Below are 57,671 nucleotides of genomic sequence, written 5' to 3'. Positions count from 1 at the left end.
ACGGTAATGTGCCAGAAATTTTGCGTAATAAACGCATTATCTCCCTTAGCATTAGCTCTATGTTAGCTGGTGCAAAATACCGTGGCGAATTTGAAGAGCGTTTAAAAAAAGCGATTGATGAAGTTCAACAACATAAGGATATGATTATCTTCATTGATGAAATTCACACATTAGTTGGAGCAGGTGCCACTGAAGGCGCTATGGATGCGGCAAATATCTTGAAACCAGCTTTGGCACGCGGTGAATTCCAAGTTATTGGCGCTACGACACTTGATGAATATAAAAAGCATATTGAAAAAGATGCTGCCTTAGAGCGTCGTTTCCAACCTGTTCAAGTAGGGGAACCTAATGAAGAGGATGCTCTTGAAATCTTGAGAGGCTTACGAGATCGTTATGAGGCCTTCCATAAGGCTAAAATTACAGATGAAGCATTAAAAGCTGCTGTTACTTTATCTAGTAGATATATTACAGATCGATTTTTGCCGGATAAAGCTATCGATGTGGTTGATGAGGCTGCATCTAAGGTTCGTATGAAGGTATTTTCGGCAGCACCAGATGTTAAAGCTTTAGAAGACAGACTCAATACGGTTAAGAAGGAAAAAGAAGCGGCTGTCACATCACAAGATTTTGAAAAGGCCGCTAAACTTCGTGATGAAGAGCAAGCTCTAGTTAAAGAAATTGATGATAAAAAATCTGTTGCTAAAGAAGAAAGTGATCAAAAACTAATTGTTACAGAGGAAGATATCGCTGCCGTTGTAGCTCAGTGGACTGGTATTCCTGTAACTAAAATCGCAGAAGAAGAATCAGAAACCTTGCTTCATTTAGAAGATGAATTACATAAACGTGTCATCGGTCAAGATGATGCTGTTACAGCTGTAGCAAAAGCTGTGCGCCGTGCAAGGGCTGGATTAAAGGATCCAAAACGTCCAATTGGTTCCTTCTTGTTCCTTGGACCAACAGGAGTTGGTAAAACTGAGCTAGCAAGAGCACTTGCATCCTCCTTGTTCGGCGATGAATCTGCTATGATTCGACTTGATATGTCTGAATATATGGAAAAACATACTGTTTCTCGTTTAGTTGGAGCACCTCCAGGATATGTAGGCTATGAAGAGGGAGGCCAATTGACTGATGCAGTTCGACGTAAACCATATAGCGTTATTTTACTTGACGAAGTAGAAAAGGCTCATGCAGATTTCTTTAATATCCTATTACAAGTTCTTGATGATGGCCGCCTTACAGATAGTCAGGGGAGAACCGTAGACTTTAGAAATACGGTTATCATCATGACTAGTAACTTAGGTGCTAAAGCATTACATAAGAACTCTACAGAATTAGGTTTCTTAGCACCAAAAAAAGCAGAATCTCATTCTAATGATTCTAAAACCAAAGATTTTAAAGAGGCTAAGAAATCTGTTCTGGATGCTGTAAAACGTCATTTCAGACCAGAGTTCTTAAATCGTATTGATGAGATGATTGTGTTCCATCCATTAACTGAAGAGGACTTAACAAAAATTGTAACAATTATAATGAGTGATGTAACAAAGCGTCTTGAAGAACGTGATTTACATTTAGAAATTACACCTGAGGCTATGAAATTGCTCGTTAAAGAAGGTTCCGATTTTACTATGGGTGCTCGGCCTTTGAAACGCGCTATTCAACGATTAATTGAGGACCCTGTATCCGATCTTATTTTGAAAGGAGAGGCGATAGCAGGAAAAACTATTAAAGCTAATGCAAAGGATAATGATATTGTTGTAACGATTTAATATAAATACAAAATTAATAGTTAATGACTACCTTTCATATAAATTATATGGCTTAAATGGTATACTATAGAATAATGATAGTAACCATGTAGTAAAATTATGCATAAAAGGTCATGAATGGTTATCATTCATGGCCTTTTTTATCTTTTATAAAAGTTTTGAGGTATTATGGCAAAAGCAAAATCAGTATTCTTCTGTCAAAATTGTGGAGCGGAGTCTTCTAAGTGGATGGGGCGTTGTCCACAATGTGGTGAATGGAATACATTAGTTGAAGAGATTATTAAAGAAACTAAACATAGCCGCACACCTTCACGAGGTGTGGGAAGTCAAACAACAAAACCAACAGCTTTACCAGATATTGAAATTTCATCTATCGCTCGTGTCTCTACAACCTTTGGTGAAATCGACCGTGTATTAGGTGGTGGGATTGTTCCTGGGGCCCTTATGCTCTTAGGTGGTGATCCTGGTATAGGCAAGTCTACACTACTTCTTCAAGTATCTCAAAAGGTGGCTGATACGGTAGGTACTGTACTATATGCATCTGGAGAAGAGTCTCAGTTACAGCTTAAGCTTCGGGCAGAACGACTTCATATCAATAGTGGGCGACTACAAGTTGTTGCTGATACAGATTTAGATCATATCTTAGAGCAAGCTGATGCAATGACGCCTTCTTTGTTAGTTATCGACTCTATTCAAACCATGTATACCGGAGATATCGATGCTGCTCCAGGTAGTGTTAGCCAAGTGCGAGAATGTACATCGCGTCTCCTTCGCTTCTGTAAAGAACGAAATATTCCAACGGTCATCATTGGACATGTTACTAAGGAAGGTAATATTGCTGGTCCACGTATGTTAGAACATATGGTGGATGTGGTACTTTATTTTGAAGGTGAAAGGTCTTACCAATTTCGTATTTTGCGCTCCATTAAGAATCGTTTTGGATCCACATCTGAAACAGGTATCTTTGCCATGGTTGAGGAAGGTCTACAAGAGCTTTCTAATCCTTCCGCTTCGTTGTTGGCAGAACGATCGGATGAGGAAAGTGGCAGTGCTGTTATGATTTACCTTGAAGGGGTTCGTCCTATTCTTGTAGAGGTGCAAAGCCTTGTTGTTACAACTGCTTTTGGCATGCCACGACGGACTGCCATAGGGTATGATTTAAATCGTCTAATTGTGCTATTGGCAGTACTAGAAAAACGCTGTGGTTTTACATTAGGTAATAAGGACGTGTACGTTAACGTTATTGGTGGTCTCAAGGTGAACGAACCAGCTTGTGACTTGTCCATGGCTGTTGCTATCGTATCTAATTTAAAAAATCGCATCGTTCCTACTGATATGGTCATCTTAGGTGAGGTTGGGTTAACTGGTAATGTTCGTAGCATTCCACGTATTGAACAGCGTATTAATGAAGCTAAAAAATTAGGCTTTACAAAGTTTATTATTCCTGAAGGCAATTATAAGCAGATCAAGGATAATGATAGCTCTATCAAGATTAGAGGCGTTAAATCTATTCAAGAGGTAATGCAACTGGTATTTTCTTAATTAGGAGGTGATTTGATGATTTATCGGATATTGCGCTATGTAATAGCCATTCTTGTGGGCACAGCGGCCTATGTTGGAATGGATAGCTTAGCACCTATTATCGACCCATATTTGGTCTCTCAATTCGAGTCCTTTGGGGATATGTCATTGACCATTGCACGTATTTCAGTATTAATTCTTGGTACTTTAATTGGCGTTATTATTGGTTATTTAATTTCTTCATTCATTTTAAAACAAGGTTTAGTGATTGCTAAACGATTAGAACGTATTCTCACTCATATTCCAAATCAAGAATTGATTGCAGGCACCATCGGTTTATTATTCGGTCTTATTATTGCAAATTTAATTGGTGTTGCATTCAATCAAGTACCTATTATAGGACCTTACATTCCTATTATTTTAAGTGCTATCTTTGGATATAGTGGCCTTAAAATCATGGCTCGTAAGGGCCCTGAAATGTACAATAATTATGTACAACAATGGGGCGGAGATGGAAGTAAAAAAACTAGTCGTTTTAAAATGTTCTCCACTCATAAATCTGATAAAGCCTCTAGTACGCCAAAATTATTAGATACATCTGTTATTATTGATGGACGTATTAAAGAGCTATGTAACACAGGCTTTATTGAAGGACCTCTCATGGTTCCACTCTTTGTGTTGAATGAGTTACAAATTATTTCTGATTCTGCAGATTCTACAAAGCGCAATCGTGGTCGTCGTGGTCTCGATATTTTGAAAGAGATGCAAGATGCCAACAAGGTAGCTATTGAAGTGGTGGAAGATGATTACGATGATCTTACAGAAGTTGATTCTAAATTGATGCGCCTCGCTTTAGATAAGCAATGGAAGTTGATGACTAATGATTTCAACTTAAATAAGGTAGCTCGTGTACAAGGTATTGAAGTACTCAATCTTAATGAGCTCGCTAATGTACTTAAACCAGCGCTTATTGCAGGTGAATGGATTCGCGTGCAAATTATGAAAGAAGGTAAGGAGGTACATCAAGGTGTTGCGTATCTAGACGATGGTACAATGATTGTTGTGGAAGATGGTAAACCTTATGTAGGTCAAACCGTAGAGGTTATGGTTACATCTATCTTACAAACCAGTGCTGGTCGCATGATCTTTGCTCGTGTAGATGGAGGACAAAATGGACAAGGTAATTAGTTGTATTGTTCTCGCTGCTGGTGCTGGGCGCCGCATGGGATATAAAGAAAACAAGATATTTATACCTTTAGGACGATTTTCTATTATTCAGCGTACACTACAAAATGTAGCAAAGGTTGAAGGTTTGAATGAGATTATTCTTGTTGTAGCCGATGGTGAACAAGAGTATATGATAAAACATATTCAAGAGTTGGATTTAACTGTTCCCGTACACATCGTACTGGGTGGAAAAGAACGGCAAGATTCTGTAGCCTGTGGTCTCAAGGCTGTATCAGAAGATACCAATATAGTTCTTGTTCATGATGGGGCGCGACCTTTGGCTTCTACTAAGATGTTTAGTGATGTAGCTGAGGCGGCTAATCTCTATGGTGCAGCTACTGTAGGTGTTCCGGCTACAGATACCATTAAACGGGTTGATACAGATCATAATGTTTTGGAAACATTACAGCGTAGTGAGTTATATCAAATTCAAACGCCACAAGGCTTTCAAAAAGACTTGTTTGTAGAGGCTCATCAAGCGGCTTATGAAACAAAGTATCTTGGCACAGATGATGTATCTTTAGTAGAGTACGTAGGAAAACCTGTACATATAGTTGAAGGAGACTATTGTAATATAAAGGTAACAACACCGAATGATATTGCAGTAGCTAAACGATATTTAGGAATTGAGGATACACGTATGCGCGTTGGATTTGGTTATGATATTCATCAATTAAAAGCAGGTCGACCTTGTATTCTTGGTGGTGTTCGTATTGAATCTGAACTCGGTCCTGATGGTCATTCCGATGCGGATGTTCTCATTCATGCATTGATGGATGCCATGCTAGGTGCTGCAGGTTTACGAGATATTGGATATTATTTCCCGCCTGAAGATGACCAGTATAAAGGGATTTCTAGTATGCTTTTACTAGAAAAGGTTAATTCCTTATTGAAAGAACGTGGGTTACAAGCCTATAATATAGATGTTATGGTTATTTCAGAGACACCTAAGTTAAAGCCACACATCGATACGATGAAGGCAAATTTACAATCTGTTTTAGAAATACCGTTAGAACGTATTAGTATTAAAGCGACAACAAATGAAATGCTTGGTGCCATTGGGCGCCGCGAAGGCATTGCTGCACAAGCTGTCGTTTCTGTATATGAAGGAGAGGTATAATCATGAGTTCCATGAAAGTTCGTTTTGCTCCAAGCCCTACGGGTCCATTCCACATTGGTGGCGCTCGTTCTGCTTTGTTTAACTGGCTATTAGCACGTAAAGAAAAAGGCACATTTGTATTGCGTATTGAAGATACAGATTTGGCTCGTTCTACCCGCGAAAGTGAAGAAAATATCAAAGCTTCCTTGCAATGGCTTGGCATGAACTGGGATGAAGGCATTGATGTAGGTGGCGATAATGGTCCTTACCGTCAAACAGAACGTCTTGACTTATATAAAGAAGTAACACAACGTTTGTTGGACGAAGGCAAAGCGTATGAATGCTATTGCACACCTGAAGAATTAGATGCTGTTCGCCAAGAACAAATGGATCGTGGTGAAACACCTAAATATAATGGCCATTGCCAACACTTAGATGAAGAAACAAAGGCTAAATATATTGCAGAAGGTCGTAAACCAACTATTCGCTTGCGCGTTCCTTTGAATAAAACATATGCTTTCGATGATATGGTACGTGGTCATGTATCCTTTGAATCCAATGGTGTAGGTGACTTTGTAATCGTAAAATCTGATGGTATTCCTGTATACAACTTTGCCGTAGTAATGGATGACCATATGATGGGTATTACTCACGTTATTCGTGCAGAAGAACATTTATCTAATACTCCACGTCAAATGGCTATTTATGAAGCACTAGGCTGGGAAATACCTAAGTTTGGTCACATTTCCTTGATTCTTGGCAAAGATTACAAAAAAATGTCCAAACGCCATGGTGCTACATCTGTTGAACAATACAAACAATTGGGCTATTTGCCAGAAGCACTTGTAAACTTCTTGGCGCTTCTTGGTTGGGCTCCAGAAGGGGAAGAAGAGTTCTTTACACAAGATGAATTGATTCAAGCCTTCTCCATGGATCGCGTTGCTAAGAACCCAGCTGTATTTGATATCGATAAATTAAACCACATCAATTTCCATTATATGAAAAACTTGAGCGATGAAGAGTTATTCCATCTATGCTTACCACATTTGAAAGAGGTTGGCTTAGCTCCAGATAGCTTGAATCAAGCAGATTTTGATCGGTTAACATTATTTTGTACTACATTCCGTGATCATATTAGTTATGGGGCTCAAATTAAAGAGTATGTAGATATATTTGATTATAATAAAATCCGTTTTGATTATAATCTATTGAATTCTACATTGGATTATGAATTGGATGAAATATTAAAAATGGATTCTACATCAATAGTTTTAGACTCTTTTTCTGACGAATTATATAAATTGAGTACAATAACTCCAGAATCTGTTAAAGGCGCTATAAAGTCTGTAGTTAAATCAACAGGTTTTAAAGGAAAACTAGTGTTTATGCCTATTCGAATTGTACTTACTGGTACTATGCATGGCCCAGATTTGAATAATATTATTACGTTATTAGGAAAAGAGGAATGTCTATATAGGATATCTTGTTATAAACAGTGGCAAGAATCAACTCAATTATCTCAAAATACTAAGGACGTATTATATTTATCAATAAATAAAAATAATTAGTTATATATTTAAATATATATTTTGTTGCTATGTAATTATCTAATCTAATATATTTAACTTTATAAGATTAGATAATTAAATTCATATCATTTTTTTAGTTTAAAATATGATGTGTATAGTAATATAATATCTTTGATATATTTGGTTATGTGTTGCATGGGGGATGCATAAATGTATCATTTGGGGGATAAAATTGCTTTAATTATATTTTTGATTTTTCTAATTATAATTATTGTGAATATAAAAGGGCGAGATATTAATTTAAAATTAGATTCTAAAAATGAACCTAATAATAAAGAAAAAGATAAAAATAGATATACATCACAAAAGTTAGAAAACAATCTACAGTATTACAGGGAAAATACTAAGATAGACAAAAAGAATTTAGAAAATAAATCACAGAATTATAAGGAAAGCACTAGGATACACAAAGAGTACAAAGAATCCATAAAAAAGAATAAAGAACTCATAAAGAAAAATAAAATGCTTTATAATACTATTCGAACTTTATGTTTAAATGATAATGATTTTATGGAATTAGATGCAATAGCAAGAATCGTTCAAAATAAGGAGGATCTTCAAACCATAAAGTGTGTTAATGACAGAAAAAGCGTTATTATCACTGATGTTGATGAGTGTTATAAACAACTGAAAATTGAAAATAAAGAACTAAAAAAGCTAGAACAGAAGTTAAGAACAGTTCGTAAATATGATGAATTACTTAAATACTTTGAATGTAATAGTAATTTTAATTCAAAAGAAAAACGATTAAGTTTTTATAATCAGAATGTAGATATTACTCTTAAAGATGGTAAAAAATTAGATTCTTATGATAAAATTAAAATTTGTGTTAGACAAGCCATTCTTCATAATTTAAGTAATGCAAAGAAGATTAGGATTCTTACTGATAAAAATAATTTTAAAGATAGTATAGGTGATAATTATATAGATGATCAATTTCCATTTCAAAACATAAAATCATCTTCTTATACTATAGACAAATATGATGATAGAGATGACTATGTACCTAATTGGTCTGATGATGAAGATTTAGATGATAATATGATACATTTTGATGCAGAATCTGAAGTTGGTGTTATGTATGATGATCGTTATGAGAATTATAATTCAGATTGCTCAAATAGAAACTATGAATACTATAAATCAGATGTCATAAATTTAAATTTACCAGACTTTATGAATTTTAGATATCCTAGATTAAATATTTTAGTTTATAATAATTCTCGCACCTATCAAGTTCCAAAGATTTTGGCATTTTTATCATTTCAATGGGTATTAAATAACTTAGACTTTATTAATGTTACTGAAGATAAGAGTTTTATCAATTATTTAAAAGGTCTTTCTGATTCCTGTGTAATTAATAAGGGATATGATTCAGGTTACTATCAAGGTATAGGAGAAAAAAAAGCCACATATTTTTGTCCGATAGGAATATCTTTTTGCAATAATATCGAATATTATGATTTTGAGAAAACTATTACTAAGAGTTTGGAAGAGGTATGTAATTTACTTGTAGAGCTAAATGATTTTCAATTAAGTGAAGAGGCTAGATGGGATGCTTTAAACAAAAAAAAGGCGCTTCTTTTTAATCGTATGTATGAAAATTTAAATTTAACAACAGAGACTCATAAAAAAACATCATCTGTAGGTTATAAATGCTCTAATATACTATATCAGAATGCTAAAGATTTCTTTTATCAACTTTATAGGAATAGTAGCATATTTACTGATATTAAATCATTAAATATAAAGGAATTTTATGAGTACAATGATATGTGTATGATTATATTTAATAATACATATATTAGTGATATGTTGGCGGCTGTTATTCTTTATAAAAAGGATTTGTCTATTAATTTTTGTTATTTAAGAAAATTAGATTTAGATGCTGCAGATGAATTTATGTATATTAATATTTGTAATCAGATTAATAGATCTGAAGGTTGGATTACATATGAAGTTTTTGATAAAGATGATTTACTTTATTTGATGGTTTTTGGGAATCCTATATATTATAATTTTAATGAGAAACTAGAAAAAAATTTGCCAGTTGAGATAGCAAATGAATTTAAAAAGTTCTATACTGAAAGAACTTCATATATAAGCGATTATATTTATTAAAGAGTACTTTTGTTGAATTTTCTTTTTTACCACGTTTAATAGTTTTCTATTGTAGCTGGTATTCTTGATAAGGGGATTAGTGGTTATGATAAAATAATTATTGATGACAGCTTACATTATGTATAAGTATTTAGTTTCGCTTTACTAGGTGGTATATTGATGGCTTAACTAATCTTTGTCGAGTTAAAAATAATTAACGCTATTTTTGTATGTATAATTTGATTTTTATAGTTGTCACTAGTAGATTTTTTGTAGTTATTATTTTTAATTTTATTATGTAAATTGGTTTCGGTTTATTTGATTTAATATATTTCTAGTTGGTACTAAGTTATATATAGTTCTAAGTACTTTCTTTAATACATTGGCTTAATTTACTTCTACACGAAAAATTTAAAAATAATTATCAAGGCTGTCATGAAAGAATCGGCTTTGAAAGGCTCTCACACCGATGGTGTGAGGGCTTTTATTGTATATAATGTACAGATTTGCTATAATTATCGGCGTCTTTTATTTTTATTTATTATGAAAGTGAGTGCTTTTATGAGTATTATTCGTTCTCTTAACCACTTATTCAATAGCTATCTTTCATGGATCGTGCTATTGATGGCAGTGTTAGCGTATTTATTACCGACTGTATTTTCTTGGATGACGCCGTACATTGCGTACATGCTTCAATTTGTTATGTTTGCCATGGGGTTAACATTAACAGCGCAAGTTTTCCTTGATGTATTTAAGCAACCAATGAAGGTTATTCTTGTATCTGTTATCCAATTCTTATGGATGCCATTGGCAGGTTTCTTAGTTGCTCTTATCTTTAATTTCCCTCCGGAAATTGGTATCGGCTTTATTTTGTTAGGTGCATGTCCTGGCGGTACAGCGTCTAATGTTATGACATTCCTTGCGAATGGTAATGTTCCTTTATCTGTATCTGCAACAACTGTTTCTACATTGTTGGCTCCGATTTTGACACCTTTATTCGTTGTACTCTATGCAGGTGCTACATCTTCCATTGAAATTCAATTTATGCCGATGTTTATTTCTATCGTAAAAATTGTATTGGTACCAATCATCTTGGGTATCGTATTGAATTACTTCATCGGTTCCAAAATCGAACCAGTTAAAGATGTATGCCCAACAATTGCGGCTATTGCAGTATTACTTATTTTGGCAGCTGTAACTGCAGTAAACCAAAAACAAATTGCTGAAACTGGTTTCATCATCTTCGTAGCTTGCTTGGTACAAAATGTGAGTGGTTACGTAGTAACTTACTTCATTTGTAAGGCTCTTAGCATCGATATTTCATCTCGTCGTGCCATGCAAATTGAAGTGGCAATGCAAAACTCTGCATTATCCGTATCTTTAGCACTTAAACACTTTACACCTCAAGCAGCAGTAGCGGGTGCAGTGTTCTCTATCATCCATAACTTTACAGGATCTATCTTTGCAGGTATTTGCCGTAAACATGATGATCAAGAAAAATTAGAAAATGCTTAATAGGTAATACTTCGTCCTCATCTTTCAAATTATATAGTCGAAATACGCATGTATCATAGGCTAGCAGGATATGTTGAAAGGTGAGGATTTTCTTGTTCTCATTGACATTCTATAGGATAATTGATACAATATTTATATATCTAAATATAGATTTAATAGTAAAAGCTGAGACTGAAAGAAGTACTCTACAACTAACTTTTTAGCGAGAACCGATGGTGGGAGGGTTCAAGGATAGGTAGACGAAATGCATTCACGAGCTGACACTCCGATTATAGGTAGGTTTGTCCGGTGACGCGCCGTTATGCGATGAGTGGGTACTACATTGGTACCTAACAGAGTGGAACCGCGGACCATCGTCTCTGTATGAGATGAGGGGTCTTTTTTATTTTATGAACATGGAGGCATCGGTAACGATGAGAGAAATTACAGTTTATAATACTATGACGCGCCAAAAAGAGGTGTTTAATCCTGTAACACCAGGTGAGGCAAAGATGTACGTATGTGGTGTTACACCATATAACCATCCTCATATTGGCAATGCACGTCCATTCGTAACATGGGACGTAATTCGTCGCTACATGAAACATGTAGGCTATAAAGTAACATATGTACAAAACTTTACTGATGTAGACGATAAGATCATCAATACATCTAATGGTGAAGGTGTATCTTGGGATACTATTGCAAACCGTTATATTGATAGCTATTTTGAAGTAATGGATGCACTTGGTGTACAACGTGCTGATATTTATCCTCGTGTTTCTACACATATCGAAGACATTATCGCTATGATTTCTACATTGATCGAAAAAGGCTATGCTTATGAACTCGATGGCGATGTATATTATAGCGTTGATAAATTTGAACATTATGGTGAGTTATCTGGCCGTACATTAGATGATATGGAAGCAGGTGCTCGTATCGAAGTTGATGGCCGTAAGAAAAACCCTATGGATTTTGCATTATGGAAAGCAGCAAAACCAGGCGAACCATATTGGGAAAGCCCTTGGGGTAATGGCCGTCCAGGTTGGCATATTGAATGTTCTGCCATGAGCCAAAAGTACTTAGGTACAGAATTTGACTTCCATGGTGGTGGTAGTGATTTGATCTTCCCACATCATGAAAATGAAATTGCTCAATCTGAAGGCTGCTCTGGTCAACATCCATCTGTACGCTATTGGTTACATAATGGTTTCATCACTATTAATTCTGAAAAAATGTCTAAATCATTGAATAACTTCTTCTTGGTAAAAGATATTTTAGAACAATATAGTCCAGATGCATTGCGCTACTTCTTGTTGAGCACACATTATCGCAGTCCTTTAGATTTCTCTGATGAACGTTTAGAAGAAGCAAATAAATCCTTAGAACGTTTAAGCACTGCTATTGAAAATCTATTGTACCTTGAAAAATGTGAACCAGGTCCTTGTGATGAGGCTCAACATTTATTAGAAAAAGCTAAAGAGTACGAAGAAGAATTCGAAGCAGCAATGAGTGATGATTTCAATACTGCTTTAGCTACATCTAGCATGTTTGGTCTTGCTAAAGAAATCAATATCTATTACCAAGCTGTGACAGGCCGTGAAGGCGTTGTTTGCCAAGAAGCAATTGCTGAAGTTAAACGTATTTTCAAGTTCATGACAGAGGTTATTGGTATTCTTGAAAAAGCATGGGAAGGCAACACAGGTGCCAATGCTGCTGAATATGAAGAATTAATGCAGGTTATCTTGTCTGTACGTCAAGCGTGTCGTGATCAAAAACAATGGGCACTAGCTGATTGTATCCGCGATCGTTTGGCTGAAATCGGTATTACTATTGAGGATTCTCCTCAAGGTGCACGGTGGAAAAAACGTGAAGTTTAAACAATTTCAATTCTTAAAGAATGAAGCGATAAAAAAGTTGACGGCTCTTGAACAAGAGCCGCTTCGTTTGCGTAAACGAACTATAGAGGAATGCCTTAGTACAGATGCAGTTATGCTTGCCTATATTGGTGATGCAGTATACTCCATGTATGTGCGTGAACGAGTGGTACAAATGAATATAACGAAGGTGCAAGTGTTGCATACAATTGTTACTGAGTTTATTTGCGCTAAGTCACAAGCGAAGGTATTGCTAGAAATAGAGAATACTTTTACAGAACAAGAACAAGCTATTGCACGACGTGCTAGAAATAGTAATGTAAATGTACCGAAAAGCAGTTCAGTTCAAGAATATCGTAGTAGTACCGCCTTTGAAGCAGTACTGGGATTTCTTTATGAAACGCGTCAAGATGAGCGATTACAAGATGTTATGAAGCAAGCCTTTTCAATAACTCTACGAGGTATGTAGTATGGATAATTATATTGTAGGTCGCAATGCAGTTAAAGAGGCCCTTAAAAGCGGCCGCTCTATTCAACGCATTTTGGTCAGTGAAGATAAGGTTAAAACTGGTCTAGCTGATATTGTTGGTCTTGCTAAATCTCAAGGTATTGAAGTGCGTCCAACGCCTATCAAACAAATGAATAAATATGATTTAGAGGTACCACATCAAGGTGTTATAGCTCTTGTTTCTGCCGTTCAATTTAAAGAACTAGGTGAAGTGCTACAAGAGACGAATCATGAAGTACCTTTGCTTATTTTAACAGATGGCGTTGAGGATCCTCATAACATGGGGGCTATCATCCGTACTGCTGAATGTGTAGGTGCTACAGCGGTACTTATTCCGAAGCGACATAATGCCCCTATTAATGCGACAGTGGCTAAAACATCAGCCGGTGCTATTGAACAAATTCCACTAGTGCAGGTTGGAAATGTAGCTCAAACCATTAAACAACTTCAAAAACAAGGATTTTGGGTTATGGGTGCTCATATGGAAGGGGATCGCACTTTATATGAGGCGGATATGACAATCCCTACTGTTATCGTCATTGGTAACGAAGGAAAGGGCATTAGCCGCGTTGTGAAAGACGCATGTGATTTCCTTGTTACCATTCCTATGTATGGAAATTTAAATTCTTTGAATGCATCTGTGGCGGCTGCAGTTCTTATGTATGAAGCTGTGCGTCAGCGCCAAGCGAAATAATTATGCTAAAAGATATCTTAATTGTAGACGGATATAATGTGATATTCGCCTGGACGCATCTAAAGAAACTCGCTCATGAATCATTAGAACATGCCCGTATGGAGCTTCGAGATAGATTGTTGAATTACGGAAAATTCAAGGGTTATGAAGTTATCCTTGTATTTGATGGTAAATATACAAAATCTGGCGGTTCTGTAGAGGCTATTACGAGTGGATTCCTCGAAGTGTATACTGAGGACGGGGAAACGGCGGATTCCTTTATTGAGCGAGAGGTGTTTTTGCGAAAAGGTAAATACACCAATGTATATGTTGTGACCTCTGATGGAGCTGAACAAAATCAAATTCTTGGATCTGGAGGCTTGCGCATTCCAGCTCGAGAATTACAAAATATGATTCGCATAGCTAAGGAAGAGGAACGACTACAATACGCTCATGAACATAGACGAGATCAATTTAGCTTGCGACGTAATGAAGTAGGAGGGTTATTATCTCCTGAAGTAGCTGAAAAGCTAGAGAAATTACGGCGTGGCCATTGATAGTTGAAAATCACATATAGTTCCAGTATAATGAATATATTGGTTTTTCTGCTCAATTGTAAGGAGGAGCATATGAACACAATTCATACACGCAAGCCCGATTACAATTTCAAAGAAATGACCGATGAGCAAGTTGTGGTCATAGCTCAAGAAGAGCAAAATGAGTTTGCAATCGATTATATTGTTAATAAATATAAAAACTTTGTTCGTGCAAAGGCGCGTTCTTACTTTTTGGTAGGCGCTGATCGTGAGGATATCATTCAAGAAGGGATGATTGGCCTATATAAGGCTACGCGAGATTTTAAACATGATAAATTGGCGTCCTTTAGAGCTTTTGCAGAGCTTTGTATAACTAGACAGATTATTACGGCTATTAAGTCGGCTACTAGACAAAAACATGCGCCTTTGAACTCTTATGTATCGTTAAATAAACCAGTATATACAGAGGAATCAGAGCGTACGTTGATCGAGATGCTATCCTCAGCAAAGGTTACTAATCCTGAGGATCTTATTATCAGCCAAGAGGAATTGGATGATATTGAGCGCAATATTGGTCATATTTTAAGTGAACTCGAGTGGGAGGTCTTGGAAGGATACCTAGATGGACGTTCTTACCAAGAAATGGCTGAGGTCACAGATCGCAGTGTCAAATCTATAGACAATGCGTTACAAAGGGTTAAACGTAAATTAGAGAAGTATTTAGAACATCGGGTTTTGGACTCTCCAAGAGCCACACAGGAAGGATGACAGTCGTGACAAATTTTTTAATGATTGTAGAAGTAATCGTATCTATTTTATTAATCGTAGTAGTTGTTGCACAGAATAGCAAAAACGCAGGCATGGGCGGTGCTGTATCTGGTGCGGCGGACTCTTCTTTTGGTGGTAAGCAACGCGGTTTAGACGCTTTCTTATCTAAATGTACGATTATATTGGGGATTATCTTTGCTGTGTTGAGCTTAGTGTTAGGGGCAATGATTAATCAATTCTAATGATGAAAGCCTGCTTTGCAGGCTTTTTCTTTTTATCAAATGAGGAGGTGAAAATTTGAAGAAGAAAGTATTAGACTTTTATAAATCTATACAACCACATGCATATCATATTGAAGATGCGGCCATGGATAACCACATCCGTGGTGGTAAAGATCTTGAGATGTTTATTCGTTCTGCAAAAATGCTTGCTCGAGAAGGGGTATTAATATCTTCACGACCTGATGTATATCAATATGCAGAGCAACAACATGAAGAATATGAAGGTATTTATAAGGGCTATCGTAAGTCTTTTGGCTTTGTCATTATGCCTGAAGATGAAGATATATATGTAGCAGAACAAAATAAAGGTACTGCCATGCATAATGACAAGGTTCGCGTTCGCGTCATACCTTCTAATTATACAAAGCATAAACGAGAAGGCATTATCGTTGATGTTATTGAACGAGCTAATGAAACTGTAGTGGGTACTTATGACCGACAACAACACTTTGGCTTTGTTATCCCTGATGATGAACGGATAGGGACTGATATCTTCGTAGATTTAAAAAATACATTAGATGCTCGTAGTGGTGCAAAGGTACTAGTCAAAATTATAAAATGGCCGGAAGGCGAGAAGAAGCCAGAAGGTATTATTACGGAAATTCTTGGCTATAAAGGCGATGTAGGCCTCGATATTAATTGCATCATGGCGAATCATAAGATTCCATTTAGTTTTCCAGACGATGTCATTAAAGCTAGCAAAAAATTTGATACCGTCATTCATGACGATCCTGCTCGTTGGGATCTTCGTGATATACAAATGGTTACCATTGATGGGGAAGATGCAAAGGATTTAGACGATGCTGTGAGTGGTCGTAAATTGCCAAATGGTAATTATGAATTAGGTGTACATATTGCAGATGTTAGTCATTATGTAACATCTGGGCAGCCTATTGATAATGAGGCTTATAAACGGGGAACATCTGTATATTTAGTTGACAGAGTAGTACCGATGCTACCTGAGGTTTTGTCTAATGGCATTTGTAGTTTAAATGCTCATGAAGATCGTTACGCTATGACGTGTATGATGGAAATTGATCATACTGGTAAGGTTGTAAATTATCGTATACGACCTTCTATTATTCACGTAGGTCGTCGTTGCAGCTATAAAGAGATCTATAAGGCCTTAGAGGAAAATATTATTCCTCATGACTTACATGACTTTATGCCGATGCTTCGTGAGTTAGCTGAAATCTCTAAAATTCTTAATACAATGCGTCGCCGTAGAGGTGCTTTAGACTTTGATTTCCCTGAGTATAAGGTATTACTTGATCATGATGGTACACCGTTGCGCATCGTAAAACGAGATCGTACCATGGCGGAACGACTTATTGAAGAATGTATGCTCATTGCCAATGAAACAGTGGCTACACATTTGGAGCATACACACCGTACATCGGTATATCGTATACATGAGAATCCTAGTGAGGAAAAACTAGATTTATTCCAAAAAGTTCTTAATTATTTAGGTCAAAACCTAGTTCTCAGTACTGATGGTGTAACACCACGAGATTTCCAAAAAATCTTAGATGTAGTAAAGGGTCAAGATATTGAGCAAGTGGCTCAAATTATGACCTTGCGTTCTATGCAACAGGCGAAATATAGCATCAACAATGTAGGGCATTTTGGCTTGGCATCTACATGCTATACGCATTTTACATCTCCAATTAGACGATATCCAGACTTAATGGTTCATCGCCTTTTAAAAGCTGATATGCATTGGAAAAATGGCTATTCTAAACGCGATGTGGACGAATCATTCTTAGCGGGAGCTGTTGAACATTCTTCTATGCAAGAACAAGTTGCTACAGAGGCTGAACGAGATACAGTAGATCTTAAAAAGACACAATATATGGTTCCATTTGTAGGGGAAGTCTTTGAAGGAACTATTTCTAGCATTACATCCTTTGGGATGTTTGTAGAATTAGAAAATGGTATCGATGGTCTCGTTCATATGAGCATGATGAATGATGATTACTATTTCTTTGATGAAGAACATTTTGTGCTTGTAGGTAAGAGAACAGGTAAAACCTATCACTTAGGTGAAAAGGTAACTGTTACATTAGCAAAAGCCGATGTAGAAAAGAAACAGATCGACTTTGTACTAGGTGAAGTTAATAATCTAATGGCTATACAAGAACAATTGCGAAGTGGTTCTGACTATGCAAGTAGTCGCGATGGTTTTGATGGTGGCAAAGGTCGTAAATCTTCGGGCAAAGGTCGTAAATCTTCGGGCAAATCTAGTAAAAAATCTTCCCGACGTGATAGCAGTAAATCTGGCCATTCTAGATATGATACTTTCAGTAAAAAATCTAACAAAGGTAAATCAAGTCGTAAGAAGTCTAATAAAACGACTAAGCGCAATCAATCTAAGAAATCTAAAAGTAAACGTAAACGATAGAGGTATATATGGCAAAACAATCTAGTCCATCTCTTATTGCTGATAATCGTAAGGCCCGTCATGATTTTAATATTCATGAAACCTATGAAGCTGGTATTGCGTTGACAGGTACTGAAATTAAATCCATACGTCAAGGCAAATTGAACCTAAAGGATAGCTTTTGTCGCATTGATAAAGGTGAACTCTTGTTGTATGGTGTTCATATCAGCCCATACGAACAAGGTAATCGTTTTAATCATGAACCTGAACGGACCCGTAAATTATTGATGCATAAATCTGAAATCAATAAATTGCATGCTCAAGTTAAAGAAAAGGGGTTCTCTTTAGTGCCGCTCAATTTCCATTTTAGCCATGGTTATGTAAAGGTAACTGTAGGCCTTGTAACTGGTAAAAAGTTATATGATAAGCGTCAAGATATGGCAGAGCGCGATGCTAAGCGAGATATTGCTAAGAGACTTAAAGAACAACAAAAATATTAAAATAAAAAGATCGAGTCATAATGGCTCGATTTTTTTGTGATATTTGTTAATTTATCTTGTGTTTTTAGTTGATAAATATGTATATTGAAATTATAATGTAAACAAAGAGTGGTGTTTGTGGTTGACATTTTCTAAGTAGAGGAGAAACATCATGAATCAGAATATTCGGTACATTACAGAGGTTGCTATTTTAACGGCCATGATTACTGTATTAGGTGCTATTAAAATACCTAATGTCATTCCAGGTATAGAGTTTCAACTGTCAGCTCCATTGGCGGTAGCCATATGTGCCGTATTCGGATTTAAGAAATATATTATTAGCGGATGTCTATCTAGTTTAATCGGTTTAGCACTAGGTACACAAACTATTTTGAATGTTATGATTGCTATGCAATTTAGACTTATCGTAGGGTTAATCCTTTGGATGTGCCACAATCATATGATAGGTATTATGATTTCTGGCCCGATTGCATCTGCATTAGCGCGATTGACCTTGTCTGTATATATCGGTAAGGCTGCATTACCTATGGTTGCATTAGCAGTGCCTGGCATGATTTTCACGGTTATTATGGCACCAGTATTTGTGAAAGTATTCCGTAAAATTCATAGCCAAGTACCTCAAAATGATCTTGTTAAAGGGAAGGTGTCATAATGGCTGAATTATATAGTGTACGCATGCGTGCAGCACAAGGTGGTCCCCATGAAAAAGGGGGCCACCATATTTCTGGGGCAGAACGTATTGTAAAATTAGACGAAGTTGGTAGTATAGCACAATCTTTAGCTGAACGCGCACTGCATCACAGTAAAGGAACAGCTGATTTTATCAATATTACTGTAGATTTAATCCCACCAGAGAAGATTAGATATATTGACTGTCTAAAGGTAGAGGAACATAAAACTAGTAGTATTTCTGAATCCCATCAATTAGCGACTGAACTATTAGATGGTCCTGTTATTAATAAGACGGCTGTTCACAAAGCTATTTCTATGTTAAAAAGTTTAGATAGATCCATGCGCGGCGCTATGTTAGTAGATGCTATTACTGGTGTGCGTTTAGATACAGGCAATCGTGGGGTGCGTGTGAGTCACATGGACTCCTTTGACTCTCATGCATTAGGCGATAATGAACATATGAGAGAGGCTTTAGTATTGGCCTCTAAGGTTCAATCCGCAGATGGTATTGTTGGTGAATTATGCTGGTCTGATGATCCAGATTATACAGTAGGCTATGTTGCTTGTAATGGCGTATACCATCGACTTCCTAATATGAAAGAATTAGGGTCTAATATAGGGGGACGCGTTTTCTTTATTCAATCTGATATAGATAGTGAAAGTGTAATTACGTATCTGGAGAGTGCTCCAGTACTTGTTCAACGGAGATAGAATGTACGAATATTTTAAAGGACAATTAGATGCTAAGGTACAGAATCATAATCTACGAACCTTAAAAGAATACTGCCCTATTGATGCAGTGCGAGTAAAACGAGATGATAAAGAATATTTGATGATGGCTTCAAATAATTATTTGGGCTTAACTTTTGATACTCGTGTCATAGAAGGGGCTCTGAAAGGGACTCAACAATATGGAACAGGATCTGGTGGATCGCGCCTTGTATCTGGTACGTTTCCATTATTTACAGAGCTCGAAAGGTCATTGGCTAAATTTAAGAATACTGAAAAAGCCCTTGTATTTAATACTGGTTATATGGCCAATGTAGGAACTATTTCTGCTATAGCTGATAAGAATACTATCATTTTTAGCGATGCTTTAAATCACGCTAGTATTATTGATGGTTGTAGATTGAGTAGAGGTTCTGTAAAGGCTTATAGTCATTGTGATGTAGATGAACTAAAGTATTTATTAAAGCAAGTAGATCGTAATGCACGAAAGCTAATTGTCACAGATGGTGTATTTAGTATGGATGGGGATATTGCACCACTTGATAAATTATATGAATTAACCCGTGACTACAATGCATTGCTCATGGTTGACGATGCCCATGCAACTGGAACTATTGGTAATGGTCATGGTACAGCGGCCTATTTTGGACTTGAAAAAGAAGTAGACATACAACTTGGTACATTGAGTAAATCTTTAGGCTCTGTTGGTGGCTATGTAGCTGCAAATAGCACTATCATAGATTATCTCGTTAATACGAGTCGTAGTTTTATATTCTCTACCGCATTATCTCCTGCTGATATAGGGGCCGCCTTAGCTGCACTACATGTTCTTGAATCAGATGTATCTGTTTTACGGCGATTACATGAAAATGTAAACTATATGGCAGACCAATTGATTTCCATAGGAATTGATGCTACCAATGAAACACCAATTTTTCCAATCCTTATTGGACGTAACGAGGATACATTAGCCGTTTCGAACTATTTGTATGAGGCTGGAATCATTGGAACTGCTATTCGTCCACCTACAGTACCTATTGGTGAAAGTAGAATACGATTGACCGTTACAGCTGCACATAATAAAGAACAAATAGATTATGTATGTCATATATTGCATAAAGCGATGCAGACAGTAAAGTAAATAAGAGTGTTGGACTAGTAAAGTTTTGGTTGAATTGACAGCACTAGTAAATAGGCTTATAATTATGAGACCGACGCACGGGGATGTAAAGGTTTCGACAGGGGTGCGTGTGGTATAGATAGCGAGTCGGCGTTCCATGAGGCCGTTAAACGGTGGGAAAACATTTAAACGCAGAAGAAAATTTTGCATTAGCTGCATAAGCTACGTCCCTCATACTTGTGCCTACCAAGTGTGAATGGACGTCAAATCGTAGGCTGGCTTAATTCAGTTGTTCATATGAATTAGGCGAGACAACATGAACTGGGGTTGTGTAGCTTGTCTGTGAGCGGTAGCAACCTGAGATCTCAATCATAGACTGTGCTCGGAGAAGTCTATATGGCAACACTTTTGGACAGGGGTTCGACTCCCCTCATCTCCACCAATATTTAAGCTAAAGCTAGAAGATACGTAAATACTGTACAAATGCAGTAGTTACCTAATCTTCTAGCTTTTTTTAGTGTTCCTATATGACTGCTTAAATACGTATTTGTTCGCTTGAAATTTCACCATGATTTCACCACGGAGCACAGATATTTAATTAGAAAATGTGTACACAAAGAATCTAAAATGTCAATAATTTTTATCGTTTTGATTGTGCACAATGAATATGAATTTAATCAGATTTTATCTATGTTTTATAAAGGTGGAAGGGTATCGAAAAAATTGACTTTGTCTATAGAATCCTGTAAAATATATAAAGAAATATATGTAATTATGACACATAGATGATTAGTTTCGTGTAAAGGAGTACAGATAATGAAGTTCCGTTATTCCCGTATGTTAGCGGCTCTCGTTGTATCCGCTGTAATGGTTGCTGGTTGTGGCAGTAATCAACAGCAAGCAGGCGATGTGAGTGTCAATGCATACAAAATTACTGCAAGTGATGCACAGGTAAACCAAACCTATGCTGGTACAGTAGTTGCAGAAAACTCTGTAGCTGTACATGCTCGTGTAAGTGGTTACGTAGTTGAAAAATATGTTAAAGGCGGGGAGCAAGTTGTAGCTGGTCAGCCATTATATCGTATCGATTCTCGTCAATACGAAGCTACTCTTGCCAATGCAGAAGCACAAGCTGCTCAAGCTAATGCAAACTATAAAAATGCTGAAGTAGACCTTAATCGTTATGAAACATTAGCTCAACAAGATGCTATTGCGCAACAACGTGTAGATACACAACGTAGCACTGCAGAACAAGCTAAGGCAGCTTATGAAGCATACGAAGCATCCGTAAAAATTGCTCAAGATAACTTAGGCGATACAATGGTATATGCACCGTATTCTGGTACATTACGTATGGATGATATCGATATGGGTACATTTGTACAAGCAGGTTCTACAACATTAGTAACCATTGATTCTATCGATCCTATCTTTGTTGAATTTAGTATGACAGAGCAAGAATATCTTGACTTCATGAAAAATCCAACTGGCGATGATTCCAATGGTCCAAATATTCAATTAAAACTTGCTGATGGCGAAACGTATAATCAACCTGGTTCTATTGTTCAAGCAGCAAAAAGTCTTGATCAATCAACAGGTAAGCTCGTGTTAAAAGCGTCCTTCCCAAATCCTGATCATTTGTTATTGCCAAATATGTTTGCCACAGTAATCTCACCTGGTCAAAAACTTAAAAATGCTATCCTTGTTCCTAGTCGCGCTATTCTTCAAATTATGGATAAAAACTTTATCTTTGTTGTAAATGCTGATGGTGTAGTAGAACAAAAAAGTGTTGAAGTTGGCGGTACAAGTGGTAGCGATACAATTATCAAAGCTGGTTTAGCACCTGGAGACACAATCATCGTTGATGGTTTGACTAAGGTTAAAAACGGTGCGAAAGTTAATGCTAAATTGCTTTCAAAAGAACAATTAAAAGCTACAAAATAGAAGGGGGCTAGATCGTGTCGAAATTCTTTATTAATCGACCTATCTTTGCCATCGTAATAGCCATCGTTATTACTTTGGTAGGTCTCATTTCTATGATGAGCCTTCCGATAGCTCGATATCCTCAAATTTCTCCACCTACAGTTCGTGTAAATACTGCCTATACTGGTGCAACGGCTCAAGTTGTAAATGATACCGTGGCTAGTGTTATTGAAACACAAATTGTAGGCGTACAAGATATGGACTATATGACATCTAGTAGCTCTAGTAACGGTAGCTACTCTTTGACTGTTCAGTTCAATCAAGGTACAGATGCCGATATGGATACGGTTAATACTCAAAACCGTGTTCAAGCAGCACTTGCACAGTTGCCTGCAGAGGTACAAGCAGTTGGTGTTACAACTACTAAATCCTCTGGTGATATGGCCTTGATTTTCTCTTTGAACTCCCCAAACGGTACATATGACTCCACATTCTTAAAAAACTATGGTACTAACTATATGATGGATGCCATCAAAGCTATTAAGGGTGTCGGTTCTGTACAAGAGTTCGGTTCTGATTATGCTATGCGCATTTGGTTAGATCCAGCGAAGATGCAAAATCTTGGTGTTACTATTTCTGAAGTAACCGCAGCTATTAAGGGACAAAACTTACAGGCTGCAGCAGGTACAGTTGGTCAAAATCCTACTAATGGGGAACAAGCATTTCAATACCCTATCAAAATTGAAGGTCGTCTTGTGACACCTGAACAATTTGGTAACATCGCTATTAAAAGCTCTAATGGTAAGGTATTGCATCTAAAAGATGTTGCTCGCATTCAAATTGGTGCTAAAGGATATGACTTTATTGCTAAGTCCGCGCATAAAGAGGTAGCAGGTTTTGCTATTTCCTTACAAAATGATGCGAATGCATTAGAAACTATTGCGAATGTTAAGAAGGTATTAGATGAACAATCTAAATCTTTCCCACCAGATATGCAATATAACGTAGTTGTAGATAATACTAAATTCGTAAGTGCTTCCATTAATGAGGTAGAGCATACATTTGTAGAAGCATTATTACTCGTTCTCATCGTAGTATATGTGTTCCTACAATCTTGGCGCTCTACAATTATCCCGATGATTGCTGTGCCAGTATCTTTACTTGGTACATTTGGGGCTTTCGTATTATTAGACTTCTCCATCAATACATTAACTCTATTTGCCATGGTATTGGCTATCGGCCTCGTTGTTGACGATGCTATCGTAGTAGTAGAAGCGGTAGAGTACGAATTACAATATAATGGCTTGTCTCCTAAAGACGCTGCTATTAAAGCGATGGAAAATGTACAAGGCCCTGTAATTGGTATCGCCTTTGTATTGGTAGCGGTATTCGTACCAGTTGCCTTCATGGGTGGTATGACAGGTATCCTTTATAAACAGTTTGCCTTAACAATCGCTGTATCTGTTGTTATTTCTGCGATTGTCGCCCTTGTTTTGACACCGGCATTATGTGCTACGATGTTGAAGCCTCACAAACCAAAAGAACGTGAAGACTGGGTACATCGTCAGTTAAATAAATTTAATGCAGCTTTAGAGCGTTTTAGTAATTGGTATGGTATCCAATTGGCTCGTTTAAGCCATCGTTTGAGCTTAACTGTTATTGCATTGTTAATCTTTGCTGGTGGTACAGGTTTAGTATTCCACTTCTTACCAACATCCTTTGTACCTGCAGAGGATAGCGGTTACTACATGATTGCTGTTAATGAGCCACCTGGTGCTACATCTGAACGTACCATGGCAACCCTTGAAAAAATTGCCTCTTTCTTAGAAGGAAAAAATGATCCTGAAAAGCCTAAAGATGAGCAATTATTCCAAGAGGTATTTACTGTAGCAGGCTTTGACCTCTTAGGTGGTGGTCAAAAATCTAGTGCAGGTGTAATCTTTGCTACTATGTCTGACTGGAAGTATCGTACAACACAAGCTACATCTATCAACGCCATGATTGGTCAAACATTTGGCTTTGCCGCACAAGGTGTACCAGAAGCAACAGTTGTTGCATTGAATCCACCATCTATTCCAGGTCTTGGTACTACTGGTGGCTTTAGCATGTACCTTATTAACAAAGCTGGTGACAGCCCTCAAGTTATGGCGGAACGTGCTAATGAATTTATTGCAGAAGCTCGTAAGAGTCCAGCAATTCAATCTATTTATACTACCTTTGATACATCTACACCATCCTTACAGTTTGATGTAAACCGTGAAAAGGCGGCTCAAGATGGGGTAGCATTAGCTGATATCTTTACTACATTACAAGGTTTCTATGGTAGTATTCAAGTTAATGACTTCACTACATATGGTAAAAACTATAAAGTAGTGGTTCAAGCTGAGGATGCATACCGTCAAAATGCTGATCAGCTTAATATGTTGGCTGTTCGTAATAGCAAGGGCCTCATGGTTCCAGTTTCCAACTATATTACGAAGGAACAAACTGGTACACCATCTAGTATTACTCGTTTTGATAATGCCATGGCTGTACAAATCGGTGGTTCCCAAGCCAATGGTTACTCCTCTGGTGATGCTATAAACGCATTGAAAGAGGCAGCAGCTAAAACATTACCAGCAGGTTATACATATGACTGGGCAGGCCAATCTCGTGAAGAATTGAAAGCTGGTTCTCAAACTATGTTAATCCTTGGTTTAGGTCTAGTATTCGTATTCTTGATCTTGGCTGCTTTATATGAATCCTGGAAGGTTCCATTTGCCGTATTGTTCTCTGTACCATCTGGTATGATTGGTGCTTCTCTAGTACCATTCTTGTTGAACTTCACAGGCAGATATTCTTTAGCAAATGATATTTACATGCAGATCGGTCTCTTAACCTTGGTTGGGTTGGCCGCAAAAAATGCGATCTTGATCATCGAGTATGCAAAGATTCGTGTTGACGAGCGTGGTATGAACGTTGTTGATGCCGCTATCGAAGCTGCAAAAATTCGTTTGCGTCCAATCTTGATGACATCCTTTGCGTTTATCCTTGGGGTATTACCACTAGCAGTATCTACTGGTGCTGGTTCTGGTGCTCGTACATCCATGGGTATTACAGTAGTAGCAGGGATGACCACAGCTACATTGTTTGGTATCTTTATCATTCCAATGTTGTTCATCATCATTGAAACACTTGGACCTGGTTTATTGACAAACCGCAAAAAAAATCACGACTAATCATCTACATTAAATAAATTTGTAGAATGACAAAAACACGTCACTACTTAGTAGTGGCGTGTTTTTTTGTATAATTTATGATATAATAATATAGTTAAAAATCGGATTGACGTAAGTCGATATTAAGTGTGAAATTAATATAAAAGAGGTATATTATGAGTGACGTAAAAACATATGTAGCAGGTCATAAAAGCCCTGATACAGATTCCATTTGTTCTGCTATTTCCTTTGCTAATTTGTTAACTCAAATGGGCACACCAGCAACTCCAGTATGTGCAGGTGAAGCAAATAAAGAAACAACATATATTTTGAATCATTTTGGTTTTGAACACCCACAAATCGTTAAAAACTGGGAAGAGTTTGCTCCAGAAGGTGGCAACTTATATTTAACAGACCACAACGAATCTAAACAAATCATCGATGGTTACAAATCTATGAATATGTGTGGTGTTGTGGATCATCACCGCATTGGTGATTTCGAAACTGATGGTCCTGTATTCATGCGTTTAGAACCAGTAGGTTGCTCCAATACAATTATTACTAAATTGTACATGGAAAATAATCAAGAAATTCCTAAAGGTATTGCTGGCTTGATGTTGTCTGCTATCATTTCTGATACTGTATTATTCCGTTCTCCAACATGTACAGAAACAGATAAAGAAATGGCACATAAATTGGCTGAAATCGCTGGCGTTGACATCGAGTCTTATGGTCTTGATATGTTAAAAGCTGGTGCTGATATTTCTGATTTGACTAACGATGATATCGTTCGTACAGATATGAAAGAATTCTCCGAAGCAGGTAAAACGATTTCTATCGGTCAAATTTCCGTTATGGATACAACAGATGTATTGGCTAAACAAGCTGAACTTGTTGCTGCACTAGAGGCTCTTCGTACTGCGAATAACTACGATGCATCTTACATCATGATTACAAATATTCTTGATGAAAGTACTACATTGTTATTCAGCGGTGATGTAGAAGCTGTAGTAACAAAAGCATTTGAAAAAGAAGTTAAAGACAATGGCGTATTCTTGCCAAATACTATGTCTCGTAAAAAACAAATCGTACCACCAATTCTTGGTGCTATGAAATAGTATAGTAGTATACAAAGGGAAAAGAACGTTGCTTGCAACGTTCTTCTTCTCTATTTATATGATTATCAAACTATAGTATATGTAAGGGCGATAGGGGTGTTCCGATGAATTCATTATTAACAGGTTTAAATAAAGAGCAACAACAAGCCGTTCAACATACGGAAGGCCCTTTATTGATTTTAGCCGGTGCAGGATCTGGTAAAACAAAGGTTTTAACTGTTCGTATTGCACATTTATTGGCTCAAGGTGTTAATCCTTATGAAATCTTAGCTATTACTTTCACCAATAAAGCGGCAAAAGAAATGAAAAGTCGTGTAGAAGGTTTAGTAGGTGATGTAGCTAATCGAATTTGGCTCAGCACATTCCATAGCTTCTGTGCGAAATTTTTGCGTTTTGAATTAGATAACTTCTTAGGTTATAACAGTAACTTTACAATCTACGATACATCTGACTCGCAAGCTGTTATTAAGGCTGCTTTAAAAGCATTAAACCTCGACGATAAATACTATCCTGTAGGTGCTATGATTGGTGCCATATCTGATGCAAAAAATAAATTGTTATTTGCCTCAGATTTTAGAAAGCAAGCGAGAGACTTTTACCAACAAAAGGTTGCTGATGTATATGAGTATTATGAACGGGAATTGCGTAAGAATAATGCTCTAGATTTTGATGATCTTTTATTGGTAGCCGTTAAATTATTGCAGTCCAATGAGGCTGTGTTAGATAAATATAGCAAGCGTTTTCGTTATGTTATGATCGACGAATATCAAGATACGAACCATGCTCAATATTTATTGGCTAAATTATTAGCCTCTCATTGGAAAAATATTGCCGTTGTAGGTGATGCTGATCAAAGTATCTACGCATGGCGTGGCGCAGATATTCAAAATATTTTGGACTTTGAAAAGGATTATCCAAACTGCACATCTATCAAGTTGGAACAAAACTACCGTTCTACAAAGATTATTCTTGATGCAGCCAATGCAGTAATTGAAAATAACGAAGGTCGTCCTAAGAAAAATTTATGGACAGATAAGACAGAAGGGGCTAAAATTCAACATTTTACGGCTCAGTCTGAACATGAAGAAGCTGCTTTCATCGGCGATACCATCGCTAAAAAGCACGATATTCATGGTGTACCTTATGGTGATATGGCTATTTTGTACCGTACAAATGCTCAATCTCGTGTACTTGAAGAAGCACTGATTAAGAGAGCATTGCCCTATACTATGGTAGGGGGCACAAAGTTCTACGATCGCAAAGAAATTAAGGACGTTTTGGCATATCTACGTGTGTTATATAATCCATTCGATGATTTAAGTTTATTGCGCATCATCAATGTACCTAAGCGTAGTATTGGTGCTACTACAGTGGCAAAACTACAAGATTATGCTCGCTCGAATGGCACGTCCTTGTTTATGACATTAACACAGTTGCATCTAGTAGATACGATTAAAGGGAAGACAAAGGAAAAGTTAGAGGAATTTGGTATTCTTATCTTTACTCTTGTAGCTGAAATGGAAGATAAAACTGTGCTTGATATCTTAGAATCTATTCTCGATAGAACCGGTTACTTGGCACAATTAGAAGAGAGTACAGATCCACAAGATCAGGCTCGCGCTGAAAATATCGGTGAACTTTTATCTGTAGCTAAAGACTTCCAAGATACAAATCCAACTGGTACAGTGGAAGACTTCTTGGAACAAGTAGCACTGGTAAATGATGTTGATTCTTTCGAGCAAGAAGAGTCTAAAGTTACATTGATGACATTACATGCTGCGAAAGGTTTGGAATTCCCTATTGTATTCTTAGGTGGCTTGGAGGAAGGTTTATTCCCTCATAGTCGTACCTTGATGAACCCTGAGGAAATTGAAGAGGAACGCCGCCTTGCTTATGTAGGTATTACTCGCGCTGAAAAGGAATTATATATTTCTAATGCCACTACGCGCACCGTATTTGGACGCACTAGCAGCTATTTACCATCTCGTTTTATCGATGAAATTCCAGAAGAGTTAGTAGATGGTTTGCGTGCTAAGCGTAAAGTACCTGATGATATTAAGCGTCATGTGCCGCAACATATGAGTGTCACAAGCCGACCAGTTACAAAGCCAATCGTTCGCAATGAAGTAATTGCCGATTGGAAGGTTGGTGATACGGCTATTCATAGTAAGTGGGGCAATGGTAAAGTCATCAATGTTGCCGGCGAAGGGGCTGGTATGAAGCTGACAATTGAATTCCCCACACAAGGTGTACGTGTAGTAATGGCAAAATTTGCACCTGTTAAGAAGGGATAAAACTTGTGTATGGCAGTTAACCTCTCTACATTACTTGTTAGGAACGTATAGAGTGTTACTGCACAGTAAAAGGGATGTAATATGAATCCGAAAGATAGAATTAAAGAGTTACAACAAGAGTTAACTCATGCGCAGTATTTATACTACGTAAAAGATGCTCCTACAATGAGTGACTTTGAATATGATAAAAAATATCGTGAGCTTGTTGATTTGGAAACAGCTCATCCAGAATATATTGTGCCATCATCTCCAACACAACGGGTAGGCATGAAGGTGGAAGGTTCCTTTGAAAAGGTCGTTCATGGCCGTCCTATGTTGAGCTTATCTAATGTATTTAGTGCTGATGAAGTACGTGCATTTGCTAGTCGTGTAGAGAAGGAATTAGGTCATAAGCCTTCTGCTTATGTGGTAGAACTTAAAATCGATGGTTTAGCTGTTAATTTGCACTATGAGAACGGCATGTTTGTACGTGCCGTAACACGTGGTGATGGTCGCATTGGTGAAGACGTAACTGCTAATGTGCGTACTATTAAATCCATTCCTTTATATTTAGAGAATGCGCCAGAATTTATCGAGGTTCGCGGTGAAGCGTATATGCCTCATAGTGAATTTAAACGTATAAATGAAGAACGTGACGAAGAGGGCTTACCTACCTTCGTAAATCCTCGTAATGCAGCAGCCGGTTCTTTGCGTCAGCAAGATCCTGCCATTACGGCTAGTCGTAATTTAGCATTCTTTGCCTATGCAATCGGTTCTGAAGTGGGGGCTAATATTCATAGCCAAGAGGAATTATTACAAAGCTTAGAAACGTTTAAGTTTTCTGTAAACCCTCATTACCGCGTATGCAAAACAATTGACGAGGTCATAGAGGCTATTAATTATTGGGGTGAAAAGCGCCATGAGTTGCCATACGATACAGATGGTATGGTAATTAAGGTCAATAGTTTTGATGACCAAGAGGTACTTGGTAGTACTGCGAAGGATCCTAAGTGGGCAACAGCGTACAAATATCCTCCAGAAGAGGTAGAAACCGTTCTTAAGGATATTACTATCAATGTAGGACGTACAGGTGTTCTTACGCCAACAGGCGAGCTTGAATCCGTATTCGTATCTGGTACGAATGTAAGTCGTGTAACATTACACAATCAAGACTTTATCAATGAAAAGGATATTCGCATTGGTGACCACGTTATCATTCACAAGGCGGCTGAAATTATTCCAGAAGTCATCCGCGTAGTTCCAGAAAAACGTAATGGTTCTGAGGTGCCTTTCACTATTCCAAATCGCTGTCCAGTATGTGACTCTCCGGCAGTTCGTCGTGAAGGTGAAGCCGCTGTTCGTTGTACTAATAAACACTGTCCTGCCATTGAAAAAGAACAAATTATCCATTTTGCATCTCGCGATGCTATGAATATTGATGGTTTGGGTCCTAGCATTGTAGAAAACTTGATTAATAATAAGTTAATCACTAATGTGGTGGATTTATATCATTTAACGGTAGATCAACTAGTTACCATGGATAGGATGGGTAAGAAATCTGCAGAAAATTTGGTGAAAGCCATCGTAGACTCTAAAACTCGTGGATTAGACCGCGTATTGTATGGCCTCGGTATTCGCCTAATTGGATCTAAAGCAGCCGGCACAATTGCTAACGTTGTGAAATCTATGGAACGATTCATGACAATTACTAAAGAAGAATTGGTGGCGGTAGAAGAAATCGGTCCTACTATGGCTGATAGTATTGTTGAATACCGTCAAGATCCTGCTCATGTAGCAATCATTGAAGGTTTAACAGCGGTAGGACTTAAAATGACTGTAGATGTTGTTGAAGCAGCAGGCAACCAAATGGAAGGAGAAATTGTCGTTCTCACAGGTAAGCTTGAGGTTATGGGCCGCAGTGAAGCTGGTAAGATTCTTGAAGCTCATGGCGCAAAGGTAACAGGTTCCGTCTCTAAGAAAACAACCCTTGTTATTGCTGGCGAAGACAGTGGTAGTAAACTTACTAAAGCAAATGAATTGGGTATTCGTGTTATGAATGAAGAAGAGTTTGTAGAACTCCTACGGGAACTCGGAGAAATCCAATAGACATACATTCTACAATATTTTGAAAATATATATTATTTGCTTTATAATAAATAATTATGAAAGGATGTGTCTCGATGAAAATCAGCCAAGAGGAAATTAAAAAAATCGCCTTACTTTCACGCTTGGAAGTTAAGGAAGAACATATGGCACATGTAGAAAAAGAGTTGTCCGACATCTTGACTTATGTTGCTGAACTAGATGCATTAGAACTTGATGGTGTGGAGCCTATGGCTCATGCAGTACCATTGCACAATGTATTTAGAGAGGATGAAACAAAACCATCCCTTGATCATGATTTAGCTTTATCCAATGCGCCAGAAGCAGAGGATGGGTACTTTAAGGTACCTCGCGTTGTACAAGAATAGGAGGTTACGCTGTGGCAACAATTCATGAATTACACAAGAAACTAGCGAATAAAGAAATCAGCGCTGTTGAATTGACGAATGCTGTTATTGCACATAAAGCGAAAGTGGAACCGACTGTACATGCGTACTTATCCGATTCTCATGATCGTGCTTTGGCTACAGCTAAGCTTGTAGATGAAGCAATTGCTAAAGGTGATGCTATTTCCCCATTGGCAGGTATTCCTGGTGCAATTAAAGATAATATTTGTATTAAAGATGAACCTGCAACATGTGCATCTAAAATGTTGGAAAACTTTGTGCCTCCATACAATGCATCAGTTATTGAACGTTTACAAGACAATCATTACATTAGTCTTGGTAAACTTAATATGGATGAATTTGCTATGGGTGGCTCTACAGAGAACTCTGCATTAGCTAAAACATCTAATCCTTGGAATGCTGATTGCGTACCAGGCGGTTCTTCTGGCGGTAGTGCAGCAGCTGTATCCAGCGGGTCTGCTATTTGGGCTCTTGGCTCTGATACAGGTGGGTCTATTCGCCAACCGGCATCCTTCTGTGGCGTTGTAGGCTTAAAACCAACATACGGTAATGTATCTCGCTATGGCTTAATTGCCTTCGCATCCTCTTTGGATCAAATTGGACCTGTTACTCGAGATGTAACTGATGCCGCTTTAGTATTAAATGCAATCTCTGGTCACGATGCTAAAGATTCAACGTCCATTCCAGGCACTCGTGTAGACTACACTACAGCGCTTGTAAATGATGTAAAAAATCTAAAAATTGGTGTACCAAAAGAATTCTTTGGTGAAGGTCTCAATAGCGAAGTTCGTAAAGCTATTGAAGAAGCTATCGAAACATACAAAAAATTAGGTGCTGAAATCGTTGAGGTTTCCTTGCCTAATTCTAAATATGCATTGTCTGCTTACTATATCATTGCATTGGCAGAAGCTAGCTCCAACTTGGCTCGTTATGACGGTGTAAGTTATGGTATGCGGGTACCTGCAGATAACTTAGTAGATATGTCTACTAAAACTCGCACAGAAGGTTTTGGTCCTGAAGTGCAACGCCGTATCTTGTTAGGTACCTATGTATTGAGTGCTGGTTACTATGATGCTTATTATTTGAAAGCATTGAAAGTTCGTCGCCTTATTAAAAACGAATTTGATGAAGCATTCTCCAAGGTGGATTTGATTTTGACACCAACTGCACCTAATACATCCTACAAATTTGGTGAAAAAGCTAATGATCCATTGGCAATGTACTTAGAAGATATCTGTACAGTACCAGCAAACCTTGCAGGTATTCCAGGTATTAGCATCCCAGCAGGTATGAGTAGCAATAATTTGCCAATTGGATTACAATTACTTGGCCCTGCTATGGGTGAAGAAACATTATTACGTGCTGCTTTCACATTTGAACAAGCACGTCCGGACTGTCAATTAGTAGCACCAACTGGGGAGGTTTCTCTATGAGTAGTAAATACGAAACAGTCGTTGGTTTAGAGGTTCATACAGAGCTTAAGACTAAGTCTAAAATCTTCTGTGGTTGTACCACTGAATTCGGCGGCGATCAAAATACACATGTATGCCCAGTATGTCTTGGCTTGCCTGGTGCTATGCCTGTGTTAAATAAACAAGTAGTAGAATTTGCTATCAAAGTTGGTTTAGCATTGAATTGTGAAATTCTAAACTTTAATAAATTTGACCGCAAAAACTACTACTATCCTGATTTGCCTAAAAACTATCAAACATCTCAATATGATTTGCCAATTTGCTTAAATGGTCATTTGGACATTGAAGTAAATGGTGAAACTAAACGCATTGGTATTACGCGTATTCACATGGAAGAAGATGCAGGTAAACTCGTTCATAGTGGTAACACTATTTCCGATTCTAAATCTTCTAACGTTGACTACAACCGTACAGGTGTTCCTCTTCTTGAAATCGTATCTGAACCAGATATTCGTTCCGGTGCAGAAGCAAGAGCATATGTTGAAAAATTACGTTCCATCTTGCAATACTTAGATGTATCTGACGGTCGTATGGAAGAAGGCTCCTTGCGTGGTGACTGTAACGTATCCGTACGTTTACGCGGTACTAAAGAGTTTGGTACACGTACAGAAACTAAGAACGTTAACTCCTTAACAGCTATTCAAAAGGTTGTTGAATATGAAGCCTTGCGTCAAGCTAAGTTGATCGAAGCTGGCGGCAAAGTAGATCAAGAAACTCGTACTTGGGATGATGCACAAGGCATTACGATTGGTATGCGTAAGAAAGATGAAGAAAATGATTACCGTTACTTCCCTGAACCAGACTTGGTACCAATTGTAATTACGGACGAAAAAATCGAAGAAGTACGCCGTGCGTTACCTGAATTGCAAGATGCTAAGATTGAACGCTTTGTATCTGAATATGGTTTGTCTCGTGAAGATGCAACAATCCTTACTGTATCTCGTAAAACTGCAGATTTCTTAGATGCTACTGTAAAAGCAGGCGCAGATGCTAAGACTGTTGCTAACTGGATGCTTGGTGACTTGTCCAAGATGATTAATGAAAGTGGTTTAACATTCGCTGAATCTAAAGTAAGCCCAGAAAACTTGGCTGGTATGATTGCTCTTATCGATAAAGGTACAATTTCCGGTAAAATTGCGAAAAAAGTTATCGTATCTATGTGGGAATCCGGCAAGGATGCTGATACTATCGTAAAAGAAGAAGGTCTTGTTCAAATCACAGATACTGGTGCTATCGAAGAAATCGTTAAACAAGTTATTGCTAATAATCCACAACCAGTGGCAGATTTCAAAGGTGGCAATGGTAAGGCTATTGGCTTCTTAGTAGGTCAAGTTATGAAAGAATCTAAAGGCCGTGCTAATCCTGGTATGGTAAATGAATTGCTTCAAAAATACTTGAAAGACTAATTTGTGCGTTAGCCTAAAGTCGTATAAGCAATACAAATAAAAATATCCCCTATAGATATATGAACTTATATCTGTAGGGGATATTTATTTGCATTTTTTATATTAAAGTATGGTATAATAAGTTGTATAAAATTAATTATTATTTTGGTCATATAAAGGACTTAACAATGAATGATCAACACAATATAAATAACAATCAAAATACATATAGAAGTAGTGAGCGTAGTGATAGCTACAGTAGTAATACACGTGCTGCAGAACCTAATACACGGGTATTATCTGATGACGAACGCCGTGAGTTTGACGGTGTAACCATTGAAGAGGTAGGCGATTCTGTTCACGTAGACTCTACACCTAGTAATGTGAACGAAGACTATCAACGTAGTGAAGGATATAACCAATATGGGCCACATGTGAAGGTGTATAGCTTTAATAGTACAAGCTGGCTTAGTCGTATCATTTTGATTATCATATTAGCTGTTGTTTTAGCAGCTGTTGTATTCTTCGGTGGCATTATCCTCTCTGTAGTAGGGGTTGTCATTTTAGTGGGTGCTATTGTTTCCTTTATCTTTGGGCTCTTTTAATGGTATAATATATATATTATGACTAGACGGTGGCTGAGCCATTCGATGATTTAAAGGGGACCTATGAACGTAGTTTTATCCACATTAAACTCAAAATTTATACATTCCTCCCTGGCTTTGCGGTATCTCAAAGCCTACGGGCAGGCTCACGGACAGGCATACGATATAGTAGAATATACTATTAATATGCCTGTTTTACATATTCTCAGCGATATTACAGAGCGCAATATAGATGTATTGGGCTTTGCTTGCTATATCTGGAACATTGAAATGACCTTACATGTGGTGGACATGGTGAAAGCCGTTCGACCAGATATTAAAATCATTTTAGGTGGACCAGAAGTATCGTTTACGGCCGATGAAATCTTACATCGATGTCATGCTGTTGACTATGTTGTACAAGGTGAAGGGGAAGAAGCTTTCTACCAACTTATTAGTGCATTACAAAATGGTAAGGATGGATTAGAAGAAGAAATCCCTGGGGTACGAGGACGTCATATTTCAGGCGAACTTATGGGCTCTACAGAGGCTGTAGAGGTTAAAGATCTTAGTACCATTCCATTCCCATATGTAGAAGAGGATATGGAGGATTTAGAACATAAAATCATCTATTATGAATCCTCTCGCGGATGTCCATTCTCTTGTCAGTATTGCTTATCTGGTAATAAGAATACAGTGCGGTTCTTCCCACAGGAGAGAACCTTCAAAGAGTTACAATGGTTTATCGATCACAAGGTGAAACAGGTTAAATTTGTAGATAGAACATTTAACTGTGCACCACATCATCATCGCCCTATGATGGAATTCATGCGTGATGCTGATACAGAGACTAATTTCCATCTAGAAATGGAACCAGAGCTCATGACAGAGTGGGAAACCAATATTCTTTGTGAAACACCACCAGGGCGTATTCAAATAGAAGTAGGCGTACAAAGTACACATAAGAAAACCTTGGATGCTATTAATCGATATAATGATTGGCCGTATATTCAAAAGGCAATTAGACCTATTATTGAAGCAGGTAGAACTCATGTTCATATGGATTTAATTGTAGGTTTACCTTACGAAAATAAAGCACGATTTGGATTATCCTTTAACGATTTATTTAGTTTACAACCTCATGCGCTGCAAATAGGTTTCTTGAAACTATTAAAAGGATCTGGTGTACGCCGTATGACGGAATACCAATATATTAGTGATCCTTTAGCTCCTTACGAGGTCTTAAGTACCCATGTATTGCCATATAAAGACGTTCGTTTCTTAAAGCACTTTGAAGATGTATTTGAACGATTCTATAATAGTGAGCGTTTTAGAACTGTCTTTGGTTATATTGGTAGTAAGCTTATTAAGGAACATACTGATACATCAATAATTGGTGAAGATACAGTAACAAATCATGTACCACCAATTAAAAAGTATGATCCAACTAAAGTGGAGCCTAAAAAAGACGCTTTTTCTTATTTCTGTGAAATGACACAGGCATGGCTTGATGCTGGTAATCACAAGGTTAATTTAAAAGACATTGACCAAATCGAGTTCTTATATAATTTCTTCTTGTCTAAAGGCGACAAAGTAGCAGCCGAATTATTACAGTACGACACTCTTGTTAGCTATCGTGGTAAGGTTCGAAGCGAAGCCGTAGGTTTGCCGAAGCAGACAAAGGAATTTTTACAAGAAGGGGAAGCATTCTGGCGAAACGAAGAGATTGCATCTCAGTATATTCCAAACTATACATTTAAAGAATGGCGTAAGATTCGCCAACAATATGTAGAAATGCCGATGTCCAAAGATACGGCATATGTATTGGGCATAGATAATGTACCTAGTACACCATTTACAGTTGTAATCGACGTTAATAAAGAGGTTAAACCATTTATACGTCCTGACATAGAGGCTTGTTAACAAGCGATGATTGGTTAGTTAAATAGGAGTGTTATGACCGATACAACGAGACCAAAACGATACCGCATGGTATCTAAATATTATAAAGAAACCTATGGAGAGAAGGTTTATAAGCTGCCTGTTGCCTTACCGCTAACATGTCCAAATCGAGATGGTTCGGCAGGTGTAGGAGGCTGTACCTTCTGCGGTGAAATTGGTGCGGGCTATGAAAATCGTCCTGCCTGGATGACAGTGCGTATGCAATTAGAGGAAAATATTGCTCACATTGGACCTAAGTACAAGGCGAAAAAATTCATACCCTATTATCAAAACTTTAGTAATACCTATTTGGGACTTGATGACTTTAAAAGCTATATGGAACAAGGCTGTATCGACGAAGCTGTAGGCATTGCTATTGCTACAAGACCAGATTGCATTGCCGATGAATATTTAGACATATTAGCTGACATTAGAGATCGCTTTCATAAGGATATTTATATTGAATTAGGATTGCAAACGGTCAATTATGATACCCTTGAGAAGATTAATCGTGGTCATGATTTAGCTCAGTTTATTGATGCTGTATTGCGCATTAAGAGATACGGATTTAATGTGACAACCCATATGATTGTTAATTTGCCTTGGGATACAATGCAGGATACCATCGAAGGGGCCCGTATTTTGTCAGCCCTTGGCGTAGATCAAGTTAAACTGCATGCTTTATATATTGTGAAAAATACATTGATGGCTAAGTGGTATCAAGAGGGGCAATTTACCTTAATTAGTGCTGAAGAATATGCTGATCGGGTTGTGAATTTTGTTCGTCACTTGCATCCAGATATTGTATTACAACGTCTTGTTGGGAGAGCACCTGAAGATAATACGTTATTTACAAACTGGTCTATGGGATGGTGGCGTGTTCAAGATTTAATTGATGATAAGTTAGACGAACTAGATGCTCATCAAGGTGATTTATGTGATTATTTAAACGGCAAAGCCGTTCGTAAGTTTATAGATTAGGAGGTTATATGAGCGAACAAGTTTTTACATTTCCTACATATGACCTAGCACAATCCATACTAGGTCAACATAATCGATATCTACATATGATGCTTGAAGTCATCTCTGCAGATGTAGTGGCACGTGGTGATACTGTCGTTATCAAGGGCGATGAAAAACAAGTAGAGGCCTTATATCGTACGCTAGAAGAACTTGTATTCTTATACCGTGAAGGCAGTACCATCACTGAGTCCCAAGTTCGTATTGCCGCAAAACTCGTAGCTAATGGCAAAGCTGATGCTGTACATACTATGTTTGAAGATACCTTATCCGTTAATATGCGGGGTAAAAATATTACGCCTAAAACGGAAGGACAAAAATACTATGTAGATAGCATTCGTAAAAATACCATTACCTTTGGTATTGGCCCTGCTGGTACAGGTAAAACATTCTTGGCCGTAGCTTTAGCTGCATTCTACTTAAAAAACCGCAATGTAGATAAAATTATTTTGACTCGCCCTGCTGTAGAGGCTGGTGAACGGTTAGGCTTCCTACCTGGCGAATTACAAGATAAGGTAGATCCATATTTGAGACCTCTTTATGATGCATTACATGAAATGTTTGGCATTGAGCAAGTACAACGTTTTATGGAACGCGGTACTATCGAGGTAGCACCACTAGCGTATATGCGTGGCCGTACCTTAGAAAATGCGTTCGTTATTCTAGACGAAGCTCAAAATACAACAGCTGAACAGATGAAGATGTTCTTAACCCGTTTAGGTAATAACTCTAAAATGGTTGTGAACGGTGATAAGACACAAATTGACTTGCCACCACGTGTTGTGTCTGGTCTCGGCGAGGCTGAAAAGGTATTGCGTCATGTACCTGGTATTAATATGGTTTACTTTAGCGATCAAGACGTTGTCCGTCATGATTTAGTAGGTCGTATTGTAAAAGCTTACGATGCATATCACGAACGTAAGTTAGCTGGTGAGACTGCAGAATCTAACGCAGTATCCAAAGAGAATATAGCGAAAGGATAAGCATGTATATAAATATTAGCTATGATGAAGGAATTCAAGAGGATTCCAATATTGAGGCCGTTATCCGTAAAGTTTGTGATGAAGTAAGTCGCGTATATGGCCTTGAAGAAGATGAAATGAGTATTTTACTCTGCGATAATGCAAAAATTCACGAGCTTAATAAGGAATATCGCGGTATCGATAGACCAACCGATGTATTGTCCTTTGCTCTAAATGAAGGGGATGATTATGAAGGTAGTGAAGAGGAACATCACTTACTTGGGGATATGATTATTTCCTTAGAGCGCACTCGTGAACAAGCTATTGAATATGGACATAGCTTTGAACGAGAATTAGCATATTTAACGACTCACAGCTGCTTACATATTTTAGGCTATGACCATATGAACGATGAAGATAAAAAAGAGATGCGTACTGAAGAGGAATTTATCTTAGGTAACCTCGGTTATGTGCGGGAGGATGCACCATACAATGAATAAAAACGAACATTTTAAATCTGGCTTTGTTGCCGTTGTAGGACGACCTAATGTTGGTAAAAGTACATTAATTAATGCTCTTATTGGCGACAAAATCGCTATTGTATCCGATAAGGCTCAAACAACCCGTAACCGTATTATCTGTGTATATACAGATGAAGCAAAACAAATCGTCTTCATGGATACACCAGGTGTACATAAGCCAAAACATAAATTAGGTGAATTCATGGTAGACGCTGCCATTGAATCCTTAAAAGAAACAGAAGCTGTTTTATTTGTAGTAGCAGGTAATGAAAAGCGTGGCCCTGGGGACAACTTTATTATTGAACAATTGAAACGTGTAAAGGTTCCTGTATTCTTGGTAGTTAACAAGATTGATACTCTCAAAAAAGAAGAGCTTTTAGAAGCTATTGTTTCTTATCAAGATGCATATCCATTTGCAGGGGTCATTCCTATTTCTGCTAAAGATAAAGAGAACTTAACTGAAGTTCTTAAGGTATTAGAGGAAACATTACCTGAAGGTCCGCAATACTTCCCAGAAGATATGATTACGGATCAACCAGAACGTTTAATTATTTCCGATATCGTACGCGAAAAAATCTTATTGTCTACTCGTGATGAAATTCCTCATGCTATCGCTGTAGACGTAGATGAAATGAAAACACGTGATGATGGCACAACCTATATTCGCGCTACTATCTACTGTGAACGAGATTCCCAAAAGGGCATCATCATCGGTAAAAAAGGTGCCTTGTTAAAACAACTAGGTGCTGAAGCCCGTGCAGATATTCAAAAACTATTGGCTACAAAGGTGTACTTAGACCTTTGGGTTAAGGTTAAAAAGGATTGGCGTAATAAATCTGGCATGTTATCTGAACTTGGTTATAGAAAATAATTTTTGCTATAATAAAAACTAACTTGTTTTCTCAATTGTATGAAAGGAATTAAGATGGATAGTGTAGATGGCCTGTTACCCATAGGGTTTGGTCTTGTATGTATATTTTTAATTAACTTTTTTGTGGTTGCAAAGTTCTCCTTTGCTCGTCTTCGTAAAGAGCATGTAGAGGATATGGATATCCTCTTGGAAAAGGATCGAGAGTTTTTATTAAAGCTCTATCAAAACCCTGAGTATTTCTTAAATACGACGCAGTTTTTGATTTTATTCTTTATTTTGGCTCTTGCTGGAACTGGTACCTATGTATTTGATAATATCGTAAATCAACTTGTATCGGTATTTAATGTACATAGTACGTGGATGCACTTTGTACTAGATATACTTTTATTGCTATTTATTAGCTTAATTGTTCTTATCTTTGGTGAAATCGTACCTAAAGCATTAGGCTTATCGTTCCCAACAAAGTATGTAAATACCTATTGCCGTATCGTAGTAGCGGCAGGTCGTTTGGTATATCCGTTTATTTGGATTGCTAGCAAAATCTCCACAGTTATTTTGGGCTTTTACAAAACAAAATATTTAACAGAGTTAGACCTTGTATACTCTGAGGAAGAAATTCGTATGATGATTTCTCGAAGCCATGAAGAAGGTCAACTAGACCAAGTGGAATCTGAGTTAATCGACAATGTATTTAACTTTGTAGACCGTAGAGCTAAAGAGGTTATGGTACCGCGTCAAGATGTAGACTGTATTTTCGTTGAAGACGGCTATGATGAGGCGATGAAATTTATTCGCTCTAAAGCACATACCCGTTACCCTCTATGTGTAGAGGATAAGGATCATATCATCGGTCTTGTTCATATTAAGGACCTCATGGAACGTCCTAATCAAGCGCGTAAGGATTTGCGTAATGTAAAACGAGATATTTTAACTGTGCCAGAGGTAATGAAATTATCTACATTACTACAATACATGAGAACCCGCCGTATTTATCAAGCTGTTGTTGTAGATGAGTACGGTGGTATGGTAGGTCTCGTAGGTCTTGAAGATATTATTGAAGAGCTCGTTGGCGATATTCAAGATGAACATGAACCACACTTACCAGCTAAAATTGCTTATGCAGATGGATCCTTTGAATTTGATGGTAAGGTTCTCGTAGACGAAGTAGAAGAAATGATGGACGTTGAAATCGACGATTCCGATTCTGATACAATCGGGGGCTATGTATTTGGTCTCTTAGAACGGACGCCAATCGTTGGTGATACAGTAGATGCATTGGGATATACCTTTGAAGTAACACAAATGCAAGGGTATCGCGTTTCTCGTATTAAAGTAACACCTTTACCTGAAGAGGAAACAACGGAAGAAGAACATGAAGAAGCTTAATGGTGGTTTTAACACACCTGCCATCGTCATTAGTCGAAAAAAATATAAGCTATACTCCGTATTTACTTTTATCACGCCTAGCCTGGGGCTAATTCGTGCATCCATACCGCATAAGCGTATGATGACCATGCGTAACAGTTCCTATTTACGTCCCTTTAGTGCCATGTATATCACAGTGGTACCTGATGGTGAATATGTAAATGTAACGCAAATTGATGGTTCCTATGTGGTAGAATCGTTAGATGTGAATTTAGATAATATTGCTTACGCAGCAGTCGCGAGTGAGCTCATCCAAGAACTATTTGCTATGTATGATGTAGATCGCAAGGTGTTTGATACCGTTGTAAACTATTCTAAGCAAATTCGACGCCGCAATGTACAGCTAGGAACGATAATGCTTGGCTGGCAATTGCTGTCCTTAGCGGGGGTTGTACCAAGTTCTAATGCTTTTACCCATCAAGATGGCATTGAGCCATTCTGGTTGCAGGTGCGAGAAACAACAAATCTTAGCATTTCTCGTTCTGTGAAAGCTGGATTACCTAAAATTCTCGCTTATCAGTGGGGCGAAGATACGCCTTTAGAATTTCCCAAAACAATTTGGAAGGAACTTGAAAAGCTACTATTTGCATACTGCGAACAAGAAATTGGTAAGCCGTTGCAAAGTGTAAAGTTTTTAAATTCCATAATTTAATGACAGTAAAAAGGCAGTTTGAGAAATCAAACTGCCTTTTGTTCAAATATATTATGAGGTACTATATGGATACAATATTTTCTTCGTTGCCTATAGACAAAATAAATGAAGATAAAACGTTAGAACTACAAGAAATTCAACAGATATATAATTTCCTTTTAACTAATGACTATTATATATCTTCTGAGTATGTGTTAGTAAATAAGTTATTTCAAAATATGGTTTTAAACAATCGTTGGGATCACAAGATAGCACTTAGATACTTTGACTATTTATGTTTTCTAAGTTGGGAATATGAAGCTATCATTGTTAGAGATCTTCTATTAGATAATCATGTTAGCTTAGCTGGTGAATTTTGTTTAGATACAGAATTAGTAAAAGATGGACTAAGTTATTTTAGAGATGATGCCGTTTGGAGAGATAAAGATTACGACAGTGACACTATTCCGGCATCTATATCTGAATGGGCCATTTATTATGATGAACAAGATCAAAGGTTTCATAAAGTAGAACCATCAATGATAAAAAAAATTATTAGTGAAGTAGTTGATGCTGAAAAGGGTATTTATATGATTGAAAAAAGATAATGCTAATAGACATATGTGCATCTGTAGTTGACACTTTTGATAACAATTATTTATAATATAACAATGTTATATTATATGTTTTTATAGGAGGTCATTATGCAGCTTTTGGGAAATCTCAAAATACATTTTCTAGCGCTCGTACTAACCGTAGTCGCTGAATTTATAGGCATAAAAAAACTAGGTCCTGTTGTATTATTGCCATTATTGTACACATTGATTCTAGGTTTATTAATTTCTATTCCTAAATTTAAAATTCTTACTATTAAACAGATGGAAAAATCTGCTGATTATATCGGTATCGCCGTTATGATCTTGATGGTAAAAGTAGGTTTAGGTATTGGTCCAAATCTTGGTATTCTTACAAGTGCAGGCTGGGCATTATTACTACAAGAGCTGGGCCACTTCTTTGGTACTATTGTATTCGGTTTACCGGTAGCTTTATTAGTAGGTATGCGTCGTGAAGCAGTAGGTGCATGTTACTCTGTAGACCGTGAACCGAATGTAGCGATTATTATCGACAAATTCGGTTTTAGCTCTCCAGAGGGCCGTGGTGTTATGGGCATGTACATCTGTGGCGTTCTTATTGGTGCTATGTGGTCCTCCGTATTGGCTGGTATGTTGGCACAATCTGGTTGGTTCCATCCATTGGCATTGGCTATGGGCGCTGGCGTAGGTAGTGCTAGTATGATGGCTGCCGCTACAGCTCCAATCATTGCGGTATATCCAGATTACGAACAACAAATTATGGCTCTTGCAGGGGCAGCAAACTTGTTAACTACCGTTCTAGGCGTATACTTTGGTCTATTTGTTTCTTTACCTGTTATGGAAAAAACATACAATTTCTTTACAGGTCGTACACGTGAACAAGATTTAGCAGAGGAGGCAGCAAGTCATGAGTAAAAGCGAAAAATTAACACAATTTGTCATCGTTATCTGTATTGCTGCTATCATTACTGCTGTAGGTAATGTAATGGATGGTAAACATCTATTTAGCGATAGTTTAGTTGGCGTAGCTATTTTGGCAGCCCTTGCTACAATTGGCGCCTTGATCTCTAACTTGCCATATGCTAATAAATTGCCTATGGTATTCTGGGTATCTTTAGTTGGTGTTATTGCATCCTTACCAGGTATGCCTGGCCAAGAATGGATTATTGCTAAAACTAGTCAAGTTACATTTCTTGCTACAACAACACCTGTACTTGCTTATGCAGGTTTATCCTTAGGTAAAGACCTAGGTGCATTCCGCCGCTTATCTTGGCGTATTATTCCTGTTGCACTAGCTGTAACAGCAGGTACTTTCATCTGTGCAACAGCATTAGCACAAGTAGTACTTCATTTAGAAGGTTTAATTTAATACTAAATCATAATGTTAGATGTCTTAATTATGTTAAGATATAATTATAGATTTATATTTCATAAGATATCTATACATTAAGATTCCATGATCGACCGTATTTTATACGGTCGATTTTATAAAGGAGATATTATGAGCCGTATGACAAAGGAAGAAGTTAAAGAACGTGTTTGTAAAGCAATTGTTGATGCACAACCACGTTTACGAGAATTAGTAGAATCTATTATGGCTGAACCTGAGCTGGGGTTTAAAGAGGTAAAAACCTCTAAAAAGGTTCAAGCTATGTTTGATGAACTTGGCATTTCTTATACTACAGGCCATGCATTGACAGGTGTAAAGGGTAGAATGAAAGGCCAAGATAGTAAATATACGGTTGCTATGGTGGGGGAATTAGATGCCATTCTCTGTCCTCGCCATCCTCGTGCCGATGATTTAACAGGGGCTGCCCATTGCTGTGGCCATAATGTACAAATTACTAATATGTTTGCTGTCGCTATGGGCTTACAAGCTGTGATGGATGAGCTAGCTGGCGATGTCGTATTATTTGCTGTTCCAGCAGAGGAAATGATTGAAATTGATTACCGCAATAAATTGCGTGAGCAAGGAAAACTAAAATATATGGGCGGTAAGCAACAGCTTATCTATGAAGGTGCTTTCGATGATATCGATATGGCTATGCAAATGCATGTGGAAACGGCCAAAACTCCAGATGGTGAAATGGGGCTTGGTAGTACCTCCAATGGTTTTGTATCTAAACTGATTGAATATCACGGCAAGGTAGCTCATGCCGCTCAAGCACCGCATGAAGGCATCAATGCTCTTAATGCTGCTTTAATGGGCGTTATGGGGGTTAACTCCATTCGTGAAACTTTCAAAGAAAGCGATTATTTCAGATTCCACCCAATTATTAATCAAGGCGGTACATTGGTAAACTGTGTGCCGGATTATGTTCAAGTTGAAAGCTATGTGCGTGCCTCTAATATTCAAGCTATTGTAGATGGTAACCATCGTGTTAATCGTGCCTTAAAAGCCGGTGGCGATGCAGTAGGCGCCACATGCATTATCAACGACCTACCTGGCTATTTACCGATGCGTAATGATGAACGTATGAATGCTCTATTACGTGAAAATTCCAATCCTATCTTTGGTGAAGCCAATGTATACCAAGGTCCACATATTACAGCTAGTACAGACATGGGGGACGTATCTCACTTGATGCCGGTTATCCATCCATGGGTTGGTTGCATCAGTGGCGTACTTCATAGCGCAGAATATGAAATCTCTGTACCTGATGTAGCGTACATTAAAACAGCACAAGCCTTGGCTATGACCATCGTAGACTTACTATACGATGACGCAGCAGGCGCTAAAGATGTATTAGACAACTTTACACCAGCATTAAATAAAGAAACTTATATTGAACTCTTAGATCGCATTGCTAAGGGGGAATAAAATAAACCACCTATCGAAGATGAATTGATTATCTTTGGTAGGTGGTTTTTAGTTTAAACTCTCTATTGACTTTCAAAAAAAAAAACATAATAAAATATAACAAATGAGTTTATTTTTTACTATTAGAGGAAGTATATGAAAAAGAGAGATTTGCTTTTCTGTCTAAGTTTAGCTTGTATTCTGCCAATACATATTTATGGTGCTAAACCAATTGATACACAAGCACAACTAGATAGAGCGAGAGAACAGCAATTAGCGAGAGAGGCGCGGCTTGGAGAGGGACGAATTACAGTACAAACAGGTGGATTAGATGGTACATCTGGATCTTTATCATCACATGGTGGTTATACAGTACCGGCACAACAGCCAGCATATGTAGGACCATCTTTTTTTGTATCTCAAATACGTATTGTTGAAGAACCTATTAGTCAATCTGCACAATTAACATATAATGATATGACAAATTCAACTATGGATCAGACTACGTTCGTAGATAATAGTTCTGCAGCAAGTGCAAGATTGATTAAAGGTCCTTTGTATTATGAGACACAAAAAAAGAAACTTCAATTAGATGTGCCTAAAGAATTTGGCTTTCTACGAAAAACAATTAAACCATTTATGAATCGTAGACTTACCCTTGAAGATATAAACATTTTATCTAATAGACTAAATAATGCACTAATTGAGCATGGTTATGTTACTTCTAGAATTGGTATTCCAGCTCAATCCTTAGCTTCAGGTAATTTACAATTCAATTTACAACTAGGTCGAGTAGAAGCTATATTATATAAACCTTACGTACAGCCATTGCCATGGGAAAATGCATTTCCTATTCGTAAAGGAGATATCTTAAATATTCGGAATATAGAACAAGGTATAGAGCAAATGAAGCGTCTAGGCTCTCAAAATGTGTCTATTGAGCTTGAACCTGGTTCAAAACCATTGGCTACCAATATTGTGCTTGAAACGACTAAAAAGCCACCTATCCATGGGATGGTATCCATAGATGATTCTGGTCTAAAAGAAACGGGAAAACTTCAGTGGACTGCAGCAATAGGTATTGATCGTGTCTTTAATGCCAACGATTCTTTAAATTTAAGTATAAATCGAGATGCAGCTCAAGATGGTGAACATAAAGGTACTAGAAATCATACTATTTCGTATTCTATACCTAGAGGAAAAGATACCTTCAGTATCTCTTATAGTGATATGAAATATCACCAAACAATTAATTCTATGGCTACGCCATTTATTAGTTCTAGCCATGCCAAGACAGTTAGAGGTTCATGGAATCATGTATTTCATCGAGATCGAACAACTAAACGTAGTTGGGATATCATTATTAGCAAGCGTAATGCAAAAAATTACATCAATGATGTGGAGATTGCTGTACAACGCGCCAATACAGCCTCTGTAGAATTTGGTATATCAGAACGAAGATATATTAAGCAAAATACGTTATATTCTAGAGCGGCTATTAAACAAGGTGTTGGCTGGTTTGGTTCACAACCTGAATATGGTAATGGAGCACCTAGTACTCGATTTACACAACTTTTAGTAGATGTGGATTATCAAATACCTCGTACATGGGGGCATAGACCAGCAAGTATTACTACATCATTCCATGGACAATGGACATTAGGGGATAAACGTTTATTTTCTAGAGACATGATTAGCCTTGGCAATCGATATACAGTAGCAGGGTTTGATGGTGAGAATACATTAATGTCTGAAAGCGGTTGGTATATGCGTAATGAAGTTGCTAGCTACATTCCTAAATGGAAATCTAGTATTTATGCCAATGTAGATTTTGGCGCTGTATATGGTCCAAGTATAGATGTATTAACAGGTAAATTTATTGCTGGTACTAGTTTAGGGATGAAAGGGCAGTTTAAATCTGGCTTGTTCTACGATGTGTTTGTCGGTGCCCCTTTATATAAACGAAATGGTTATAGAACAGACTCTGTAACTACAGGTTTCCAAGCTGGTATACGATTCTAAATAGTTTGAGTATAAGTATTAATAGAGAGAGTAACTATGAAACAAAAACGATTACAATATAAAATTGCCGTATGGCTTACAATGGGCTTAATGATTGTAGACCCATTAGTAGTACCGTTTGCCTATGCAGCAAATCCTATCGAAGTTGACACAAATGCACCACATGAAAGACAAGCTACGGTTGGACAAGCTGGTAATGGTATTACATTAGTCAATGTTGCAGGCCCTAGTGCTGCTGGAGTATCTAGAAATGATTATACTAATTTTAATGTACCGCAAAATGGTGTAATTCTAAATAACTCTTACCAAATGTCTAATACAAAATTAGGTGGCTATGTACCTGGTAATGCCAATATGATGCGAGGTTCTGCTAATGTTATTGTTAATGAGGTTACATCCCATAATCCAACTGATATGAAAGGGTTTATTGAGGTAGCAGGTCGTAAAGCTTCAGTAGTTGTAGCTAATCCAAATGGTATTACTGTAGATGGTGGTGGCTTTATCAATACAGATCGAGCAGTATTAACTACAGGTAAAACAGAATATGATCCAACAGGAAATTTAAACTCGTATCGTGTAGAGCAAGGTCGTATTTCTATTAACGGAAATGGTCTTAATGCTAAAGATGCTAACGCTCTACAAATTTTAACAGAAGCAACAAATGTAAATGCCGGAGTGTGGGCTAATACAATTGAAACACGTACTGGCAAAAATAGAATAGATGCTAATACATTAGACACTCAAAAAATTGGGGATTCTAGTAATGTTGGCTTAGATGTCTCTGCTATTGGTGGTATGTATGCAAATTCTATCACTATGAAAGGTACCAATACTGGTCTTGGTGTAAATGTGAAAGGTGTAGTAAGTTCTACACAAGCATCTAGTATTACTAGTGATGGTAAAATCATAGTTGATGGTGGTGTTACGAGTAATGGAAATACTACTTTAGCTGGACAAAGCATTGCAATTCACAATAATGGTGTAGTTCAAGGTGATGTATCTACTACTGTAAATAGCCAAGAAACAATAAATAATAGTGGTCTTATTAACTCAGGAAAAACTACGGACATAAAAGCTAAATCCGTAGATAACAATGAAGGTGGACGTATTTATGGTGATACTGTAGCTATTAAAGCTAATACAGTTATAAACCATACAAATTCTGAAATAGAACAGCGCTATCATAAAGCTGGTAAAGATTTAGAAAAAGCAAAAAATGAGCTTGATGCTGAATGGAATGCTGATATCACAAAATATAAAACTAAAACAGAGTTAGAAGCACATCGTCAACGTATTAAAGAGTTAACAAAGGCTTATGATGAGGCACAAGAGAATGTTACTACTATAAAAAAAGAATTAGATACGCATAAGTCTGGTGTCATTGCAGGGCGAAATAATGTTGATATAACTACAGATACCATAAATAATACGGGTAAGGGATTCATCTATAGTGGTGGCACTATGGAACTAACAGCTAAAGAAGGTATCAATAATACAGGAGCAACTATTAAAGCCGTAAGGTCTATTGAGTTGGATACACCTGTAGTGAATAATAAAAATGTTGCATTAGGTGTTAAGCGTGTTTCAGATGGTATTACCAAAAATCCTGATAAATTAAAAGTTACTGATCCACACCATAAGTTAGAAGGCCAAGTCTTTGATAAGTCAGAATTCCCTTATGCTGATTATAAAAGTGGCTATGGTACACCTCATGTAAAACCTGTTAAGACTGCAGAAGATGCAGCTTATAACAAAGAAATGAATAAAGATGAAAATCGAGTTCATAAATTTACGATTATTCGCTCTGAAACAGAGCATACTCATAAAGAAGTGACCAATGATGATCCAGGTGTTATTAGTAGTGGCGGTGATGTTGTAACAACAGGTATTCTCCATAATGATAATAGTAAAGTGATTTCTGGAGGGACGATTCAAGCTAAGGGGCAAATAGAAAATATATCTGATTCGATGAGTGATAAAAGCTTTATTACTGGAACCACTCAAGAGAGTAAAACAATAAGAAAACGGAAAAGTCATGGCGTAGGACATAAACGTCGTAGAGTTTGGAATCAAGAAGTTTATATGACCCCAACAATTACTGAATCAAATGTAAAGCCAATTGGTTCAGTTCAAGAGCATGCTGAAGATACATTGTCTAAAGCTACTATTACAAAGATTAATGATAGTTTAGATCCCTATGGTTTAGGTGGTGGCAAAGGTAAAGAAAGTCATACTATAGATGGTTTATCCTTACCAACAGAGGCGCTATACCAAATTCATCCAGATATTACAGCTAATGCTTTGATAGAAACTGATTCTGCGTTTACCAATAGAAAGAATTTTCTATCCTCTCAATATATGATTGATGCCTTAGCGAATGATCCTGAAAGAAGATTAAAACGTTTAGGTGATGGATTCTATGAGCAACAGCTTATTAATGAGCAAATAGTATCAGCTACGGGCAAACAATATTTAGAAGGGTATACAGATAATGAGGCCGAATATAAAGCATTATTAGAGGCTGGTATAGCCTTTGGTAAAGCGTTTAAACTAGCTCCAGGAATTGCTTTATCTAAAGAACAAATGGAAGCTATAACGACTGATATGGTGTGGTTAGAAACCAAAACAGTTGTAGTAGATGGAAAAGCTCAACAAGTTCTTTATCCTAAGGTATATCTGGCTAAACAACCTGCAAAATCTGTTGATGCCATGGGTGGAATCATAAGTGGTAAAGCCATTGTTAGTAATACTAATGCAGATATTCTAAATCAAGGCATTATAACTGCGGATACAATTGTATTAGGAGCTCATGATGTACAAAATACAGGCCGTATCGATGGACGTAAAGTGAATATTAAAGCATCACAAGATGTAATGAATACAGGCAATATTCATGGTGATAAACAGGTTACTATTAATGCTGGTCGTGATATTAATGTAGGTGCTCATGTAGATAGACTAGAACATCACGATATTGTTAGTCGTCAAGGTACTATTGGTGTAGCAAAAGATGGTGATTTAGTTTTATCTGCGAAACGAGATGTTAACCTTAAAGGTGCTATTGTTCATACTGGAGATAATTCTAAAGCTACCATTGAGGCTGGTCAGAATATTAACTTAACAACAGAAGCATTATCTTCTAAAAAGGATATGACTGTTAATAGTGATAATTATAATCGCACTGATCGTCGTACTGAATTAGGTACAGCTATTTTAAGTGATAGTCATGTTAATTTACATGCAGGAAATGATGTAAATATCCGCAATGGTATTGTTAATAGTGAACATGGTGTCACATCTGTTGAAGCCGGAAATGATGTTACTATCACTAATGGGAACAGTTATAGTCGTGATGAATATGGTCTAAAATACAAAGAAAAAAGTTTATTATCTCGTACAACTAATATCATACGTACAGATCACGAACATACAGGTGTTTTATCTTCAACAATTGGTGGCGATACGATTAATGTGAAAGCTAATCGCAATGTTTCGGTAACAGGTTCTAATATTTTAGGAACAAAAGATGTATCCGTATCTGCAGGTAATGACGTGCGTACAGATTCTGGTGAAGAAACTCAACGTGATGATGTATATCAATATAGTAAAAAGTCTGGCTTAATGGGTGCTGGTATAGGCTTTACTATTGGTAGTAAAAAAGTGACTGATACAACAGATGGCCGATATAAAACTCAAGTTGCAAGTAACATTGCTTCTTCAGATGGAGAGATTAAGGTTAAGGCTGGTAATGAAATCCATAGTACTACGACAAACTATTTTAGTAATCAACCTGCAGACCTTTCTGCTCAAAATGTAATTGTTGATGGGAAGCATAATACTGCACATGTAGTGCAAAGTCATGAGGAAAAGCGTTCTGGTCTTACTGTAAGTGTTGGTGGTCGGATTGTTAATGAATTAAATAATGTTCAACAACTGGGTAAACGTGCTAACTCTAGAAAAAATAGCAAGTTATCTACATTAGAGTATCTTGAAGCTGGCAATACGTTAAAACACGCTTATAATGATGGGGCTACTTATAATAATGCTAAGATAGAAAAACTTGTAGAAAAAGAAAAAGCTATACTGGCTAAGGCGGATGAACTCAATACAGCATATCAGGCAGAACATCCTGAAGAGAAAAATGCTATGCATCCAGATGTTAAAGCTGCGATAAATAATGTAAACAATAGAGCAAAAAAAGATAGTTTACTCAATATACATGTTGGTGTTGGTTCGAGCAAATTTAAACAGGTTAGTGAACTTAATCAAGAGAATTATGTAGGTAGCTCTATAGGAAGCAAAAATAAAGTAAATATTACTGCAGATAGTGATAATAGTGCCAAAGGTAATATTCATATTACAGGTAGTGTTATAGAGGCTCCAGAGGTTAATTTAAATGCAACAAATAACCTAAGTTTAGATGCAGGAACAAACTCTTCGGTACAACGTGATACATATACAAATTCAGGATGGTCTGTTGGTGCCACAGTTAGTCCTCACGGTAATGGTGTTATTGGTTTAGATGCTAATGTGTATAAAGGTAAAGAAAATGCTTTAGAGACAACTAAGACACATACGGGAACAATTATTCGTGGTAAACAAGTCGATACTGTCTCTGGAAATGATACAGAAATTATTGGTTCTAAAGTCATCGGTGACAGTGTGATGACAAAAGTTGGACATGATTTAAAAATTGAAAGTTTACAAGATACGAATGACTACCATAAGATAAGTAAAAATAAAGGTATATCTGTATCCTATGGAATGAGTGGCTCTGCGAGAGTTGGATTTGATAATTCGAGAGGCACTACAGACAGTCACTATGCAAGTGTTACAGATCAGGCTGGCATATATGCAGGTGATAGTGGATATAATGTACAGGTAAATAATTCAACTACACTTACAGGTGGTATAATTAAAGGCAGTTCTGATAAATCCAAGAATAAATTATCTTCTAAATCTTTAAAAATGAACAATATTCAAAATGAAGCATCTTATTCAGCAAAGACTTCTGGATATAGTTTATCTACGACTAAACGCTCTAAACATAACCCAATAGGTATTACTGGTAGCCCTAAAATGGGAATTCCTGTAAAAGGTAATTCTAAATCAACTACACATTCTGCCATTAGTGAAGGTATCATTGAAATTGCTGAGAAAGAATCCTTAGAAAAGATTAATCATGATACAGAACAAGCACTTAATAAATTAGCACCAATTTTTGATAAGAAAACAGTAGAAGAAAAACAAATCCTATTATCGAAAATTTCTGACCATGGATATAAGTTAATTGGTGATATTGCGCTTCATGAGCAAAATATACTAATTAAGAAAATTGAATATGCTGAAGAAATAGGTGATAAAGAAGAAGTAGCAAAACTGCGAAAGAAGGCTCAGATGTGGGGTGAGGGTGGTATGTATAAAGTAGCATTACACGGAGCATTTGGAGCTGTTATTTCGGATTTATCCGGTTATAATGGATTAAAAGGATTTAAAACGAGTGCGATCAATGAAGCTAGTCAACCTATTTTAGAAAAAGTTGGGAATCCTGATCTTCAAAAAATTATTAGTATAGTTATTGCTAAAAGTATGAATAGTGAAAATATAGCTCCATCTTTAGTAAATTCAGCGATGGAGAATAACTGGCTTACACATCATGACCAAATGAGTTTAAAAAATGATTATAAACATTATAAAGATGGAGTAATTAGTTTAGATGAATGGGTTAGAAAATTAGCTTATTATGATACTTTAATGTGGTATGAATACAATCATTTAAATATATATAATACTAATAACGAGATTTCTAAGGAGTTATATGGTGACCTAAGTCCTGATATAATTGGCTCAGGATCATTTCAGGATGTTATGAATAATTTAGTATATAAATATGTTACTTTAAATGGATTGGAGGATTCATTTTACATTTATAAGCAAGAAGCTAGTGAGAAAATAATACGATCTCGTGAATCTAGTAATAAATATAAACTTAATACTCCAAATATTTGGAATCCTGGCTCAAATTCTAATTGGGGACAATCTTTAAATTCCACTCAAACCACTAATAACAATGAAAGTTATATAATGCCGTACCAAAATGGTATCCAAGACCCTGATAAACGTAGTAACTTTAGATTGGTTGGTGATGATACGACTAATATTACTGGCTTTTATAATAAAGGTGATAAGGGACACTCAACTTTTACTAATGGTATAGATCTTGGAGCTAATGGTGAACTAAGTATTATTAGGATACATCATGAGGTTGAAAAAAATGCTGCTAAAATTGAATTAAACGGTGACACATTCTATTTGGCTGGGGATGTAGAAGGAAAACTTGGTCAAGGTAATATATATGTCAAAGCTGGGGCTTTGGCCGCACTAGCTCATGGTAATGCAAGTTATTCTTTAGATTTTGGTAATTTTATTATTGTCGCCGAAGGAAATGTATATGGAGGTGGACTTGGTGCAGCCTTTGAGGGCGGTATTGATAGAGAAAAAGGAAAAGGTAAAATTAAATTTGATATAGTGGATGGTGTTGGTGCTGGTGGGAGTATTACTGTACAATTTAAAAATTAAAAGGAGATAATATTATGAAACGATTTTTTTTCTATGCATTTGCATTATTTATCTTAATTTCAATAATATATAGTATTGCTTATGATTATATGACCGGGGCCGAAATTCACTATGATTTTTATGGAGCATTCTTTGTATGTTGGTTAATCTTCTTTGGTATACTAAAACTTGTTCTTAGAGTATAAACTTTTGACTTAAAATAAAATTTTATATCCTAAATAGATTTGATCTGTAATTTTTGTAGGCATTAAATAAATCATTGAAAGGAAAATATAATGCGACGATTAATAGTATATGGATTTGCAGTATTAGCTATACTTTATATTTTATATGGAGTAATAGATGATATTTTGACTGGAAGTGCAATTCACTATGATTTTCACTTAACATCTTTTGCCTGCTTCTCAATATTTTTTATTGTATTGAAACTAGCTTTACGTGTATAAAAGAATAGTTTGACATTCTTCCCTCTGTATTGCTACAATATTGTGTATAATATATGCGATGAAGCAGAGTAGTAAACCTCTCTAGCGAGTGAGGATGGTGTAAGCTCACATTTGGTTGAAGGCGCTGTAGAGCATTGGCAGGAACGCAGAGATCTGTTAGTAAAGGCCAACATAGAAAAAAGAGGGCGCAAGCCAAATAGGGTGGAACCGCGGGTATACTCGTCCCTGTAACGTTTTTCGTTACAGGGACTTTTTTGTTTGTAACGAAATGGTTGATTTTATGTCGGTTGTGTAAAGTGGAGGCAGCAATGACATTTCAAGAGATTATTTTAAATCTACAAAAATTCTGGAGCGATCAAGGTTGTATCGTTCAAAATCCATATGACATTGAAAAAGGTGCAGGCACAATGAACCCTGCAACATTCTTGCATGCTATTGGTCCTGAACCATGGGCTGTATGTTATGTAGAGCCTTCTCGTCGTCCAGCAGACGGTCGTTATGGTGATAACCCTAACCGTTTGTTCCAACATCATCAATTCCAAGTTATTGTGAAACCATCTCCAGATAACATCCAAGAATTGTACTTACAATCCTTGGCAACACTTGGTATTCATGCGGAAGATCACGATATTCGTTTCGTAGAGGATAACTGGGAATCCCCAACATTGGGTGCTTGGGGCCTTGGTTGGGAAGTATGGCTCGATGGTATGGAAGTAACTCAGTTCACATATTTCCAACAAGTTGGTTCCATTGACTGTAAACCAGTGTCCGTAGAAATTACATACGGTTTAGAACGTTTGGCTATGTACATTCAAGGCGTAGAAAACGTATATGACCTTAAATGGAATGAAAATGTTACATATGGTGACGTTTGGCATGCTAACGAAGTTGAACAATCCGTATATAACTTTGAATTAGCTGATACAGATATGCTTTTCAAATTGTTTGATATGTACGAAGCAGAAGCAAAACGCGTTTGTGCAGCCGGTTATGTATTACCAGCTTACGACTATGTATTGAAATGTTCCCACACATTCAACTTGCTTGATTCTCGTGGTGCTATTTCCATCAGTGAACGTACTGCTTTCATCGGCCGCGTACGTGCATTAGCTCGTATTTGTGCACAACAATACCTTGCTAAACGCGAAGAATTAGGTTTCCCACTTTTGAAAGGAGATAAATAAGATGGCAAAGGATTTATTATTTGAAATCGGTGCAGAAGAAATTCCTGCCGGCTTTATGCCAAATATCTTAGGTCAATTGAAACAATTGGCTGAAACAAAATTAAATGATGCCCATCTTCCTTTTGAAAGCATCGCAACATACGGCACACCACGTCGTTTGGCTCTTATCGTGAAAGGTCTTGCTGACACATCTGCTGAAATCAGCGAACGTCATAAAGGTCCTTCTGCATCTATCGCCTATGATGCTGACGGTAATGCAACAAAAGCAGCCATCGGTTTTGCTCGTGGTAAAGGTCTTGATGTAGCTGATCTCGTTGTAGAAGACGGCTATATTTACGCTGAAACTAAAACTGCAGGCGTACCTGCAAAAGATATCGTAACTGATATGTTACCTCAATTGATTACAGGCCTTAACTTCCCTAAATCCATGCATTGGGGCAATTTAGATGCTAAATTTGTACGTCCTGTACGTTGGCTTGTAGCATTACTTGATGAAGAGGTAATTCCTGTAGAATTTGCTACTGTAAAATCTGGTAATGTAACACGTGGTCATCGCTTCTTAGGTGCTGATGAAATTACTATCAAAAATGCAGCATCCTATATAGACACATTAAAAGAAAACTTTGTTATGGTTGATCAAGACGCACGTCGTGAATTGATTTCCAAACAATTACATGATATTGCAGCTTCTAAAAATGCATCCATCGTTTGGGATGATGATTTGTTAGAAGAAATTAACTATCTTGTTGAATGGCCTACAGCATTGTGTGGTGGCTTTGAAGAGTCCTACTTGGCACTTCCAGATGCAGCTATCATTACACCTATGAAAGACCATCAACGTTACTTCCCATTGGTTGACCAAGATGGCAAATTGTTGCCAATGTTCTTAACAGTTCGTAACGGATCCGACCATTCCATCGAAGTAGTTCAAGCTGGTAATGAACGCGTATTACGCGCACGTCTTGATGATGCTAAATTCTTCTTCAACGAAGACCGCAAGAAACCTCTTATCGACCGTCAAGATGGTTTAACTAAAATCGTATTCCAAGAAGGTCTTGGTAACTTAGCAGATAAAACTGAACGTTTACTTAAATTGGGCCGTGTATTTGGTGAAGAATGTGGCTTGCACGAAGATGCAGCTGTTGTATTAGAACGTGCTACAGAACTTGCTAAAACTGACCTTACAACAGGTATGGTTACAGAGTTCACTGAATTACAAGGTGTAATGGGTAAAGAATACGCTTTACTTGATGGTGAGTCCGAAGAGGTAGCAGAAGCTATTTTCGAACAATATTTACCACGTTTTGCAGGTGATGTATTGCCTCAAACTGAAGCTGGTAAAGTATTGTCCATTATCGATAAAGTAGATAA

Annotated in this window: 42 protein-coding genes, 1 other RNA gene and 1 other annotated feature (2 of these 44 cut by a window edge); all 43 genes read left to right on the top strand. The window is 37.2% G+C overall.

Features of this window, described 5'->3' with window-relative positions:
• A protein-coding gene (locus tag VEIS1202513_RS03910) for an ATP-dependent Clp protease ATP-binding subunit (protein WP_213467893.1) crosses the window boundary here: on the top strand, positions 1–1,766 show its 3' portion. The gene continues 682 nt to the left of window position 1, outside the view; 1,766 of the gene's 2,448 nt are visible here — the last part of the coding sequence; the start codon falls outside the window, past its left edge; its stop codon occupies positions 1,764–1,766.
• Positions 1,767–1,934: 168 nt separating this feature from the next.
• A complete protein-coding gene (gene radA, locus VEIS1202513_RS03905; protein WP_213467892.1) occupies positions 1,935–3,308 on the top strand; it encodes a DNA repair protein RadA in 1,374 nt (457 codons plus the stop codon).
• Between the two features lie 15 nt (positions 3,309–3,323).
• Positions 3,324–4,475, top strand: coding sequence for a PIN/TRAM domain-containing protein (locus VEIS1202513_RS03900; RefSeq protein ID WP_178884862.1), 1,152 nt, complete (start codon positions 3,324–3,326; stop codon positions 4,473–4,475).
• Positions 4,459–5,634 (top strand): 2-C-methyl-D-erythritol 4-phosphate cytidylyltransferase, encoded by a 1,176-nt coding sequence (ispD, locus tag VEIS1202513_RS03895; RefSeq protein WP_213467891.1) that lies wholly within the window; start codon positions 4,459–4,461, stop codon positions 5,632–5,634. The genes VEIS1202513_RS03900 and ispD overlap by 17 nt, the downstream gene beginning before the upstream one ends.
• A 2-nt stretch (positions 5,635–5,636) precedes the next feature.
• Positions 5,637–7,181, top strand: coding sequence for a glutamate--tRNA ligase (gene gltX, locus VEIS1202513_RS03890; RefSeq protein ID WP_213467890.1), 1,545 nt, complete (start codon positions 5,637–5,639; stop codon positions 7,179–7,181).
• Positions 7,182–7,352: 171 nt separating this feature from the next.
• Positions 7,353–9,323 carry a hypothetical protein gene (locus VEIS1202513_RS03885; RefSeq protein WP_213467889.1) on the top strand — a complete coding sequence of 657 codons (1,971 nt, stop codon included), beginning with the start codon at positions 7,353–7,355 and terminating at the stop codon, positions 9,321–9,323.
• 540 nt (positions 9,324–9,863) lie between these two features.
• Positions 9,864–10,817: a bile acid:sodium symporter family protein gene (locus VEIS1202513_RS03880; RefSeq protein ID WP_244856310.1), complete on the top strand. Its 954-nt coding sequence runs from the start codon at positions 9,864–9,866 to the stop codon at positions 10,815–10,817.
• Positions 10,818–10,975: 158 nt separating this feature from the next.
• Positions 10,976–11,181, top strand: a binding site (T-box leader).
• 49 nt (positions 11,182–11,230) lie between these two features.
• Positions 11,231–12,679, top strand: coding sequence for a cysteine--tRNA ligase (cysS, locus tag VEIS1202513_RS03875; RefSeq protein WP_060924285.1), 1,449 nt, complete (start codon positions 11,231–11,233; stop codon positions 12,677–12,679).
• Positions 12,669–13,145, top strand: coding sequence for a Mini-ribonuclease 3 (locus tag VEIS1202513_RS03870; RefSeq protein WP_213467887.1), 477 nt, complete (start codon positions 12,669–12,671; stop codon positions 13,143–13,145). Before cysS ends, VEIS1202513_RS03870 begins: the two co-directional genes overlap by 11 nt.
• 1 nt (position 13,146) lies before the next feature.
• Complete coding sequence (gene rlmB / locus VEIS1202513_RS03865; protein ID WP_213467886.1) at positions 13,147–13,878, top strand: 23S rRNA (guanosine(2251)-2'-O)-methyltransferase RlmB; 732 nt, start codon at positions 13,147–13,149, stop codon at positions 13,876–13,878.
• A 2-nt stretch (positions 13,879–13,880) separates the two neighbouring features.
• Positions 13,881–14,414: an NYN domain-containing protein gene (locus VEIS1202513_RS03860; RefSeq protein ID WP_004697429.1), complete on the top strand. Its 534-nt coding sequence runs from the start codon at positions 13,881–13,883 to the stop codon at positions 14,412–14,414.
• A gap of 72 nt (positions 14,415–14,486) precedes the next feature.
• Positions 14,487–15,161, top strand: coding sequence for an RNA polymerase sporulation sigma factor SigH (sigH, locus tag VEIS1202513_RS03855; protein WP_004696966.1), 675 nt, complete (start codon positions 14,487–14,489; stop codon positions 15,159–15,161).
• Between the two features lie 5 nt (positions 15,162–15,166).
• On the top strand, positions 15,167–15,403 hold the full coding sequence (gene secG / locus VEIS1202513_RS03850) for a preprotein translocase subunit SecG (protein WP_004695991.1): 237 nt from the start codon (positions 15,167–15,169) through the stop codon (positions 15,401–15,403).
• A 55-nt stretch (positions 15,404–15,458) separates the two neighbouring features.
• Complete coding sequence (gene rnr, locus VEIS1202513_RS03845) at positions 15,459–17,843, top strand: ribonuclease R (RefSeq protein WP_213467885.1); 2,385 nt, start codon at positions 15,459–15,461, stop codon at positions 17,841–17,843.
• 8 nt (positions 17,844–17,851) lie between these two features.
• A complete protein-coding gene (gene smpB / locus VEIS1202513_RS03840; protein WP_004697155.1) occupies positions 17,852–18,322 on the top strand; it encodes an SsrA-binding protein SmpB in 471 nt (156 codons plus the stop codon).
• A gap of 151 nt (positions 18,323–18,473) precedes the next feature.
• Positions 18,474–18,974: a hypothetical protein gene (locus tag VEIS1202513_RS03835; protein WP_105085681.1), complete on the top strand. Its 501-nt coding sequence runs from the start codon at positions 18,474–18,476 to the stop codon at positions 18,972–18,974.
• Positions 18,974–19,705, top strand: a complete 732-nt coding sequence (locus VEIS1202513_RS03830; RefSeq protein WP_213467884.1) for a 6-carboxyhexanoate--CoA ligase — start codon at positions 18,974–18,976, stop codon at positions 19,703–19,705. Before VEIS1202513_RS03835 ends, VEIS1202513_RS03830 begins: the two co-directional genes overlap by 1 nt.
• A gap of 1 nt (position 19,706) precedes the next feature.
• Positions 19,707–20,864: an 8-amino-7-oxononanoate synthase gene (gene bioF, locus VEIS1202513_RS03825; protein ID WP_213467883.1), complete on the top strand. Its 1,158-nt coding sequence runs from the start codon at positions 19,707–19,709 to the stop codon at positions 20,862–20,864.
• Positions 20,865–20,943: 79 nt separating this feature from the next.
• Positions 20,944–21,285, top strand: a transfer-messenger RNA (tmRNA) gene (ssrA, locus tag VEIS1202513_RS03820).
• Between the two features lie 374 nt (positions 21,286–21,659).
• A complete protein-coding gene (locus tag VEIS1202513_RS03815) occupies positions 21,660–22,787 on the top strand; it encodes an efflux RND transporter periplasmic adaptor subunit (RefSeq protein ID WP_129823070.1) in 1,128 nt (375 codons plus the stop codon).
• A 14-nt stretch (positions 22,788–22,801) separates the two neighbouring features.
• Entirely contained in the window at positions 22,802–25,984 is a 3,183-nt protein-coding gene (locus tag VEIS1202513_RS03810; protein ID WP_213467882.1) for an efflux RND transporter permease subunit, read from the top strand.
• Between the two features lie 155 nt (positions 25,985–26,139).
• Positions 26,140–27,081: a manganese-dependent inorganic pyrophosphatase gene (locus tag VEIS1202513_RS03805; protein ID WP_213467881.1), complete on the top strand. Its 942-nt coding sequence runs from the start codon at positions 26,140–26,142 to the stop codon at positions 27,079–27,081.
• A 104-nt stretch (positions 27,082–27,185) separates the two neighbouring features.
• Positions 27,186–29,375 (top strand): DNA helicase PcrA, encoded by a 2,190-nt coding sequence (gene pcrA / locus VEIS1202513_RS03800; protein WP_213467880.1) that lies wholly within the window; start codon positions 27,186–27,188, stop codon positions 29,373–29,375.
• 81 nt (positions 29,376–29,456) lie between these two features.
• Positions 29,457–31,460: an NAD-dependent DNA ligase LigA gene (ligA, locus tag VEIS1202513_RS03795; RefSeq protein WP_213467879.1), complete on the top strand. Its 2,004-nt coding sequence runs from the start codon at positions 29,457–29,459 to the stop codon at positions 31,458–31,460.
• 74 nt (positions 31,461–31,534) lie between these two features.
• A complete protein-coding gene (gene gatC / locus VEIS1202513_RS03790) occupies positions 31,535–31,825 on the top strand; it encodes an Asp-tRNA(Asn)/Glu-tRNA(Gln) amidotransferase subunit GatC (protein ID WP_004696952.1) in 291 nt (96 codons plus the stop codon).
• 11 nt (positions 31,826–31,836) lie between these two features.
• Positions 31,837–33,297 carry an Asp-tRNA(Asn)/Glu-tRNA(Gln) amidotransferase subunit GatA gene (gene gatA, locus VEIS1202513_RS03785; protein WP_213467878.1) on the top strand — a complete coding sequence of 487 codons (1,461 nt, stop codon included), beginning with the start codon at positions 31,837–31,839 and terminating at the stop codon, positions 33,295–33,297.
• Entirely contained in the window at positions 33,294–34,742 is a 1,449-nt protein-coding gene (gatB, locus tag VEIS1202513_RS03780; RefSeq protein ID WP_213467877.1) for an Asp-tRNA(Asn)/Glu-tRNA(Gln) amidotransferase subunit GatB, read from the top strand. Before gatA ends, gatB begins: the two co-directional genes overlap by 4 nt.
• A 167-nt stretch (positions 34,743–34,909) precedes the next feature.
• Positions 34,910–35,326, top strand: a complete 417-nt coding sequence (locus tag VEIS1202513_RS03775) for a DUF4229 domain-containing protein (protein WP_213467876.1) — start codon at positions 34,910–34,912, stop codon at positions 35,324–35,326.
• 63 nt (positions 35,327–35,389) lie between these two features.
• Entirely contained in the window at positions 35,390–37,228 is a 1,839-nt protein-coding gene (locus VEIS1202513_RS03770; protein WP_213467875.1) for a B12-binding domain-containing radical SAM protein, read from the top strand.
• A gap of 33 nt (positions 37,229–37,261) precedes the next feature.
• The gene (gene mnmL / locus VEIS1202513_RS03765) at positions 37,262–38,227 is read left to right on the top strand and encodes a tRNA modification radical SAM protein MnmL/YtqA (RefSeq protein WP_213467874.1); all 966 of its coding nucleotides are present in this window, start codon (positions 37,262–37,264) and stop codon (positions 38,225–38,227) included.
• Between the two features lie 8 nt (positions 38,228–38,235).
• Positions 38,236–39,249: a PhoH family protein gene (locus VEIS1202513_RS03760; protein ID WP_213467873.1), complete on the top strand. Its 1,014-nt coding sequence runs from the start codon at positions 38,236–38,238 to the stop codon at positions 39,247–39,249.
• Between the two features lie 2 nt (positions 39,250–39,251).
• A complete protein-coding gene (gene ybeY, locus VEIS1202513_RS03755; protein ID WP_105093830.1) occupies positions 39,252–39,728 on the top strand; it encodes an rRNA maturation RNase YbeY in 477 nt (158 codons plus the stop codon).
• Positions 39,721–40,620 (top strand): GTPase Era, encoded by a 900-nt coding sequence (era, locus tag VEIS1202513_RS03750; RefSeq protein WP_195185797.1) that lies wholly within the window; start codon positions 39,721–39,723, stop codon positions 40,618–40,620. Before ybeY ends, era begins: the two co-directional genes overlap by 8 nt.
• A gap of 54 nt (positions 40,621–40,674) precedes the next feature.
• The gene (locus tag VEIS1202513_RS03745) at positions 40,675–42,006 is read left to right on the top strand and encodes a hemolysin family protein (RefSeq protein ID WP_213467977.1); all 1,332 of its coding nucleotides are present in this window, start codon (positions 40,675–40,677) and stop codon (positions 42,004–42,006) included.
• Positions 41,993–42,697, top strand: coding sequence for a DNA repair protein RecO (gene recO / locus VEIS1202513_RS03740; RefSeq protein ID WP_213467872.1), 705 nt, complete (start codon positions 41,993–41,995; stop codon positions 42,695–42,697). Before VEIS1202513_RS03745 ends, recO begins: the two co-directional genes overlap by 14 nt.
• Positions 42,698–42,762: 65 nt before the next feature.
• The gene (locus VEIS1202513_RS03735) at positions 42,763–43,284 is read left to right on the top strand and encodes a hypothetical protein (RefSeq protein WP_213467871.1); all 522 of its coding nucleotides are present in this window, start codon (positions 42,763–42,765) and stop codon (positions 43,282–43,284) included.
• A gap of 96 nt (positions 43,285–43,380) precedes the next feature.
• Positions 43,381–44,184, top strand: coding sequence for a DUF3100 domain-containing protein (locus VEIS1202513_RS03730; RefSeq protein WP_118091262.1), 804 nt, complete (start codon positions 43,381–43,383; stop codon positions 44,182–44,184).
• The gene (locus VEIS1202513_RS03725; protein WP_213467870.1) at positions 44,177–44,638 is read left to right on the top strand and encodes a hypothetical protein; all 462 of its coding nucleotides are present in this window, start codon (positions 44,177–44,179) and stop codon (positions 44,636–44,638) included. The genes VEIS1202513_RS03730 and VEIS1202513_RS03725 overlap by 8 nt, the downstream gene beginning before the upstream one ends.
• 132 nt (positions 44,639–44,770) lie before the next feature.
• Positions 44,771–46,090: an amidohydrolase gene (locus tag VEIS1202513_RS03720; RefSeq protein WP_213467869.1), complete on the top strand. Its 1,320-nt coding sequence runs from the start codon at positions 44,771–44,773 to the stop codon at positions 46,088–46,090.
• 135 nt (positions 46,091–46,225) lie between these two features.
• Positions 46,226–48,091, top strand: a complete 1,866-nt coding sequence (locus tag VEIS1202513_RS03715; protein ID WP_213467868.1) for a ShlB/FhaC/HecB family hemolysin secretion/activation protein — start codon at positions 46,226–46,228, stop codon at positions 48,089–48,091.
• 36 nt (positions 48,092–48,127) lie between these two features.
• Complete coding sequence (locus VEIS1202513_RS03710; protein WP_244856307.1) at positions 48,128–54,670, top strand: two-partner secretion domain-containing protein; 6,543 nt, start codon at positions 48,128–48,130, stop codon at positions 54,668–54,670.
• A gap of 754 nt (positions 54,671–55,424) precedes the next feature.
• On the top strand, positions 55,425–56,300 hold the full coding sequence (gene glyQ, locus VEIS1202513_RS03705) for a glycine--tRNA ligase subunit alpha (RefSeq protein WP_060919832.1): 876 nt from the start codon (positions 55,425–55,427) through the stop codon (positions 56,298–56,300).
• 1 nt (position 56,301) lies between these two features.
• Positions 56,302–57,671 carry the 5' portion of a glycine--tRNA ligase subunit beta gene (glyS, locus tag VEIS1202513_RS03700; protein WP_213467867.1) on the top strand. The gene runs 682 nt beyond the window's last position, so only the first 1,370 of its 2,052 coding nucleotides appear in the window; the start codon lies at positions 56,302–56,304; its stop codon lies beyond the right edge, outside the window.

The sequence above is a fragment of the Veillonella orientalis genome (assembly GCF_018406505.1).
GTDB lineage: Bacteria > Bacillota > Negativicutes > Veillonellales > Veillonellaceae > Veillonella > Veillonella nakazawae.
Note: the sequence above shows the minus strand (reverse complement) of the source record. Positions and strands in the feature narration are given on the sequence as shown.

Excerpts from the sequence above, each read along its gene's own strand:
- radA (WP_213467892.1), top strand. The coding sequence starts at position 1,935 with ATGGCAAAAGCAAAATCAGTATTCTTCTGTCAAAATTGTGGAGCGGAG.
- VEIS1202513_RS03900 (WP_178884862.1), top strand. The coding sequence starts at position 3,324 with ATGATTTATCGGATATTGCGCTATGTAATAGCCATTCTTGTGGGCACA.
- ispD (WP_213467891.1), top strand. The coding sequence starts at position 4,459 with ATGGACAAGGTAATTAGTTGTATTGTTCTCGCTGCTGGTGCTGGGCGC.
- gltX (WP_213467890.1), top strand. The coding sequence starts at position 5,637 with ATGAGTTCCATGAAAGTTCGTTTTGCTCCAAGCCCTACGGGTCCATTC.
- VEIS1202513_RS03885 (WP_213467889.1), top strand. The coding sequence starts at position 7,353 with ATGTATCATTTGGGGGATAAAATTGCTTTAATTATATTTTTGATTTTT.
- VEIS1202513_RS03880 (WP_244856310.1), top strand. The coding sequence starts at position 9,864 with ATGAGTATTATTCGTTCTCTTAACCACTTATTCAATAGCTATCTTTCA.
- cysS (WP_060924285.1), top strand. The coding sequence starts at position 11,231 with ATGAGAGAAATTACAGTTTATAATACTATGACGCGCCAAAAAGAGGTG.
- rlmB (WP_213467886.1), top strand. The coding sequence starts at position 13,147 with ATGGATAATTATATTGTAGGTCGCAATGCAGTTAAAGAGGCCCTTAAA.
- VEIS1202513_RS03860 (WP_004697429.1), top strand. The coding sequence starts at position 13,881 with ATGCTAAAAGATATCTTAATTGTAGACGGATATAATGTGATATTCGCC.
- sigH (WP_004696966.1), top strand. The coding sequence starts at position 14,487 with ATGAACACAATTCATACACGCAAGCCCGATTACAATTTCAAAGAAATG.
- smpB (WP_004697155.1), top strand. The coding sequence starts at position 17,852 with ATGGCAAAACAATCTAGTCCATCTCTTATTGCTGATAATCGTAAGGCC.
- VEIS1202513_RS03835 (WP_105085681.1), top strand. The coding sequence starts at position 18,474 with ATGAATCAGAATATTCGGTACATTACAGAGGTTGCTATTTTAACGGCC.
- VEIS1202513_RS03830 (WP_213467884.1), top strand. The coding sequence starts at position 18,974 with ATGGCTGAATTATATAGTGTACGCATGCGTGCAGCACAAGGTGGTCCC.
- bioF (WP_213467883.1), top strand. The coding sequence starts at position 19,707 with ATGTACGAATATTTTAAAGGACAATTAGATGCTAAGGTACAGAATCAT.
- VEIS1202513_RS03815 (WP_129823070.1), top strand. The coding sequence starts at position 21,660 with ATGAAGTTCCGTTATTCCCGTATGTTAGCGGCTCTCGTTGTATCCGCT.
- VEIS1202513_RS03805 (WP_213467881.1), top strand. The coding sequence starts at position 26,140 with ATGAGTGACGTAAAAACATATGTAGCAGGTCATAAAAGCCCTGATACA.
- pcrA (WP_213467880.1), top strand. The coding sequence starts at position 27,186 with ATGAATTCATTATTAACAGGTTTAAATAAAGAGCAACAACAAGCCGTT.
- ligA (WP_213467879.1), top strand. The coding sequence starts at position 29,457 with ATGAATCCGAAAGATAGAATTAAAGAGTTACAACAAGAGTTAACTCAT.
- gatC (WP_004696952.1), top strand. The coding sequence starts at position 31,535 with ATGAAAATCAGCCAAGAGGAAATTAAAAAAATCGCCTTACTTTCACGC.
- gatB (WP_213467877.1), top strand. The coding sequence starts at position 33,294 with ATGAGTAGTAAATACGAAACAGTCGTTGGTTTAGAGGTTCATACAGAG.
- VEIS1202513_RS03775 (WP_213467876.1), top strand. The coding sequence starts at position 34,910 with ATGAATGATCAACACAATATAAATAACAATCAAAATACATATAGAAGT.
- VEIS1202513_RS03770 (WP_213467875.1), top strand. The coding sequence starts at position 35,390 with ATGAACGTAGTTTTATCCACATTAAACTCAAAATTTATACATTCCTCC.
- mnmL (WP_213467874.1), top strand. The coding sequence starts at position 37,262 with ATGACCGATACAACGAGACCAAAACGATACCGCATGGTATCTAAATAT.
- VEIS1202513_RS03760 (WP_213467873.1), top strand. The coding sequence starts at position 38,236 with ATGAGCGAACAAGTTTTTACATTTCCTACATATGACCTAGCACAATCC.
- ybeY (WP_105093830.1), top strand. The coding sequence starts at position 39,252 with ATGTATATAAATATTAGCTATGATGAAGGAATTCAAGAGGATTCCAAT.
- era (WP_195185797.1), top strand. The coding sequence starts at position 39,721 with ATGAATAAAAACGAACATTTTAAATCTGGCTTTGTTGCCGTTGTAGGA.
- VEIS1202513_RS03745 (WP_213467977.1), top strand. The coding sequence starts at position 40,675 with ATGGATAGTGTAGATGGCCTGTTACCCATAGGGTTTGGTCTTGTATGT.
- recO (WP_213467872.1), top strand. The coding sequence starts at position 41,993 with ATGAAGAAGCTTAATGGTGGTTTTAACACACCTGCCATCGTCATTAGT.
- VEIS1202513_RS03735 (WP_213467871.1), top strand. The coding sequence starts at position 42,763 with ATGGATACAATATTTTCTTCGTTGCCTATAGACAAAATAAATGAAGAT.
- VEIS1202513_RS03730 (WP_118091262.1), top strand. The coding sequence starts at position 43,381 with ATGCAGCTTTTGGGAAATCTCAAAATACATTTTCTAGCGCTCGTACTA.
- VEIS1202513_RS03725 (WP_213467870.1), top strand. The coding sequence starts at position 44,177 with ATGAGTAAAAGCGAAAAATTAACACAATTTGTCATCGTTATCTGTATT.
- VEIS1202513_RS03720 (WP_213467869.1), top strand. The coding sequence starts at position 44,771 with ATGAGCCGTATGACAAAGGAAGAAGTTAAAGAACGTGTTTGTAAAGCA.
- VEIS1202513_RS03715 (WP_213467868.1), top strand. The coding sequence starts at position 46,226 with ATGAAAAAGAGAGATTTGCTTTTCTGTCTAAGTTTAGCTTGTATTCTG.
- VEIS1202513_RS03710 (WP_244856307.1), top strand. The coding sequence starts at position 48,128 with ATGAAACAAAAACGATTACAATATAAAATTGCCGTATGGCTTACAATG.
- glyQ (WP_060919832.1), top strand. The coding sequence starts at position 55,425 with ATGACATTTCAAGAGATTATTTTAAATCTACAAAAATTCTGGAGCGAT.